Raw genomic sequence first — 57,671 nt, forward strand, 5'->3', positions numbered from 1 at the left:
AAAAACCGCCATTTTGGTTTGTAGATGAGGAATCGATTAATGAGATTCAAAAGCTCAGGAAGTTAGATCCAGAGCAGGCAAAACAAAGATATGAGAGGATCAAAAGTGAATTATATAAAGCCCTTGAACTGAAAGAACCTGAACAATTAACGCTTGAAGAATCCGACATTAAAAAGAGAGAGTTATTCGAACGGTTGAGTAAATATAATTAATAATTATTTTCGCGAAAACCTCCTTGTGACGTTATATCTTAAAAACGTAGAAGGAGGTTTTTTTATGAGGGATGACCTTGTATAAATACTAATTTTTATTCATGTTTGAATTTTTATGTTTACTGTATTAAAGGGGCAGGATATTTAATTCATAGATTAGGACTATGGGGAGGTTCGAATCAATCGAGATTGTTTTTCGTTATTCTATTTTGTGTAATTGGAGGTTTTTTAATATCATTAACTATCGACCAAATGGGAATTACTGGTCATATCATTATTAAAATTATAGGATTGGGCTGTTTTGGTTTTTCTTGTGTTATTGCCAGAGGATGGAAAGGAAAAAATAATCAGTCATCTTAAATAGACAGGTGCGATTGTCCAATAGGGCAGTTTCTAGTTTACTAACGGAGTAGAAGAGGTGAAGAAGGGACATAAAAAACGTTCTTTCAAAGGAGAATGCAAATGCCTATTATTAAGCATAAGCAATTTATACAAGCACCAGTGATTGTATGCTTTGACCTTGCGAGAAACGTAGATATACATACTAAAACTACTGCTAAAACCAAGGAAAAAGCTGTGGGTGGGGTTACACAGGGGTTATTAGAGGAGGGCGATACTGTTACATGGGAAGCTACTCACTTTGGTATTAAACAAAGGCTGACGGCAAAAGTAACTTATATGGAAAAGCCTACTGTGTTTGTTGATATTATGGTAAAAGGGGCTTTTAGTTCTTTTACTCATATACATCAATTTCTAGAAGAAAAAGGTGGAACTCTAATGATTGATACGTTTGAGTATAAGTCACCTTTTGGTCCAATTGGTATGATTACCGACAAATTGTTTTTAGAAAAGTATATGACAGACTTTATAAAAGTCTCGTGCAAAAGAACTAAAAAAGATTGCAGAAAATGCAAAATAGTTTTTAGCTTTCAGCTTTAACACAACAAGGACTAAAGTATATGACCACAAAATATGCAAAGGACTAATTTTTATTTTATGATTTCTGAAAAATTAAATTAATTATTCTAAGAAACAACACCATCTTGTTTTGTTGTTTTATACATGTTTTATTGTTTTAACATTGTTTTAATTGTTTTATTGTTTTAGGGACCTTTCGAACCCTTGATACATAAGGGTTTTTTGGTATTAACTATCACAAATTTCACGTTAACTATCACTTTTTTAACGTGAAGTATCACAAATTTCACGTTTACCATCACAAATATAACGCTAAGTATCACAAATTTCACGTCTAACTATCACATTTATAACGTTAAACATCACAAATTTCACGTGAAGTATCACAAAAATAACGTGACGATCACAAATTTCACGCTTCTTTCTTGAATGGAATTTTATCAGAAAGGTAACCTAAAAGATTTCCATAAAAATGGGAGGATTTCTTCGAAAATGATCGAATTATAACGAAAAAATCGGATCCTATTTTTTAAACATCACAAATTTCACGTTAGTAAGAAAGCTAAGTTAGTTATGTATCACAAATTTCACGTCAAATTTGTGGTTGAAATTAACCATCACATAAAGTAAATTTAGTGATAGTAAGGTGAACGTTTAATCTAAAGGGGATTCTGTGATGGCCAAAAGAGTAGACGAATTGATAAGTTCTGAGATTTATGAAATCGATATGAAGGATTGGATAACAAAATCCAATACGATTATTGAGTCAAGATATAAGTTATCCCTGCAAGAACAACGAATTTTGCTGATCACAGCGAGTAAGGTTCAACCTAGCGACGAGGATTTTAAACAATATAAATTTCGCGTCCGGGACTTAATCGATCGAATTGGTGCCGGAAATCAAACGAGCATGTATACATACATAAAAGAAGTCATTAAAGGCTTGCAAAGCAAAACCATTGAATATAAAAAAGGCAATCGCACGTATGTGGCTAACTGGCTGGTCACATCCATTTATGAGGAAACAGAAGGGACCATTATTTTAAAACTAAATCCGGACCTCAAGGAATTTTTTCTACAGCTGAAAGAAAGATTCACTACCTATCAGCTCGAAAATGTCATCCAGCTCAATTCTGTATACTCGATCCGCATTTATGAACTGCTGAAACAATATGAGTCTATCAAGAAAAGGAATTTTCCTCTAGAAGAATTGCGAGAGAAGTTAGGGATTGAAAAAACGAAATATAAGCAGTACGGTCATTTTAAAAAGAGAGTGTTAACGGTCGCACAGGAGGAAGTCGCTGAGAAAACGGATATCCAGTTTACTTTTGAAGAGGTGAAACAAGGCCGGAAAGTGGTCGGTATCGTGTTTCAGATTAAAGGGAAAGTGGGTAATGCCGCGTCAAATCAGGCGGTAATCGAGAAAGAAGAGGACAAGCCCGGGCAGCTTGATTTTGGCCAAGACTTTGAAAAAGAAGAGCTGCGACACCGACTGAAGCAGTTAAAAGTGGGTGCCAGTAAAGTTCAATATCTCTTTGACCATTATCCGTTAGACCAGATTAAGAGAAATGTAGAGTATTGTGAAAATAATGCGGGCAGGGTTAAGTCTATTGGCGGTTACACGTATAAAGCGATTACGACAGACTATGCCTTGTCTGAAGTCGAACTGCCTTCTCCTGTCCATTCTGACGATCCTGAGGATAAGACGATCCTATTCCATTTGTCGGGGTACTGGAGAAAATCGAATGAACAGCTTCCGTATTGGTTTGTCGATGAGAAGTCGATCGAAGAAATTCAGAAGCAGCTCAACGTGGACAGTGAACACGCTCAGGAGAAATACCTCCAAATCAAGGGAGAGCTATATAAAGCGTTAGATATCCAAGCGCCGCATAGAAATGTAGAGACTCCGGATGAAAGTGCTAAAAAGAGGAAAGAGCTTGAGGAACGGTTGAGTAAGTATAAATAAGATGGTTCTGTTTGATGTTATGAAAGCCATAAGATTATAAAGTAGAAAAAGCAAACAAGGGAAAATCCTCTGTTTGCTTTTTCTTTCAGAACATGTCTCAGTTTGAAACAATTAATTAATCACCTTATTTACATTTATTTGATATTTATCGATCTTTCGATATAACGTAGCCCTCGAAATATTTAATGCTTTCGCCACATTGGATAAATGTCCATGATGGTGACGAAGAGCTTGTAAGATAGCGTTTCGTTCCATTTCGCTAATAGACAATGGTGCGGCTGGTCCCGTTACTGCTATTTCCCTTTCTTCTTCTTTTTCCTTTACTTGATCACCTAGGATCAACCGGACATCTTCGGGAGTAATATTCCCTTGATTCGCTAACACGACTAATCGATATACACTATTTTCAAGCTCTCTAACATTCCCTTTCCATGGATAACTTGCCATCAAATTCAGTGCTTCTTTTGTAAAGGTTACATTTTTTCCTTCTTTTCGGTTATATGTAACGGCAAAATACCTGACTAGGCGGATAACATCATCTTTACCTCTTTCCCGTAAGGAAGGCAGATTCAAACTTAATATATTTAAGCGAAAATAAAGATCTTCACGGAATGTTTTATTTTTTATCGCCTCTTTTAAATCGACATTGGTAGCAGCGATGACCCGAACATTGATCGGAATAGGCTTCTGAGCGCCCAATCGGCAAATCTCTTTTTCTTGCAATACTCGTAATAAATAAACTTGATGCTCGAGGGATAACTCTCCAACTTCATCAAGAAAAATCGTTCCTCCGTCTGCTAGTTCGAATTTTCCTTTTTGTCCGCCTTTTTTTGCTCCTGAAAAGGCACCAGCCTCGTATCCGAATAATTCGCTGCCAATCAACTCTTTTGGGATCGCTCCACAGTTGACAGAAACAAAGGGCATGTTCGACCGGTTGCTGGCCTCATGTATCGCCTTTGCAAACATTTCCTTCCCCGTACCAGTTTCGCCGAGAATGAGCAAAGTGGCATCACTAGATGCTACTCTCTTAGCCGTATCGACAGCTGATTGAAACGATTTGCTACGGCCGATTAATTCATCAAATGTGGTTGTTCTTTGTATTTTAGGATCCTGAGCAGCCTTTAATGGCGTTGGCAGCAATCTCATCATCCATCCTTGAAATACACTGTTGTGAAAAATACGATTGATTATAATCCGCACCTCATAATCATTCCGTAATGTACTGTAAAAATCCGCTTCATCCTCAGTCATATTTAAATAGAAATCTAGGTTATCAATTCCTAATGCTGAGGTTGAAATTCTATTCTCCTTTTTTCCGGAGTATCCTAATAAATGTGCAGCCTTTTCAGAGCAATGAACAACTACCTTATCAGTATTAATGATAAGGGCTGCCTCGCTTCCATGAAGAAAGCGATTTTGAAAATGGTCCAATAACGTATAATTTTGCTGCAAGTGAAAGTGGTCTAATTTGTTTTGAATCGCTTCCCGCATCGAGTCTAGTAAAGCAAATGACTGTGGTGTGACCATTTCAAATGGCCCTGTTATATCAATCGACCACTGCACTTCATTCGTGTTTCGATTAAAAATCGGCATGGCGATGCAGCTTACATCATGGAACATACTACAAAAATGTTCAGCACCAGCTACAAAAGCCGTTTTCTTCGTTTGGATCGAAAGATTAACCCCGTTTGTTCCGGTTTGTTCATTATGGATGCCGCCAGGCGCATTATTGATTTCCGATAAACGCTCGATAATGCGCTGATCTCCGTAGATTTTTAATAGAAGAGCATCTGCATTAAATAATTGAATGGATGTTCTGTCTAAATAACTATTAATACTTTTAACAAAGTCGGTCGCGTACTCAATAAAAAACTCATTACTGTTCATATACTGATCATATGTATGAAGATCGATTTCTACTTTGGGTCGAAACGGATTTGTGTTCTTTTGTTTGTGTGATTTCCAGGATTGCGCAATGATGGGGGGGATGTTGGAAGAGATAATATCTTTCTCCATAAAAAGCTCCCAAGACCGTCGTAATTCTAAAGGGTCTTTAGATTGAGGATTAAATTTCATAGATTTCATCAGCTATCCTCCTCATTTTAGAGTTTTTTTGTAAGCGCTTTAATAATGTGAGAGAGACGAGTTAGTTTTATTTCCATGTTGTTAATAATAATTTAAAAATTCTGTTTTTTCAATAAAAAGTACAAAAATGAGACAAGTATATCAGAACAAGACAATTGTCTCAAAATGAGACATTCGAGAAATTGAAATAAAACTCCTCTTTTTAGTGTTGAAAATAAAAAATTCCTGTTGTTTATAGTATTTTCTTTTGGATTAAATGGTTTGGCACACTACTTGCATTATATAGGTCATAAGATTTTATTCAATCATTATCCAAGGGGGAATTAAACTATGAAACTAGGAATTTTTATGATGCCGATACATCCACCAGAAAGAAGTCCATATGATGCAGCTGAATGGGATTTAGAAATGATTCGGTATGCAGATGAAATTGGGTGGAGTGAAGCGTGGATTGGAGAACACTTTACGTCAGAATGGGAGCCGGTTCCTGCACCAGATTTACTACTAGCTCAAGCGATTAAACAAACAAAACAAATTAAACTAGCAGCCGGTGCACACGTCCTACCTTATCACCATCCAGCTGAATTAGCACACCGTGTCGCCTTCCTTGATCATATGTCACAGGGAAGAATCATGTTCGGGATAGGTTCTGGGGGATTACCAAGTGATTACACACTATTTAATGTAGATGGAGCCAATGGCGAGAACCGAATCATGACTCAAGAGGCATTGGAAATCATTTTAAAATTATGGACAGAAAAAGAACCATTTGATTACAAAGGAAACTACTGGCATGTAACAAAAGAAGCGAAGGGTTCACTTACTGGTCCGCATCTATACCCTTATCAGCAGCCTCATCCACCTGTTGCGATCGGAGGCCTTACTCCAAATTCAGGAACGTTAAAAATTGCCGGTACAATGGGAATGCTTCCAATGAGTTTTGGATTAAATAATGAAACCATTCTCACTCATTGGACAGCCTACGAGGAAGGAGCAGCATCTACTGGAAAAGCTCCTAACCGTGAGCAATGGAGAGTCAATAAGGATGTATTTGTTGCTGATACGGATGAAGAGGCATATGAATGGTCATTAGGCTCTGCGATGGGAAGGTCTTATAAAGAATATACTCTTCCGTTGTTTGACAGCTTTAATATGCTTTCTAACTTTAAACACCGTTCTGACGTCCCTGATGAAGATGTAAACGTCGAGTATCTAGCAAAGAATGCTTGGATCGTCGGATCTCCAGATACAGTAGCGAAGAAGTTAGATGCTGTCTATGACCAGCTTGGCGGCTTTGGAACATTACTTGTAACCGGCTTTGATTACTCAGAACATCCAGATGTATGGAAAAAATCGATGAGACTATTGAAAGAAGAAGTACTGCCAAGAATGAAGCATAATCGTCAAAAAGTTTATTAAGAAACACATACCAAAAATCAAAATGATCCCCCTTAATAAGGGGGATTCATACTGAAATAGAGGATATTACGAAATTACGAGACTACTTACCAGGAGGGTATAACGATGAGAGCTGTAGTTTGGTACGGTAAAAAGGATGTTAGAGTTGAAAATCGTGAGATAAAAGAGCTGCAAGATCATGAGTTAAAAGTAAAAGTAGCATGGGCAGGGATTTGCGGAAGTGATCTGCATGAATATGACCATGGACCGATTTTTATTCCTGTAGAAGATCCTGATCCGATCACAGGAGGGCAGGCTCCTCTCATTTTAGGTCATGAGTTTTCTGGTGTTGTTGAAGAGATTGGTTCCAGTGTGAAAGATGTTAAGGTAGGAGATCGCATAGCTGTTTATCCAATCATTACAAAGGGATTGAAAGATTCCAAAGAAGACGTGTTCGATGGATTTAGCTGCCTTGGCTTGCACTTAGATGGTGGCTTTGCAGACTATGCCATTGTACCGGAAAAACATGCTTATAAATTGCCAGACTCTTTGTCATTAGAGGAAGGCGCATTAATGGAACCAGCTGCGGTGGCAGTACAAGCTGTAAAAGAAGCTGAGTTAACCATTGGAGATACCGTTGCAGTTTTTGGATCTGGCCCGATTGGATTATTAACGATTATGGCCGCCAAGGCAGCCGGTGCAACGAATATTATTGCGTTAGATATCTCTGAAACTAGACTTGATAAGGCTTCACAATTGGGAGCAACTCATATCATTAATTCTTCAAAAGTAAATCCGGTAGAGGAAATTAAAAGAATATGCCCTAATGGGGTCGATATTGCTTTTGAAGTGGCTGGTGTTGAGAGCACTTTCAAACAAGCGATTGAAGCCACGAAGATTAGAGGATTGGTGATGATTGTCTCAATTTTCTCAGGAAACATCAGCTGGAATCCAATGGATCTTACCAATGGTGGAGTAAAAGTGATGGCTACGTTAGCTTATGAACCATCAACCTTCCAGCAAACCATTGATTTAATCGCAAACGGCCAGTTAGAAGCGAAAAAGGTCATTACGGATCACATCGAGCTCGAGGATATTATTGAAAAAGGCTTTGAAGCGCTTATAAACGATAAATCACAAGCGAAAATCCTTGTGAAACTAAGTGGGGATAATTGATCCTGTAAAACGATATAAATAGACTTAGAGGCTATTTTTTAACCTAGTAATCTGTAAGAAGTTCCAAAACAAAGAGGAGGAATTGTGATGGAAAATCGTAAAGTAGCTGTTGTAACGGGTTCTGGACAAGGGATTGGCAAAGGAATTGCAGAAAGATTAGCGAATGATGGATTTGCATTGGTGATAAATGACTTGAATAAGGAATTAGCCGAATCAACTGCTCAAGAACTAAGAGATCAGGGACATGAAAGTTTTGCTGTCCAAGGGAATGTTAGTAACAGAGATGATCAGTTTTCTTTAGTACAGCAAACAGTAGAGAAATATGGACGTGTCGATGTTTTCGTGAACAATGCCGGTATTGCTCAGGTCGCCCCATTGCTTGAGGTAACAGAACAAGATTTAGAGTCCATTTTTAGAGTTAATGTGTTTGGTGTGATTTACGGTATTCAAGCTGCTGCAGAGCAAATGAAAAAGCAGGATGGGCGTGGAAAAATCATTAGTGCCTGCAGCATTGCTGGACATAAAGGATACAGCTTGCTAGGGGCTTATTGTGCAACGAAGTTTGCTGTGCGAGGAATAACACAAACGGCTGCGCAGGAGCTTGCTCAATTTAATATTAATGTCAATGCGTATTGCCCTGGTATTGTTGGTACGAAGATGTGGGATTTAGTAGATGCAAGAATGGCTGAGTATATGGGTCTTGAAATCGGAGAGGCCTTCAAGCAGTTCTCAGAAGGAATTACCCTTGGAAGACCATCAGAGCCTGCTGATGTCGCGAAATTCGTTTCTTACTTGGCTTCTTCTGATTCTGATTATATGACGGGACAGTCTGTTCTGATTGATGGTGGAGTAGATTTTACGTAATAGGTTGGAAAATTATCAAACACCAAAGATTTTAAACAAATTTTGTTTATAACGGAGGGATGATATGAGTACCATTACAAAGGATTTTAGGATGACGATTAATGGAAAGCTTGTTTCAACAGAGGATAAATCGCCAGTAATCAATCCCGCCGATGAAGAGGTCATTGCACAAGTACCAATCGCCACAAAGGCTGATTTAGATCATGCGGTTACTTCTGCAAATAGAGCTTACCGAAAGTGGTCAATGCTTTCAGTGAATGAAAGAGAAGAAAAGTTAGTAGCGTTTGCTGAGGCCCTACATCAGCATCGAGAAGAATTGGCAAAGCTTTTTACATTGGAAATGGGAAGACCTCTCAAACTGGCGTTAGTAGAAATAGATGGGGCAGTTGCGACTTGTAAAGCTCTTTCAAAGAAAAGGCTGCCACGAGAGATCGTTGAAGAAAAAGAAGATCACTACATCGAAAGAACCTATACTCCACTTGGAGTGGCAGGTTTAATTATTCCATGGAACTTTCCAGTCTCCATTGCTATTCGAAAAATTACTTCTGCGCTCATAGCAGGAAACACCGTTGTGGCAAAACCATCTCCATTTACACCCCTGACGCTGCTAAGGATTGGTGAAATTACAAAAGATATTTTCCTTCCAGGTGTTCTGAATGTGGTAACAGGTGAAAACGAATTAGGACAGTGGATGACATCACATCCTGATATTCATAAAATCAGCTTTACAGGGTCAACGGCAACCGGTAAAAAGGTGATGCAAAGTGCCTCCTTACATTTGAAGCGTGTCACCCTTGAACTAGGTGGAAATGATGCGGCCATCGTTATGGAAGATGCTAACCCGAAAGAAATCGTAGAGACGATTTTCTGGGCAGCGTTTCGCAATACAGCTCAAGTTTGCGTAGCAACGAAACGGCTCTATGTGCATGAAAAAATTTATGATGAATTTTTAACAGAGCTTGTGAGATTTTCGAAAACGATAAAGATTGGGAATGGCTTAAATCCAGAAAATGATCTTGGGCCGATTCAAAATAAAATGCAGTTTGAAAAGGTAAAAGAGTTAATACAAGTTACCAAACAATCGGGGGTAAAGATTGTTCTTGGAGGAGAGATCGAAGACAAACCAGGCTATTTTATTCCGGTTACCATTGTTGATAATCCACCAGAGGATTCGCGTGTGGTGGTAGATGAAGCGTTCGGTCCAGTGCTGCCGGTTCTAAAATACAGTAGCTATGAAGAGGTTATTGAACGCGCCAATCATACCAATTATGGACTTGGCGGCTCCGTTTGGGGAAAAGATCTTGAATTGGCAAAATCAATTGCTGAAAGGCTTGATACAGGTACTGTATGGATTAATGAGGCACAAGTACTATCTCCGGATGCACCATTTGGCGGACATAAAGAATCAGGAATGGGTGTTGAGAGCTCACTTGATGGAATAAAAGAATATACCAATTCGAAAACGATTATGATTAGGAAAAAATGAACTGGCCTTTTCTTGAAATTGTCATAATGTTAAGGGGGTTTATTTTTTGATATGCAAAGTCAAAGGTTTATTTCATTAGAACAAAATATAAACCTGCCTGATCGTTTATTTTCAGGATTTATTCAGGGAATGTACGGTATTAATAAAGGTGTCTATAACACAATCGATGTATGGTTTTACGAAAAGGGTATGGATAATTTGATCATGCGGAGAAAGACAATAGTAGACTTTCTTACGATCGTTATAGAGAGTGCTAGTCTCAATGAAAAGAGAGTTAAATTCGGAAATGGTGGGCTGTCAGAGAGACTGAATGATTATTGGGAAAGCAATGTTCAAAAAAAGATGTACATGGTTAAATAGGTGAACAAAATTTTTAAAAAAAGGAGGATGTCTTTTGGCTGAAATCACATCTAAATCTACTGTTTTTAAACAAATCATGAGTCAATATCCAACCGGAGTAACGATTGTCACGACAATGGATGATCAAGGAAACCCAGCTGGACTTACTGTTAATTCTTTTGCCTCTGTATCACTAGAACCACTTTTAGTCCTCTGGTCAATCGATAAGAAGGTGTCTTCGTTAAACCAATTCTTAGAGGCAGAGAAATTCGCCGTTCACACATTAGCTACTGATCAAGATGATGCGTGCTGGGCATTTGCAGGTAAAGAAGCAGATCGCTTTTCGAAAGTGAAATGGGAAGTCTCTAAAAATCAATTACCTATTATTAAAGATTCCTTAGGTACGCTTGAATGTAAAAAAGTGCAACAAATTGATGCAGGCGATCATTTTATCCTATTAGGCGAAGTGATTGATCTAAATGTTCAAGAGAAAGAGCCACTGCTCTTCTTCAACCGGAATATCGGGTCCATTCCAAAGAACTGGCCTAATTAATAAGCAGATACTATGACACTACCAATTTTAGATTTGCTAAAAAGACGCCTTAACATTGGTTCTGTTAAGGCGTTTCTTTCATGAATCTCTATATTTTCGCTTTGGGGTACAACTCGAGTTAAATGATAAAAGCACGTTTCTATCAATGGGGAGGTAAAACCATGAGTTCTTCCACTGTTCACGCAAATAACATAGTTATTGGCTCTGTTTCGGGCAGAGTAATGAAAGGAAATCAAATTGGCAGAACAATTGGCTTTCCAACCGCAAACTTGGACCTTTCGAACGCAGATACTCAGCTTGAACGAGGAGTGTACGGAGTCAAAGTGCAATATGACCATAAAGAATACATCGGAATGATGAGTGTAGGAGTAAGACCTACCTTTCATAAGGGAGAAACATCCTATCATTATGAAGTGCATATCTTTGATTTTGCTAAAGATATTTACGGAGAAAAGCTAGTTGTAGATATTTTGTTTTATATAAGGGACGAAGTTTCATTTCCAAGTGTTGAGCAGTTAATTGAACAAATTCAAAAAGATCAAAAAGAGACGTTAAAACGATTTGCAATTTCTTAATAACCATTTAGAGGAAGCAATAAGCCCTTGTATCAATGAGCTTATTGCTTTTTTGATGGCAAAATATAAGCAGTGTCCCCTTACTCGTTTTTTACTATGGAAAACTACTCGTATCATCTTCTATATTTACCACTTGTTATAGTAACGGGGGGGGGGGGAGATCCTGATGGTGAAGGAATCGTTTGTGAATAGTATTATATATTAAATATATCATTAACATATATGTCATTAATGACATTGTTTTTAATATAAACTAATATAACAATATTATTAATGTTTTATATAATATATTAGTTAGAAAACCTGTATTACCATGCAATTAAGCCTCACTAAAATCCTCGGAAAAAACCCTAAAAATACGGTTCATCATTGAAAATATAATTGTTCACAACCTGTTCAAATTTTTTAAAAGGAAGTATGTAAATATTGTCGAATTTTAGTAATCGGGTCTCTGTTTTATTATATTTATATATCTATTTTATTAGTTTTTATTCTTTGGAATGAATGGTTTATAGGTATTATGAATTATAAGACAAGAGCTTCTAGAGTTAGTGGATTTCTAAGAGTTCGATCATAGGTGGGAGAGGAGATTTGATAGCGCTTTATTGGTAATAGCAACTTAAGTTTTACGAAATCATAATCTATTCAGCTTTGCTTATCGTTAGTATCAAAACTTTGTTTTTCTACGATTCAACATTAAACATAAAGGGGTTATGTTAATGACTTACGTTCCGAAAACAGCTTATAAGCTGCAAAGTTTTTCTGATATAAAAGAATTGAATAAACACATGAACTTTCATTACGTACATATCAAGCATGTTTTAACAGAGTGTTTCGATAAAGTGTTTCATCTTTTAAAGAAATATAGCTGCAAGGTACCAGGAGTATGTTGGATCAAACAAGAAAAAATCGCTGATCTGCTTCATATTTCGATTAAAACCGTCGAACGCGCGATTAAATTTTTAAAAGAGAAAGAGATTTTAAAGATCCATCATACGAAAAGAGGAAATATAAATGCAAACGCTTATTATGTATTGCAGCCTTGCAGAAAGTTCCTTGAGGAGGAAATTGTTCTGGTAGAAGAAGCCATTGTCGGAACGAATGAGGTGCTACAAGCCTTAGAACCACAAGGATTTAGGGGTGAAGATATTCATCACAAACTCTTTAAAAGCTCTTTAGAAAACTCTTTAAAAAACTCTAAAATAAACTCTGATAAGCTCCATCTATCAAAGGTGCAAAACTTTATTAGTAAACATCAAGCTCGAATTGAAAAAAGACGGATTGACATTCAATGCATATGGGATGTTTATGATATGCAATTGATTATGAATGACAATGTCTTTTTAATCGTCTTAGACCGCGTCATTGATCAATATAAAACGAATTTTAGAAGCTGTCTGCAGCGAGCTTTGCTTAATGAATCAGAACAAGTTACTAATAGGCAGCCTCTTGTTGCGAAACCAATTAGGGAAGAAATGATTCCTAAATGGTTCTATCATGATGATAAACATGTAAAACCCGAAATGATTAGTGAACACAAGGAAACCTATCATGTCGGATTGAATGCAACGTATCCATCTTCTCATAATGAGGAGCCGCAGCACGTAAAAGAAAGGATGGAGGCTCAGGCGAATTATGAAGCTAAGAAAGCAGAATTAGAAGAAAGGTTGAAAAAGTATCGAAATCATAATTAGGGGAGGAGTTATGCAAACAAGCTCTAGAAACCCTTTCTTTATCCATTTAGTATTTGGGGGCATATTAGATGGAAAAGTAACTGCATCTGATAATACGAAAAAACACCTAGTTCATCTTGGAAGAGAATCAAAATTAGTGGAATGATGTTATACTCTCTCCCAGGATTCATTGCGATAGCCTTGGTACTGGCATTAAGTAAGATCCCGGCGTTATCGATGTTTGGTGATGGTATCAGCTGGTATTACCTTAGCCAATAGTGTTGCACCGCCAGATAAGGGCGAAGCCGCAGTATCTGCACTAAGGGTTTTTGATTAACGTTGGGGTTGGTACATTTGTGAAAGCTGCCAAGAAATGCAGCCGAAAAAATACTTAAAAAGGATTTACGTGATATAGGGGCAGCGCTAGGAAATACGATTTCTAATCACTACCCCTTATTGTTATAACGCTTGATCAGAATAATAAAGGTATTTATGCAACGTGACATACCGGTGTTTCAAGGTTTCTCCTTTGAATCGCAGCCATATCTCATTGTCTGCCATTACCCCATGCGTTTTTCGTACAATTAGGGATTTGAAATGCCATGTATACACCATTGTTCTAAAAAGAATAACTTTATAAGTAATTCGTCAGTTTGAGAATGAACCCCTGTATTTTATATTAACTCCAGTTACGAGGCGTAAAATTATCTATCGACTAACCCTTTAAATGCGTGGTCATGCTCTTTGATTACTTCGGTAAGAATGCCTGTGAATTCAGCATCTATGTCTTCTCCTTGAGCTAATTCTGCTTGTTTTAATAATTCAGGAAGTAATATTGTTCTTTTACTACTGCTGATATTTGTAACGTTTCTTTGGGGCTCTTTCATCTCATTTCACATCCCTAGTTATAATGATTATAGCGAGATACACAATATTATCAACGCTATAAAATCCAGATATACTCTATCTTCCATTATGCTGCTAACCTTCTACATGATTATTTATGTGGAGGTTATAATCATTCCATATGTGTATTCACTTGCCATAAAGAACTTTTTTCTGAAAGAAAAGCTAACACAAAAACTTGACTCAGTCGCTAATGGCGTCCCTTTTGACAAAAACTTTTAAAGGATATATTATAAAAGTAACAGAACCCACCACGCCTCTTAACAATGCGGACCAAGGTGGGTCATTTTATTTTAGGGAGAAAAGTTATATGGATCCTGAAAAAGACCATTCCAATGTAAAACCACCTAAAACATACAAAGAACAAGTAGAAATATATATAAGCAGAAAACTGCACGTAGAAGATTCAGAATATGCAGAGAAAACACTGCAGAGAATTAATTATTATCGACTGACTGCTTATGGATTGACTTTAAAAGACCCACTAAATCATGATGAATATATGAGTGATTCATCTTTTAATAAAATGCTTTCTTTATATGAGTTTGATAGAAAACTAAGGTTGCTGCTCTTAGGTGTATTAGAAACCATCGAGATCGCATTCAGGACTCATATCTCTTATGAAATTGCTCATAAATTTGGTCCACTAGGTTATCAAGATAAAGAGAATTTTAATAGCGAAAAATTCCACAGAGAATCCATGGAAGAACTTGATAATTTGATCAAGAAAAGTCGCAAAGGTGAGCTATTTATTGAACATCATTTCAGGAAGTATGAAGGGATTATTCCAGTTTGGGCAGCAATTGAAGTTACATCATTTGGTTTCATCTCCAAACTCTTTCGGAATCTAAATGAGGATGTAAAAAAACATATCGCTAAAGCTTATTACAATGTCCCTTATTATTACCTTGAAAGTTGGCTTCAGACATTATCAAATGTTCGGAATGTATGTGCTCATTATGGCCGATTATATAATAAGAAACTAACATTTAAACCACGCTTATTTAAAGAAGAGTTCAAGCAGTTTGATAACGAATTTATTTTTGCAGCAATTTATATTATGAAGAGATTATTAACAAGGACTGAGAGTCAACGCTTTATGACAGATTTAGAAGCACTAGTTCATGAATATGAAGATCCTATTGAATTCTCACATATTGGCTTTCCGTTAAATTGGAGAGAGCTTTTATCAAAGATAAATTAAGATAAAGGGAGTTTGTACTCCCTTTAATAACATCCTTTAACATTTTCTCGGCTTAAAACCTCGGCAGTGCATCCACCGCATCCGCCAAGTCACTATAAGAATCCTTCAAATATCTGCTCGTGGTAGCAATATTGCTATGGCCGGCTAATCTTCGAACCTTTTCAATATCATTATTCGTTGCTTTTAACATCCATTTGCAAAACGTATGGCGAAACATATGCGGAGTTAGCTTTTTCTTTGGCAAACTGTAGCCTTCAACCATCGTTTGAATGCCACGCACCGTAAATTTGGGAGAGCGTTGACTGTAAAAGACATAAGGTGAGTCCTCGACAAGCGGCTTCTTCTTCGCCATATCTGCACGGAACGCCAGCCAATCGTTGATTTCAGCCAGCAGTGTATTCGAAATCGGTACTGTCCGCACCTTCATCCCTTTTCCAACAACGCGAATTCGTTTCAACTCTAAATCAAGGTCTGTTAATTTCAAGTTGGAAAGCTCATCAACACGAAGGCCAGCATAGGTGAGTAAATAGATAATCGCCCGGTCCCGTCGGTACTTTTCTTCAGGGTTTACTCCTCTGCTTATGACGGGTTTCTTCCTTATTATATAGAGAAATTCTTCAAACTCATCTTCAGTGAGCCACATGATCTTTTCCGAATCGTCATCAGCCGACTTCAAGTCTTGAATATCCTGCATCGGATTATGCTGCAGGATTTGTTTCTTGGTCGCCCAATTGTAAAAGCTGCGCAACGCATTGAGCCTTCGATTAATCGTGGAAGTAGCTAGTGGTTTTAGATCAGTTGGATTTAACATCGATTGGACCCACTTCCGGATGTCAGCTGCCGTGACAAAGTCATTTGGCTGGATATTCGCCTCTTGGAAAAAGCTGTTTAAATCATTCCTGTATGAAATGATGGTATTTTTTGATTTCCCTTTGTCTTCTAAGTAATTAAAATAATTTGCTAGCACTCTGTCACCTCTTTCACTTATATGCTGAGTTAAACGACCTGTACCTGGTATCTGAATGATATGTAATTATTACATTATATGATGAGTATAACATGAGAAAAAGGGTTATGAACGTATATAATGTATATTATGTGATGAGTTTATGAACTCAGTCATTATTGTTTTATCTATAGGGGGGAACTGCTAAATAAAGTGGTTTCGCGTGAACTTGGCGAAAAACCAATTTTACAAAAAAGTATATCATTATTTTAATCGTAAATAACTATATAATTTCTTTCTAAAAGAAAAAGGGGGAACAAACAAAAAAACGAGGTGTTTTATATAAATCACTTGATTTTTCTCAATTTTCTTTATGTTAGTATATAAATATATACATACTATAGATAGGGGAATAAACTTAATGGAAACTAAAAAACTATATATTGCTAATTTCAATTGTACCTTTGGTAAAGACAACAAACCCATGCTAGAACACTTTCTAGATATTATACTACCCGCATTTCAGAAAGATTTAGTTAGAAAAGATGCTGGTAATCAATATCTCTTTGAGAAAGTGCATTTAATTATGTCTCAGGGTGAATTTATGCTTGCAGGACTACTAGTTAAGCGGACCCAATTAGAGATAAAATCACGCTATAAAGAAGGAGAAGGTCTTAAAAGAACTAATGAAAAAATCTTATCGGACCCATACTCATATTTTTTAATTTCTTTAAAAAATCATCGGATGACTCTAGTAAAGAACCAAAAGGGTAGCCCTGATATTAGGAGTTTTTCTGCTACGGCTCGGAATGTTTTATACCAGTACATAAAGGATCAAAATAATAAAATAGAAAAACCCGAGGATAAGCTTCCAAAACCTAACTTGAATGTGGTTCCGATACCATTTGAAGGTGAAATAGATAAGGCACTAAAAGATATAAGAAAGATTAATAAACTAACCTTACGGTTTTATCCTTTAAACGGTGATATTTCTCATAATAAGATGTTTAACGCTTTAAGGGATACTTTAATTGAGGTTGGAAGTAATACAGGGTTTACACAAATTAATACTCCAGAAAACCATAAAGAAGTGGCAAATCTTCTAAAAGAAACTAAAGGATTAGTAAAACCAACTTTATATGTTATTGATGGAAATGGCAATAAGAAAACACTTAGAGATGACTCTTTTACAGAATCGATGGATGTTTCATTAGATGAGGAAGAATCATTGGATGAAAATATAAACAGTATCGCTGGTAAAGTTACAAATAGAGAAGAATTTACTGAAACAAGTTCGGAAAATACTAAAATATATCAGAAGTTTTTCAGTAGTCTAATGAGTGTATTTAGCAATAAATAGGAGGTATTTATGCGTAATGATAAAAAGACCTTAGAAGAAAATGCTAAGAAAATTCTTGATGACGAAACCTCGATTCAAGTTCTTAAAAGTAGCCTTCAAACATCACGTTTTTCATACAAAAGATTAATTTTACTATTAATTATTTGGTTTTTGATGATGTGGCAGTCAGAAATAATTTTCTTGAATGGAAATATTATTGATAAGCTATTAATGTTAATAAACGCTGTGAATGTAATAATAATACCTATATTTGCACTAATAATTACGGGTTATTCAATATTTCAAGCAATAAGTACTGGTGAATCGCTGTACACGTTATTGACTAATACCCTTGAAGAAAGAAGTATGTTTCAGGTATATAATTTATTCTTCTTTTTAATATCCATACAATTTTTAGCAATTATCATAATGAACTTTATATTATTTGTAATCTTTACAAACATACCAGTTAGCTGGCAACTTCCTAATTTTGATCAGGAGGTGAATGAAAGAATAGCAAGTGGATTACTCTCATTATACATAGTAATAATAGTACACTCCTTAATTGAAGTTAAAAGTTTTATTTATAACTTGTACCAGATCTTTTCTACAAATGCAGTAGCTAAATCTATTCAGTATTTGAAGAATAAACAAGAATAGAATATAGCTATGAAAATAAGTTATGCCATTTTTAGCTTTTACTATTAAATTGTAAATTGCCTCTGGATAAAATCTAATTTTTCATTTCACTCCTACTTCCTCATTTTCATAGGGGAGGAGGATGTTTATTATTTAATGTGAGATCAACTTCCTCAATATACAAATTTACAGGTCATTAGGCGTTTGTTAAATCTCAAAATCACCTGCTATAATAATCCTCAGAAAGGAAGATGATCGATGTATTCTTTCCAATTTGGAAACCAAACGATACCGTACACTCTCTCTACTAGTCATCGTCGCAAAACGTTATCTATTTCAGTTGATCAGCATGGCGTAGCCGTCATATCTCCTTCTCATGTTGATAGGGAAAAAGTCGAAATGATTTTACATAATAAAGCTGTTTGGATCATCAAACAACTTTCTGATTTTGAGGAAATGAATAAGACCTTTACGGAACGTTCCTTTTTATCTGGAGAAAAACTTCCTTACTTAGGACGACATTATCGTTTGAAAGTGATGAAAAAGGATAGCGATGAAGCCATTTTTCGCTTTTATCAGGGGCGTTTTGTGGCAGAACTTCCAAAGGGGATTTCTGAAGAGGAACATCGGGATCTTCTCCTCCCTTTATACGTGGACTGGATTAAACAACGCGGGAACCAGTATGCCCAGGATCGCATCAAACGATTTACTCTCAAACTTCAAAAAGAACCCAATACCATTATCATAAAAGACCAGGGGCAGCGTTGGGGCAGTTGTACGCCATCTGGTAACATCCTATTGAACTGGCGTATTTTCTTAGCTCCTACCTCTATGATTGACTATGTACTGGCTCATGAATTAGTTCATTTAAAGCATATGAACCATTCCAAAGAATATTGGGAGACGTTAAGAATGCTGCTGCCTGACTATGAACAAAGAAAAGAATGGCTTAGACTTAACGGTGGCACCTTAAACGTATAAAAATAGCGAGAAGCCGATTTGGATTCTCGCTATTTTTTATATATTAGTCACACTTCCCCGAAAAGATCATCAACAGTAGTTTTCTTACCCTTGGTTAAAGTTTCAGATATTAACGATTCTACTGCATTCCCTATTTGTCCTTTACGCTGTCTGAATTCGGTCATCAATTCTTCTCCACTGTACCCCTCAGCAATAAGGTCAGCCAGAATCTCCTCCGAAAAGTCTTCAAAGCTTTCACGCATTGGCCTTAAGACTAGGTAATTTTTGTGTAATTCTAAGGTTACTTCATCCTTTAGATTTAAATAGTCATAATACTCTTTCGGAATGCTAATTTGTCTTTTACTCGAAACTGAAATACGTTTTAATCTGGGCATTTGGGTTCTCTCCAGTTCTTTTTTCATCTTAAAATTCTTACTCTACTTATCTAAAAAATAAGATGTCATACCTTGTAACATTATGGGTTGGTATAATGAAAAACTTAGTTTGGTTCAAAGAAAACAATGCTAAAGGAGGGAATTCAATATGGCTATAAGTAATGAAGATTTAGTTGAAATGGTAAAAAGACTGCCTGAGTCTGCAAAGAAATTTGCTTATGACTAGTAGCTAGCGTTGCTCACAAAAACCAAAGGAAGCTGCAAACAAACGAGCAAAGAAGATATATTCAGTGATTTTAACAGATAAAGATATCAATGACTTTCTCCATTTCCAAAATGTGTGAGACCCAAATAGGGGTCTGCATATGTTTACTTATTTTTCTAATATGATATTTGAGTTCATAAAGATATTAAGGTAGCCTTCAAAGCCAACTTCCAACAATTCGTGGGCATTCCCCCACTCAAAATATTTAATACTCTTTAAAAATTGATAAAAATTTGGTTCAGCTTCTAATAGCGAAATGATAAATTTATTTTTTTCTCGTACAGATCGTGTTGTTGGTTCGTCGTTTCGAATAATAGTCCTTACTATACCAAGTAAAATATCAGTAATTTCAATTCCTACTTCGGTTTTTTTAGGTAGATAATCGACTTCTGTAATCGTAAACCGTTCATCACGGTATATGGACTGTATATTCAATTGATGAAATAACTGATTTCTTAAATCATAGTTACTATTGTGATAGGTTGTGTCATCTTCAATAAAAATTTGTGTATCTAAATGAACATGTGAGCCATAACCTCTTAATAATCCGTAAATAATTCTTTCTGGGAACTTCATGAAAATGGTCTGATCAGCAATATCTGGATATGTATGTTTTAATTTCTTTGAGTTTAATTCAATCTTAGACTGATCGTAGGAGATAACATTCATCTTAAGAAGATGTTCATTTTGTAAAATAGTGCGTAATATCTTCCATATTTTCTTACGCTTTTGACTATCTCCATTGTAATCTGTCCAGTGTAGTTTAGAATTCCGAATAATTTCATTTAATTGTTGAATAGCTGGGGTGTTATAATATTGTGTGGGTATAAGGATTCCAGCCATTAAGTGAGGGCGTTCTTGATTCTTACCACTTTCATCAAAAAACACCTTTATAGAATGATTAGTGAAAGGTTGCTGCATAGTAGGACCTCTTTACAAATTAGTCAAATTCAGGCATAATTAGATTAAGAAATAAATAAATGGGTATAGTAATACATAACTTGTTGCGCCTAATAAATAGCGACACGTTATTTATTATTTGGTGGTTCTACTCACTACGCCATTAAATTAGTGGTGCGTAGCATCCATACCCCGAAAAGGACTAGAAACATTCTAGTCCTTTTTATTATATCAAACACCCGTTCCCACATCTACACTTAACATCGGTTACTCGCTATTTTTCATCCATATTGAACCTCTGCTAGGGCCATAAAATAACCAACTAACATCGAGGCATCTCCGAGAGACATCTTTTTCTTCAGCAACCTCACTTTTAAGTCCGCATTAAGCTTACGTTTAAAGTCATTTTTATGCTTCCAATCAGGAATCGGAGTGACGTGTTCCTCAATAAAATGATGAATCTCAACGGCCATTTCTTTTAACACATCGATCTCTCTTTGGCCTTCAAACATTTCCAGCAGCTTATTAAAATAGGGCTCTTCTTCTGGTTTTAAGCCCGTTTGTGTTTGCCCTTCGACTTTCGTCACTAGCTCTTCTCGAGCTGAATACAGCTTATCCAATAACTCATAGATATCCATTTGGCGGTCTTTAAATCGAGATAAAAGATCCTCTACTTTTTCCTTCAATGTAGTGTAAAAGACCTCATCCTCTTCCATCCTCACAGAAATTTCTCGTTTGATCGCATGCTCGATTTGAGCTGCCTTTGTTTCAGGCATTACATTTTTCTCTACTTCCTCTTTAAAAGAACCATATAAAATCGAAACAGGTTCCCTCACTTCGATGCCTTCCGATTGCAACCGGGTATAGATCAGATGACGAACTTTTTCTCCGCATTCAGAAATGTCCATGCCATCGTCAATGGAAAACTGCGATTTCGCCCTCTGACGAATCATTCCTAAGTGCTTGAGATCTGCTACAAACGGCTCTGCCTTCGGACTTGGCATCACCCGATCCATGCTTTCTGCGAAACGCTTAAAAGCAATTTCAAAATCAGCGCGGACATCTTCATCTGCCAGGCGTAAGATACACTCTTCTACTTGGTCTTTTTTTAAACCGTCAAAGAACCTCATCGCAGAACGATGCCGTTGCTCTAATCGAGGCAATTCTTCATCAATGGAATGAAGCGCACCCTTCACATCATTGGAACTGAATATCTCAAGTGCTTGATCCAAAAAGCGAGAAACGCCAAAATAATCGACAATCAGACCATACGTCTTATTGTCATCATAACGACGATTCGTCCTGGCAATTGCTTGTAATAAATTATGTTCCCGTAATGGTTTATCGAGGTACATCACCTGCTCAATCGGCGCATCAAACCCCGTCAGCAATTTATCACAAACAATCAGCATCGCTAGTTTATCGTCTGAAAAGGGCTTTTTGAAACGTTCAATGAGAATTTTTTCTTCTTCTTTCGTGATATGGAACTCACGAAGCTCTTTTTTATCATTATGCCGAGCAGAAAAGATCACGGCTGTTTCAAATTGACCGGCTGCGTATTGATCAATTAACTTCTTATATTTCACAGCTGCGGCTCTTGAGACAGCCACGACTTGTGCTTTATAGCCATTTACGAGAATATGAGTCTCAAAATGGCGGACAATATCAAGGGCGATTTCCTGCATACGCTCAGGAGCCGTTAAGATCAGCTCTTCATTGACGTATTTTTGCTTAATTTTCTCACGGGTGTCCTCATCATACTCAAAAAAGACACGATTGAAGATTTCATCTAATGAATCCCCCTTAACCTGGACATTCGGCAGCCGGGACTCATAGAAAATCTGAACTGTTGCGCCGTCCTCTACAGCTTGTTCAATCGTATATTTATCAATATAGGAGCCAAATTTCCCCGTGGTGGATCTCGTCTTTTTATCAATCGGTGTTCCTGTAAAACCGATAAAGGTCGCATTTGGCAGGGCTTTTCTCATATTCATTGCTAACCCTTTATATTGGGAACGGTGAGATTCATCCGTCATCACAATGATATTTTCAGCTTCGGATATAACTGGAAAGCTTTGAGTTCCTTCCTCGTCCTCAGCACCCTGAAATTTTTGAATTAAGGTCATGATTGTTGCGCCAGGACCTTTTCCTAATTGCCTTTTTAAATCGGCGACTGAAGTGGCTTGGGTTGGATTCGGAAACCCGCACTGTTGAAAGGTTTTAGTGATTTGATCATCCAAATCCTGACGATCCGTTACAATCACCAGCATTGGATTCTCCAGTTCGTCCACACGTCGCAGCTTCATCGAAAGATACACCATTGTTAACGACTTTCCTGACCCTTGTGTATGCCAGACCACCCCACCGCGACGAGAAGGCTTGTCCTCCTGAATGATGCGCTCAATCGCTTTATTCACAGCCCGGTACTGCTGATAGCGTGCCAGCTTTTTCACTTTTCCATCGTAGACGATGAAATTTCGCATTAAATCCATGACAGCTTCTTTGCGCAACATGCCTGCCACCAAAATATTTTGCGGTCGGTCACTTCCCACATCTTCAACGGTTAAGGGGTAAGGATCTTTCCAAAGACCGTAGTGCTGCGGTCTGGCAAAAATCGTTCCCACCCGTGCACGATCTCTACTTGTAACAATCAGCATCTGGTTGTACCAGAACAATTTTTCATGCGTTTCTTGATACCGATCAAATTGACGGACCCCTTCTGGCAGCTGTTGATCCCATTTTAAGCGAGGACTTTTACACTCAATCAACACAAGAGGCAATCCATTAATATACAAAACAATGTCCGGACGAATGGTTCCATTGGCATTCGTATATGAAATCTGATTCACTACTAAAAAATCGTTATGGTCGATATGATCAAAGTCGAATAACCGCACCGTTTGATTTTTCTTCCCTGCCCCAACGTCTTGAAGCACAGAGATCCCCTGCCCAAAAAGCCAGTCATATAGCGTCCGATTGGCATCCCATAGATCTTCTGCATGAAATGCCACTAACTGCTTGACCACTTTCTCAACATTCGCATCGCTAATCCATTCATTTAACCGTTTGATGACCTTGGCCAAACGCCCTTCTATAATAATGCTGCCTCGACCTTTTCTCTCGGTATCTAACTTAGATCCTTCTATGTAGGTATACCCGTATGCTTGTAATTGCTCGATGAAGGGTAATTCTACCTCTGTATATTCCAACGGTTTCATTCCCACTCACCCCCTAAGGAAAAGGGGACAGCTTACACCGTCACCCGGATTCTTCCTGTTAATAATTGTTGCATTAAACCTTTTTTGAGTTCTGTGTATTTTGCTTTTTGTTGTTCATAGCTTTCAATTTCGTCGTCGACTGATGATAGGATTTCGGCGATTTTTTGTTGTTCAATTATGGAAGGGACTACTATCTTAAATTCTCGTATTTGTTGAAAATTTAATCCTTCACGAGTTTGACCAAGTTGTTGTTTAAATATTTGTTGTTGACCCAATGGTGACGATAAATAAGAATTTAAAAAATAAGGATACAATTCCTTTTTTGCTCTAATGATGCAGACATGCTGATTCACATTTGCTCTAGGAAATCCAAAAGGTACGACGGTACATCTACCAATAGATGCACCGGTAATATTTAACAAAACATCATTTTCAAATACTCTTGTTCTTTTCATTTTTCCATCAATTTCATCAGAAATATAAGCAATATCTTCTAGCCTAATTCCTAGAAAATGAACATTTTGACTACGGATAAATAATACACCCTCGTTTTGATAGACACTTCTTCCACCCTTCGGGGTTATACCACTTCCAATAAAACTTGCTAAAGATCCAACTGTTGTTACTTCCCATTCTATAGGGATTCTTCCAATCTCAGTATCCTTAAACTCTTTATGACCAATACCTTTAGTTAGCAATTGCTGCATCAAGCCTTTTTTGAGTTCTTTCGTTGATTTAATTAATTTTTCGGTGTTCTCAATTTGCTCATCAACAGTAGAAAGTATTTCGGCTATTTTTTGCTGTTCGTCAAGAGGTGGAACAATCACTTTTAATGCCCTAATGTTACTCATGGAAAGTGCCGGTTGTGATGTAGTGGTTAGATACTTATTAATTTCTTTCTTCCCATAGTAAGAAAGTAGATAATATAATAAATATTTCGGTGTAATATCATTTAATTTACAAGTCAATTTTGCAACATTTGGAGCCAAGTGATACTTATCATTTTCTTCAATGATTGCCATTTCGCCAATTGTTCCGACATAGGAAAATAATAAATCTCCAGATCTTAATTGTGAGCGTGGTAACTTAGTAGAAATATCCCTACAAATTTTTTTTATGTCATCTAATTTAAGTTTACCATTTTTAAGATTTAACGCTCTAAGAGCAATAATCTCACCATCATCCGTGTACTTCATGTACTCAGTGAACTCAAATCCAGCAAGTTTTGTTACATTAACAATATTTCCTATTAAATTAACTTCCCACTCATTTGGAATCTCCCCAAGCTCCGTCATCTTATACCCTTCATGAATTTGCTTAGTTTCCGTTCCCATCACACTTCACCAATCCCAAGTTCTCTAAAATAGCAGTTTAACTTCGCTTTTATATTCGCTTGGTTATTTTCAAGTTCTTGAATATCCTGTAAAACAGCTGCTAAATCCACTTGCTCTTCTTCTTCTGATTTATCTACATAGCGAGTGATATTCAAGTTATAATCGTTCTCTTTAATTTCAGTTAACGGGACAACTCGCGCGTATTTCTCGATATCCTCATATGCATCAAAGGCCGATACGATTTTTTGAATATCTTGGCCTCGTAGGGTATTTTGATTCTTTCCTTCTTGATACTCATCTTCTGCAGCGATAAACAGCACATTTCCTTTTCGTTCTTCAGGCTTATTTCGATTAAAGATCAAAATACACGCCGGAATGCCTGTGCCATAAAAAAGGTTAGATGGAAGACCAATCACGGCTTCCAAAAAGTCAGCTTCCAATAATCCTTGACGAATTTTCCCTTCTGCCCCACCTCGGAATAAGACGCCATGTGGCATGACAACACCAGCCATCCCACTGGATTTGAGGGACGCCACCATATGTTGAACAAATGCGTAATCTCCGGCGTTCTTCGGAGGAATACCATATTGGAATCTGCCATACGGATCAGCCTCTGCTTCCTCCCGTCCCCATTCCTTCAAAGAAAATGGAGGATTGGCGATAACGCGATCAAATAGCATAATTTCTCCGTCTTCAATCAATTTTGGCTGCCGAATCGTATCGCCCTTTTCAATGCGATGATCTGGCAATCCGTGAAGAAGGAGATTCATTTTCGCAATCGACCAAGTACCAAGATTCTTTTCTTGACCAAATAGAGATAGAGATTGTGGATTTCCTCCATGTTCTTTCACATAGTCTACAGACTGAATCAACATCCCGCCCGATCCACATGTTGGGTCATATACCCGCATACCTTCTTCTGGCTTGATGAGTTTAACGAGTAGTTCAACAACTTTTGTCGGTGTGTAGAATTCCCCGCCCTTTTTACCAGCATCGTCGGCAAACATCTTAATTAAATACTCGTATGCTCGTCCTAACATATCTGGTTCAGATAGATTTTCATTGGTTAAGTTGAGTAGAGAAAAATGCTGCAGCAACCGTTGTAACACGCTGTCTGTAAGGACTTCCTTACGGTTAAAGTCAATTGGTGTTAAGACCCCTTCAAGAGTGGCATTTTCATTCTCAAGCGCTTCAAAAGCGACATTAATGGCCGTTCCAATATCCTCTGAATGTTTACGAATCTCTTCCCACTGAGCAGCCTTTGGAACAAAGAATTGATACTGGTCCGGATCGTCAGCAAGCAGCAACCCGATCTCTTCCCCATGCTCTTTAATGAGGTTCTTTTTTTGTTCCTCAAACGTATCACTTAATCGCTTTAAAAATAGCAACCCAAATATATAATTTTTATAATCACTCGAATCAACCGATCCACGTAAAATATCGGCTGACTTCCATAAATGTGACTCTAGTTCTTGTAACGTTAACTTTCCCAAGATGATTTCTCTCCTCATCATGTCTAATTTCCTATATATTCTATTGTAATCAAAATTCTATGGAAAAAGGAAATTATTTAACAGATCCTGTCGATTTCCATACTTATAAGAGAACTCAGCCAGAAAAACGCTTCTTTACTCTTCATTATTAGAGAAGTTAAGAGGTTCAAGCCCTTTTAATATTCTGGCCCGATAATTATGTTTCAATTGTTTAAAATCTGTTCGTTGCTGCTGGAATGTTCTTGTGCCCATGTTCATTACTTGAGGACTTGGATGATAAAGTGGATAGATGTAACGATTATTCCATTTACGATAAGTTGCTACATCCTTCTTTAAAATTAATTCGTGCGATTCAATTTCGTTTAACGCTTCCAATGCTTTTTTGCCTAATGGAACCACAACCTTAGGGTTTACCAGATCAATGATTTTCGCTAAATAAGTATGGCAGTTATGTACTTCTTGTTTTGTTGGTTTTCTCACGTTCCCTTGTTCATTGGTAGGACAGCATAGAACGGCATTGGTTACAAAAACATCTGAACGATCCCAATTCGTTGCGGCCAATAGTTTCTCAAAATTATTCCCCGTAGCATCCCCGTGCAATGGTATTCCTGTTACATCTGCACCCTTCGGACCAGGAGCTTCCGCAACAAACATAATATCTGATTCAAGATTGCCATTCTCATAGCTTAGGACAGCTTCAGAATGCTTCATTGCTTCACAAAGCACACAGCTTTTTGCTGCTTTAATCAACTGGTTATATTCCATCTCCTTGTTAGTATTTTGTATAGATATTTCTCTACCTATTTAGCCGGGCAAATCCCTCATATACAAAAAAATAAATCTCAATATACACACCACTTTCATTATGAAATTGGTTAATAATCTCTACACCCTCAAACGGAATCGTAATCGTTAATCCTCTTTCATCAGAAATCTTAAGATTCCTTTCTTTGGGGGATTCCGTATTAATAATGGATACTTTTAAATTCTTGCCCCTCATTTCAATTGAATCTTCCCATCCTTCATAATTGGTCATTAACTTTACTTCATAAGGAATAACAGTACTGGTTATATCTTTTAGCCGTTCAAAGAACTCATTACTGCTTGTCATAAATAAACCTCCAAAAACGTAATTAATTAAATATTATATTTTGTAGGTAATTTATCCTTGTTTTTATAGATTAATAGTTAAAAGATTTACTTCCTCAGCAAACCTCTCTACCTCTAAGGTTGAGTTTCAAAATAATCCCTATTCACTGACGACCCGTAGTCTTTTGGTTTGGGTGGGCCATGTGATAGGCTGGTCGCCGGAAGACGCAAGTTGTTTGAACGAGGTACGAGTGAGTAGTGAATTCCGGCAGCGTTGATCCATCACATGAGCCCTGGGGCCCCGAACCAAAAGGAAACGGAAGCGTCAGGGCGCAGGAAAAATATTCAGAGGGATAAGACTATAATGATATACTTAGATAATACTTCTTTGAATAGAGTTAATAGCTGCGGAGAAAGCGCCTGCAGGAGGTCGTTGTCGTAAAATACTGGGGCAGCTGAGTTCCAACCTCTCTTTAAGGCCACGAAAAAATCTTCACAATATATAAACAAAAAAAAGAGCGCCAGTTTAAGCACTCATTTTCTTATACTTGTCATACGCCTACCTTAAAAATTATTTATAAGCTTTGTTCCTGATAAAAGGAGAGGCAACAAAACAGGCCTATGTACTATTAATAGTGTGAATAGTGTTAAGTAATATTACCATTATCAATTGAAATTAAGGTCTCCTTTTAACAGCCTTCTCGCAATCGTACGACGCTGAATTTCCGCAGTCCCGTCAGGAACCCTTCTTGCACGTGCCCAACGCCAGGCCTTTTCTAGCTTCATTTCATTGGTTAGACCCATACCTCCCATTATCTGCATACAACGGTCTACAACTCGAAATGCCATTTCTGTATTAAAAGCCTTGATAATAGAGATTTCTTTTAAAGGGATATCCTTTTGATTTTCCATTTTCCATGCACAATGTATCATCATATTACGTCCTGCATAGATATCCATAGCACATTCAGCCAGCAACATTTGAATCGCCTGATGATTATCTATTGTAACCCCAAATGTTTTACGCTGTTTAGCGTATTCAATCGCGCGATCTAACGCCCATTGGGCAATTCCTACACAATAGGCAGCCTGTACAACTCTTCCAATATCCACACCATGCAAAGCTGCTCCAAACCCATCGTTTAATTTCCCAATTATATTTGCTTCGTGTACGCGAGCATCTTCTAGTGAAATAATACCGATGTTGCTCCCTACACTCCCCAAATAGGGGATTACAGAGGTATTTATACATGTTTTCTGGTCAAATGGAACAAGAAAAGCCGTGATTCCACCTTTTCTTTTTGCTACCAATTCAGGTTCTGTAATAGCAAATACAATGGCATAATCAGCATAAGGTGAATTTGTAATCCATTGTTTCGTTCCATTAATGATCCAATGCTCCCCATCTTTTATTGCTCTTGTTTTCATACTCCAAACATCAGAGCCAGCATCAGGTTCACTTAACCCGAAACATAGAAGTGATTCTCCACTCCTTACCTTTGGCAAAATTTCTTCTCTCAGTTTAGGTGTTAGACCTAATAAAACAGGGGATAATCCACCAGTAAATAATCCGGGAGGAAAGATTTCCTGTATGAATAAGTTAAATCCGTATTTTTTCATCAACTCTTCATGAATCAATGCTGCAGCGACTGGCCCAAATTGATCCCCCATTCCACCTAGCTCAGGCGTCCCAAACATCGTGAAAAATCCTGCTTGAGCTGATTTCACTCTTACTTGACGTAAAGCGTCTTGAATTTCCTTTGTATAATAGCCGTTTTCGTCATATAAGAAGCGTTCATCTTCGATTGCTTTAGCAAACTCCTTTTCCAAAGGAGCCACTTCCACCTCAATGAATCGATCCAAACTAGCAATGACTTCCTTTACCTCATTCGGTACTCTATAATCGATCATTTTTCATCCTCCACATATATCAAGCCATCAGAAATTAAAATTTTCTGTTATGAATGCGTTGTATTGGTGGCTCTTTTTTCTAGTTCCTCTTGAACCAGCACTCTTTTTAATAGCTTTCCTACCGTGTTACGGGGCAATGAATCTCTAATTTCGAAAACCTTTGGAACTTTATAACGTGTAATTTTAAGATAACAATATTCTTTTAATCTCTCCAAGTTAATTTGACAACCCTCTTTTGGAACAATGTAGGCTTTTACTATTTCTTCATGCTCTTGATTTGGAATCCCCACTACAGCCACTTCTTTTACATCAGGATGCTCATAAAGAACATTTTCAATTTCTTGAGGATATATGTTGAATCCCCCAACAATAATCATTTCTTTTTGCCTTCCAACAATGTAAAAGTAGCCTTCTTCATCCATTTTTGCTAAATCACCTGTGTGTAGCCAACCATCTTTTAAGGATTGGTTGGTTTCAGTTTCATTATTCCAATATCCCTTCATAACCTGAGGTCCTTTGATTAATAATTCCCCAACGGAACCTACAGGCAGTTCCTTGTTATGGTTATCAACCACGATAGAATCTGTTCCAGGAACCGGAATACCGATACTCCCTAATTTTTTCTTGATATTGGTAGGGTTGCGGTGTGTTAATGGTGATGCTTCAGAAAGACCAAAGCCTTCTGCAATGTACGATCCTGTTAACTGTTCGAAACGTTTGATTATTTCGGAAGGAAGTGGTGCAGATCCAGACGTACAAAACTTAATGCAATCGAGACCATAATTTTCGACATTAGGATGATTTACAAATGCATTATACATTTTCGGTACACCTGGAAAGAAAGTGGGCTGATATTCTCTAATCAGTTCCAGTACCTGTTCGGTCTCAAATTTTTTAACTAGTAGCAAAGTTCCTCCAATGTATATTCCTAAATTCATTGCATTGGTCATCCCAAGCACATGGTATAGGGGCGTAACTGTTAAAAATATTTCCTTTCCATGTACCATCTGGTCACCATATAAAGATTTGCTTTGTATGACATTTGCAATTAGATTGTAATGAGTTAGCATTACACCTTTCATTTTCCCTGTAGTTCCACCTGTATACTGAATGACTGCAATATCTTCTTGAGGGGAGATATGGGTAGGCTCTTTCAAGTGATTTTTATAGACATTCAGGTCATCTAGGTTTTTCAAAATACTATTTTGCTCACCAATTCCTAATTGTGAAACAAATATATGTTTAAATCCATAGGAATCACCTATTTGATCTACTGTTTTTAAAGCACTCCGTTCTGCTACCAGATATGCAATTTGAGAGTCCTTGACAATTTGCAAGAGCTCTCGAGGTGTATACATGGGATTAATTTGAACAACAATCAAACCAAGTGCTTGGGCTGCATAATATGAAGTGATATAGTCAGGATGGTTTGTTAGCATTAATCCAATACGTTCCCCTTTTTGAGCACCTAATTCCGTCCAGGCAGCTGCTACACGATCTACTCTATCTTTAACTTCACTGTAGGTTATTTTCCTATGTTCGTGGATGATTGCTGTCCGTTCACCATATCGTTTGACTGTATCTTCAAAAATGCTATACAAAGAAACTACTGGTACTTGAAGATCTTTCTGAGTCGATGTATAGAACTTATACCACGGTCGATTTAATAATTGCTGCATAGCTTTTTCCTCCTTCCTACATACGATTAGCAGACTTCTGTCATATGAATTGTTTCCTTAAAGACTAGGAACTCCATCTCCGGAGATAATTAGCCCATGCCTCTATCTTGGATAAGGCTTTACATAAATCAAAGAGCTTTCTCGTTAATTAAATTCTAACATAGACTAATTATTGTTAATTTTATGAATTTTTATAAAATTATTGATAAAATCTATAATCTAAATATAGATTTTTATGTTAAAAGTGTAAGAGGGAGATATTTCATAGATTTAAAACAAATAGAAGATTGATGCAATGAAAATAAAGAAGGCCTTACAATAGTTGTAGTGCCCTGGAGATATCATGCTAGAAACGATTTATATTTGTTTACTAATTCGATAAAACTTTGGTTAGGCCCTGTTAATATAAGATCTTTTCGATAAATTAACAGTGAATATCTTTTTACTGGAGGCAAGTCTGTTATGTTGAGTTTAAATAGATTTCCTTTATTTAAATCTTCCTGTACAGCCATTTGTGGCACGAACGATATTCCTAAGCCAAGTTCTGTCATTTTCTTCACTGCAAATATATCATTTAATTCCATTGTCACCTTTGGCTGAACATTATTACTTTGAAACATTCTGCTGACCTGGTTCCAGTAACCTGTCCCTTTTCCAATCCTAATGATGGGTACTTGATTGATATCTTTTGTCCGTACTTCTTTGAGTCTGGCCAACTTATGATTCGGTGCACAAATAAAGATGGACTGATCAGATGATATGCATTCTGTAACAAATGTAGGATCAATTAAAGAAGGAGTAGCATTTCGAATGAAACCAAACTGAACCTCTCGATTAGAAACCATCTTAATTACATTATCAGTAACCCCAGAATGTAAGATTAACTCTACTGAAAGAAATTTTTCTTTATACTTTTTTAATAGGTTAGGTAAAAAAGAGTTTAATACTGTATAGGATGTAGCGATAGACAAATTTCCATTTAAACCTTCTTTATAGTTACTTATCGTTGATTCTGCCTCCTTTATTAAGGAAAAAATTTGACTAGTATAAGAATACAATAGCCTTCCTGCATCAGTTAAAGTACCTTGTGATTTATCTTTTCTTCGAAATAATTGTACCTCTAACTTATCCTCCAATGACTTTATATGAGAACTAACGGTGGGTTGTGTAACATATAATTCTTTGGCTGCCTCCGAAAAGCTTTTACTTTCGCAAACTTTATTAAAAACTTCTATCTGTTTTAAATCCATCATGTTACCCCCGAGTCATCATCTTTTTTCTATATAATTCATTATCCTGTTATGTGTTTGATACCACTAATAGCCCCATTTGTGATATAAGACCATTTTTTAATTTCTCTCAATATATTATCCTTTTCTCCATTCTCTCGAAGAACAATTGCACTTATTTATTAATTATAAGGTTTATCTATATTTTTATAAATATTTTAAAAATTTTAAATAATTAATCTATGATAAAGTTACATTATTGAAAGCGCTTTTAAAAAATATGGACGGAGGAGTGATAATTTTGGTGAAAAAAAAGAGTGTTCTGTTGATAAGCTTTTTAGTTACTTTTGCTCTAATCTTTTCTGGATGTAGTTCAACCTCAAACACAAGTGATGAGAATACTAATGAGGTAGATGCCTCGGGAAAGGAAATAATAACTCTTAAACTAGCTGCAGCACATCCCCCAACCCATTCAATTCCTAGTGTACTGATTGAACCATTTATGGAAAGGGTTACGGAATTAACAGAAGGTCAAGTAGAGTTTGATTACTATCCGGCAGAGCAATTAGGGAAAGCTGCTGATTTGCTTAATTTAGCCAAGGATGGAGCAACGGATATAGCATATTATGCGAGTCCCTATTATCCTAGTCAAATGCCAATTTCAAGTAACCTAATGGGAATGCCTGGATTGTTCGAGGATACTTATGAGGGGACAATGGCCTTTCATACCATTAGCCAGCAAAGTCCTATATTAGATGAAGATTTCCTAAGTAATGGGGTAAGACCGATCGCAACCTATGTGACCCCTACATATGACTTTTATACAAAGGATAAACAAATAAAGCTTCCGAAAGATTTAGAGGGCATGCAAGTTAGAGCTCCCGGAGGGGTACAAACGAAACTATTAGAATTTCTTGGAGCAACCCCTGTCACTGTTACTACTCCAGAAATGTATGAAGCTTTTGATAAGGGAGTCATTAATACCCTGTACGCAGCTCCGACATCTATACAAGATTTTAAATTAAATGAACTGATAGGATATGGAACGAATGGTGCTAGCTATGGTTCAGGGGCCGTGGGATTAGTTATTAGTGAAAAAAAATGGCAGCAGCTTCCTGAAAACGTGAAAGAAGCCATAAACCAGGCGGGTACAGAAGTGACTGAAGCACACGCAAAGCATATATTAGATGAAAATCAAAAGGCAATGGATAGCTGGTCTTCTGATGGGATTACTTTGCATGAGTTATCATCAGTAGAAAAGGAAGAGTGGATAAAAGTCGCCCAAGAATTTAATGATCAATGGATCGAAGAACAAAATAGTGAAGCATTTGAAAAAGCAGTAGAAATACTTCAGGCAGAAGTAAAGAAATTTCAGGATTAAACTGCTAATGAAGCCCCTATAGTTAAAACATTAACTTAATAGTTAGATCTAACGAAATGCAGTCCAATCTCCCTAACCGAGGGAGATTGGAAATACTGTAGATACAATTTCATATGTGGAGGAAGTTACATGAAAGAAAACATGACAAATGATTACCTTCAAGCCCTTAGGGATGATTTTGAAAGCTCCCCTTTTTGGAAGCATATGGGCATTTCATTTTATCGGTTAGAACCAGGTGATGTGGTGATTCAAATTCCTGTAATAAGGGAACTTATGAATACAAGAAACGTGTTACATGGGGGGGCTATTACTACCATTTTAGACGCCATCATGGGCGTAACGATTTGCTCCGCAAAGGAAGTACTCATAGCAACAGCTTCGTTAACGACCCAATTTCTTGCACCTGTTACGGATGGGACTCTATATGCAAGTGCAAACATCATTAATCCAGGTCAAAGGATTCAACATGTTGAAGCGAAAGTTTTGAACGAGAATGGCAATACGATTGCAAAGGCTGTAGGAACATTTGCCATTATAAAAGATTTAAGTAAAGAAGAATCATAAGAGGATTATATTAAAACATTAAGGAGAGAGAAGATGAATTTTCATTATTCAAAAGAGGCTGAGACTTTTCGGCAATCTTTTCTTACGTGGCTACAAGCCAATTTCCCGCAAGAATGGTATCACGATGTAACTGGAGAAGAGTTAATTAAAAGACGAAAAGAATGGGGCATCATACTTGCAAAAAATGGATGGTGTGCCCCTTCATGGCCGAAAGAATATGGTGGACTAGGACTAACACTTGAACAGCAGCTTGTCTACATAGAGGAGTTAGTAAATGTTAATGCTCCTGAAGTGTTGAATGGAAATGGAATTAGTATTTTTGGGACGACTTTAATTAAATATGGTACGGAGGACCAAAAGAAATATTATTTGCCTCGAATGCTAAATCACGAAGATATTTGGTGTCAAGGCTTCTCAGAGCCGAATTCTGGTTCAGACCTAGGAAGCCTTCAAACCAGAGCAGAGGATAAAGGTGATCACTACATTCTTAATGGGCAAAAGATATGGACTTCGTATGGTCCATATGCAAATAAGTGTTATATCTTAGTCCGGACAGATCCTAATGCTCCAAAACATAAGGGGATCAGTCTAATGATCTTAGATCTCGATCAACCAGGGGTCACTGTTCGGCCTATTCGAGATATAGCCGATAACTCAGACTTTGCGGAAGTGTTTTTGGAAGATGCTGTCGTACCAAAAGAAGATCTGGTTGGAGAATTAAATGCCGGGTGGGAAATGGCTAATTATGCACTTGCTCATGAACGCGGTATTCACATGGCTCAAAGAACATTACGAATGAGGTTTGAATTTAAACAACTACTGTCATTAGTGAAGAATCAAAAGAGTGAGAAAACCCTAGAAAACTCTTTATTGAATCATAGATTAGTAGAAAGTTATCTATCAAGTGAAATATTGAAAAGTCTATCACTTCGAAATATTGCTCTATTAAATCAAAATGAACCCACGGGCGCGCTTCCAGCGATAGGAAAATTAGCATGGAGTGAAAGTCATCAGAAACTACTTAATCTGGCGATGGATATCTTAGGGGAGGAAGCTGTAACCAAAGATGTCCATCAATATTGGATGAATAAGTTTTTATCTTCCCGAGGTGAAACCATTTATGCAGGAACTAGTCAAATTCAGAGAAATATTATCGCCAAATCATTAGATTTGCCTAGTTCGATAGGAGGGAAATAGATTGGAATATCGATTTACAGAAGAACAACAGATGATGAAACAGTCCTTTCATTCATTATTAAATAAGGAACTATCGAACGAAACTTTTCATCAAACCATTGAGGAAAACAAAGGTTTTTCTAAGGAGCTATGGAAAAAAGTAGCCCAAAATGGATGGTTAAGTGTCTTAGCAAAAGGGGATATGCAACTTATTGAGAATATGACTGCACTTGATTTCATGTATCTATGTGAATCAGTTGGTGAAACGCTTTTCCCAGGCCCTTATTCATTAGTCGGCGGATATATTGTCCCTTTTCTAAGTCAATCTACATTAACAACTACGCAGACAGAACTATTGAACAATGTCGTTTCAGGAGAACAACTTATTACTGCTGTTTTACCTCGAATTGAAAAACAAAACAATCGATTTAACTTAATTTGGCCGAGTATTAAAATAATGGAAGAGGAAAATGGCTGTCTTCTCATAAATGGAGAATTGGACCACATCCTATTTGCACAACACTCAAAATTACTATTACTTCCAATAGAAGACTCTAATGGAAAAATATCTGTTTGCTTAATCAATACTGATCGGGAAGGAATTACCATCGTACCCCAAGAATCCGTTGATTTGTCTAAACCGCAAGGAAAGGTTGTACTCGACCGTGTACTCGTTCATTTAAATGATGATTTTGTAGAAAAAAGAGAGAGTGACCACAGTCAACGATTATTTCATCAATTGATGACGTATTTCATTTGTTTAAATGGCGAGATGGTAGGAGGAGCCAATAAAGTTCTAAATCAAACGGTTCATTACGTAAAGGAAAGGAAGCAGTTTGGGGTTTCGGTTGGGTCGTTTCAAGCTAACAAACATATGCTAGCTGATATGTATATGATGCTTGAAAAAGCCCGCAGCTTTAATATATACGTTGCCTTTATGCATGATCAAGACTCTTACAATTACATTGATATCGCTGGAAGTCGACTATTTACAGCAGAGATGTACAAGAAAATATGCGAAGATGCGATTCAGCTACATGGCGGGATGGGGTTCACTTGGGAAGAAGGAATCCATTTCTGGTATAAAACAGCATTATTTCAACTATATCATGTGGCCGACCCTACTAATCTAACACAGTTTATTTTAGAAGAATTGCTTAAAGAGGATAAAGAAAAAATAACGAGTTGATAGCTAATGAATTTATAATGGTAAACCTGCCTTTAACATAAAACTTATAATATTATGGGAGATGTATGATGTTAGTTACAGACCTTATACCTAATAATATAGCTAAATATGGGGAATACCCTTGTATTTATTATCAAGATCGGGAAATTACAAATATGGAAGTTGATAAAGCAGCAAGAGAATTGGCATTCTTTCTGCACTCTATGGGAATTAAAAAAGGTGATTGCGTACTTGTTTCTATGTCCAATTGCCCTGAAGTAATTTATAGCTATCAGGCAATCTTACGTTTAGGGGCAATTGTTATACCTGTTATGCATCTCCTAAACGAAAATGAATTTACTTTTATCCTAGAACACTCAGAAGCAAAAGCAGTCATCACTACTTCTGATGTATTCTCGAAAATTCATTCTGCTTCTGCACGCCTTTCTGGTGAGCTAAAAGTAATCTGTATGGATCAACTGCCAAGTGAAATTCCTCATACAAATATGGAGGTTACGGATTGGCAAAAAGGAAAACTACAAATATCTGAAAATCGGATTCAGGAGATCTACTGTGACATTCATGAAACGGATTTAGCTGTTATTTTATATACATCAGGGACAACCGGGAGACCAAAGGGAGTAATGTTAACACATCGTAACCTATCTGCAAATGTAATTGCACGAACAAGTTTTACGGATGGAAAGCGTGGGACGATGTTAGGAGTTCTACCTCTTGCGCATGTTTATGGATTTAGTGCCATGAATGCCCTTTTTCACCTCGGAAATGCGGTTGTTATTTTCCAAAAGTTTGATGTAGTGAAAATTTTTGAAGCTATTGAAAAATACCAGATCAAATCCTGTTCATTAGTACCTGCCATGATACATGAAATGGTTTCGAGTCCATTTGCTTCTCACTATGATCTGTCTAGTCTCGAAGCGATTGAATCTGGTTCAACTTCTTTACCAGCGAGTCTTCGAGAGGAGGTTCGCAAGAAATTCCAGGCGGAAATATATGATGCCTATGGACTGTCCGAGGCTTCACCGAGTGTTTCCAGGCAGCGTAAGGACATCCCCATCAAAGAAGGGTCAGTAGGGCTCCCACTCCCAGGATTGCAAATCAAAATCGTGGATCAAAACGGTGTAGAGCTACCGACAGGACAAATAGGGGAACTGATTGTGAAAGGTGACAATATTACACCTGGTTATTATAAGAATGAAGAGGCAACAAAGGAAGCGATTAAAGATGGATGGCTTTTCACAGGGGATATGGCAAAAGTGGATGAAGATGGCTATCTTTATATTGTAGGTCGAAAAAAGGAATTGATTATTCGGGGCGGGTTTAATATTTACCCTCGTGATCTAGAGGAACTACTGTTAAAACACGAGGAAGTATTCGAAGCAGCTGTCATCGGTGTACCTTCAGAACGAATGGGCGAAGAAGTGATCGCATGTGTTATCAAAAAAACGTCATCTACCCTTAGTGAAGATGATTTAATCAGCTACTGTCAAACACATCTTGCCAAATACAAAACTCCTCGCCGAATTGTATTTCTTAATGAGTTACCTAAAAACAAAATAGGGAAAATATTGAAATTAAAATTGAAAGAAATATATTCCCATATCGATGTTTTAACTTAACTTATATACTAATGTGCACTATTTGGCACATTGGTTTTTTTTATTTAATAGAACAAAAAATGAAGGACGATCACAAATATATCGTCCTTCATTATATTTTTAATAATTCAAAGTTACTGGAAGCTTTCTAAATACTCACTTCTCTCCCCCACCTAAAGCGTTCTTTAACTCTTGAGATGCTTCAGGATAAGAAAAAGCGATTCCAAAAGAATCAATTCCATTTTTAATCGATTGGTCTACTCCTGCATTTTCGAGCCAACGATTAATTAACTGTTTTTGTAACATAACCGCATGAGGTGCATTCTTTGTAATTTTTTGAGCATATTCTTCTGTCCTTTCCATCAATGTTTCATGACTCACGATATGATTCACGAGGCCTATTTCTGATGCAACCTTACTGTTGATAACTTCACCCGTTAATAATAACTCCCGAGTTTTGGCAACACCAATGATAAATGGAAGCAAGGCCGCCTCTATCACTGAGGGAATTCCTATTTGAACTTCCTGCATTCCAAAACTTGCTTCCTCTGAAGCAATTAAAAGATCACAGGCAACAGCTAATTCTAGCCCCGCACCAAAACAATAGCCATTAACTGCCGCAATAACAGGTTTCTTTAGTTGCCTGATGGTATTAATCAATTGGTGTAGTCTTGTAATAAAATTAATTGCAGATGCAGTATTTAACTCTTTCATCTCACTAATATCTGCTCCGACAATAAAACTTCTTCCCACTCCCGTGAGAATGATCCCTCTTACCGATTCATCTTCTTCCAACTCTTTTAACTTCCCTATTAAAGCTGTTACTAATTCGGAATTTAATGCATTAAGTTTGTTTTCTCTATTTATTATGACTGTCGCAATTTCATTTACCGTATTGACCCTTACCCACTCTTCGGAAATTAAATTATTTACCAAAAGACCCAACTCCTCTAATCATTTTTGTAAAATTAAAAATATTTTAATTAAATTGTATCACTAATATTACGATGATTATTTTTGAAATTTATATATAAATATAGACTAAATCTATAATTTCAAAAAAGTATTATGAAGCTTTTTTACTGATTGTTCCCCTAGAGTCTTCTTTATTTTGGGATCATGACAACTTGGGGTACTGCCGACAAAACGCGGATATTATACGCTAAGACATTTTTTGGATATGAAAACCCTAAGTGGACGTAGGGAATGTATTGAGTTCAAAATCTCAGGTATAAATGAATATTCTCCTAGAAAGTTTATATGTTCCCATCCTAATGGTGATATGTGTGGGAGCAATTCCTCTTGATACTTTCCTGTATTTTTAAAATGTTCAATTGCTTGTGATAGATACACGGTATTCCAAATACTAATAGCATTAATAATTAAGTTTAAGGCGCTGGCACGCTGTAATTGATCTTGTAATGCTCTTTCTCTAAGTTCCCCATGTTTCCCAAAGAAAATAGCTCGTGCCAATGCATTCATAGCTTCTCCTTTATTTAATCCACGTTGAATTCGCCGACGCAATGTTTCGCTAGAAATATAATCTAATATAAACAAGGTTTTATCTATGCGACCCATCTCTCTTAAAGTTGTCGCAAGGCTATTTTGACGAGAATAAGAACCTAATTTCCCCATAATGAGAGAAGCAGAGACCGTTCCTTTACGAATGGAATGTGCCAACCTTAATACATCATCATAATTTTCCTGAATGATCTTGGTGTTAATTCTTCCACGAAGCAACTTCTCCATTTCTGGATATTGGTCTGGTTTTTCAAATGAATAAAGTTTTGAATCTGCAAGGTCTCGTAGTCTTGGGGCAAATCGAAATCCTAACAAATTAGTTAATCCGAATACTTGATCCGTATAACCAGCCGTATCTGTATAATGTTCTTCAATATGCAAGTCGGTTTCATGATGCAATAAACCATCTATAACATGAACAGCGTCTCTTGCGTTTGTATTAATCACTTTCGTATAGAAGCTAGAAAATTGGTCACTAACAAACCGATAAATGGTTGTTCCTTTCCCTGTGCCGTAATGTGGATTTGCATCAGCGTGTAAGGATGAAACTCCTACTTGAACACGCATTCCATCTGAAGAAGAAGTTGTACCATCGCCCCAGTACGACGACAAGTTTAACTGGTGTTGAAAATTCACCATAACGGCTTGTGCTTTATTCATAGCATCTTCATATAAACGCCATTGTGAGGCTGTGGACATTTGCCGGTAAGAAACCCCTTGTGTCGCTTCTGCCATCTTAGTAAGACCGATGTTTGTTCCCATAGCCATAATCGCTGCCATGATCGCAGGCTTTTCTTCTTCTTTCGGTGGATTCAGCGTAGAAGCATGGAGGAACTGCTTTTCGAATCCCGTCCAACTTGCTACTTCCATAAGCAAATCTGTCAACTTCACACGAGGTATCAGTTGATATAGAGATAAACTATATTCTCGTGCTGTTTCTGGAACGTTTTTCTCCAAACGATGGAGATGCAGCCGTCCGTCTTCAAAATTAACCCCATCTAATTCTGTGATATTCGCTTTAATCCATTCAAGCCGATTATGTAATGCATCTATTTTCAATTTTAAGTATTCATCAACAGAAGGTGGTGCGGTAAGTCCATTAAGGTGCTTGTTTTGCTCCCATGCTTCTTTTGTCACTAAATAATTATCAAAATCTTGATGCTGACGACTTCCTTTAATAGAAACGTTACCTGAGCGTACAAGATTTCTTAACTCGGTAAGAACAGACATCTCATAATATTGGCGATTTATATTACCATCATCATCATAAACGTGCTTTTGCCAGCGATTCGAGATAAAGTCCAAAGGAGCTCCTTCTGGAATTTTTCGTTTATTATTTTTGTTCATCTCTTTAATGGTCTCAATAGCTTGAAGCAATGGCTCTCCTGATTTTGTAGAAGTGAATTCTAGGGCTTCTAACAATGTTGGAGTATATTTACGTAAGTAGTTAAAGCGAAATTTTAGTAAGTCTAAGTAATCGTAATCCATTGGGCGTGATAATTGCTTCGCCTCTTCTATTGAGTTTACGAAGTCCTCCCAAGGCATAATAGCTTCTAAGGCTTCAAATGGGTCCTTCCCTTGTTCTTTTGCTTGAATCAATGCTGTTCCCAAATCTGCAAAGTGAATAACCTTTTCATTAACTGATTTACCATTTAACCTCTGAATCTCTTCTTGAGCTTTACGTCCTTTTGATAACAATAGGCTAATTTGCCGATCATGTATCTCAAAGGCATGATCAGTAAGGTTTTGGCTAAGTTGTAGGAGGTGTAAAACTAAAAGCGCAAATTTCTTATTCTCTTTAAATCTACGGAATGAACGGGGTTCATATTTGGAACCCAATCGTGCTAGCTGTAAGACCCTATTTGGATGAATTTCTTTAATATCCACATTAAGTTGCAAAGTTCGTATGACTTGAAGACGTTTTATAACCTTTAAGAAGGCATCTGGAGAAGATTGACCGGGAACTTCTCGCAACCAAGCAAGGGGTGTCTTTGAATTGGTGGAACTTACATCAAGTAAGTGATCTAACTTTTGTTTTTGAGATTCACTTAATGTAGAGATGATAGATTTAAAAATTCGTTCTTCTGCCCGTTGACGAGCTTCCCATACAATCCTTTCTATTGTTGTCAGTGCTGGCAAAATTACTTTTTGTCTTCGCAATTCTTCAATTGTTGAGCGAATCAAGTAGTCTGTATTTCCGTTCTCAAGAGCGAGTTTAAGAGTAAATTGTGCAATTATTCGATATGCCCCAAAGGATAAGTTTTGGTAGCCATAATGTTGCCGAAGTTCCTCTAGATGTTCATTTCGAGTTGCTACCCGTTTTGCATACTGGGTATATTCTTGAGGGGAGACATCAATTTGTTTTGCAATATAATCGAGTATTGGGCTGGGAATGTCTTTAATCTGAAATAAAGTCCAACCCGGATACCGAAGGACAGCGAGCTGTAAAGCAACCCCTAAGCGATTATGGTCTCTTCGGTGCTTATTAATAAATCCAAGATCTTCTGAGGTAAAAGTATAGTGCATTTCTATGTCATGCTCATTCATATCATCGGGAATAGACACAAACATATTTCGCTGATCGGAGGTTAACAGTTCTTTCCCTCTCATGTTATACCTCCTTGCCAGATTTTTCTTTCGTTCCTAAGTAACGATATAACGTTGTTGCTCCTATTCCTGTGGCTTCTTTAATTTGAGATAAGGAGTAGTCTTTACTTTCATACATCTTCATGGCAAGCATGATTTTTTTAGGTTCAACCTTCGGTCTACCTCCATTTCTTCCCCTAGCTCTAGCAGCTACCAGTCCATCTTTAGTTCGTTCACTAATGATGTCCCGTTCTAATTCGGCTATGCTGGCTAACATTCTGAAAAAGAATCGCCCCATAGCTGTTGTTGTGTCAATTTTATCTTGAATAGACACGAAATGAATTCCCTTAGCTTCAAACTGCTCCATGAGTTCAATTAAATGTTTGGTACTTCGACTGATACGATCTAATTTGTAGACAACTACTGTGTCGCCCTTACGCAGAACTTTAAGTAGCTCGTCCAATTGAGGACGGTTTTTCCTCTTACCTGATTCTTTTTCTTCAAAAATCTGTTCCACTTCATAATGGTTCAAAGCATCCAGTTGTAATGACAATGACTGATCTTGCGTACTTACCCGTGCATATCCAAATTTCAACACAAATCCCCCCTTACTTAATACATTTACTATACCAAAAAGGGTATTTAAATAGATATATTAGTAATTTGATTTTGGTTATATTTTTGGTTATGTGTTTTAAGTAGTTTTTGAATATTTTTAGATAATCTCTTTTCTACAACCAAAAACGGTCGTTTTTGGTATTTTTTTATATAGAGGAAATGGATATTTATGTTAAGATATATAGGAGATTGTGAAAAGGTGTACTTACACTAACGAAGCAGGATAGTGAAGGAATAGGAAGGTTAAAAATAGGCTAAATCACAATGATTTAGCCTACTATCAATAATAAAATAATGTGGATAATAATTAGTATCGGTATCGAGATTAAAAATAGAATGGAAAAAAGTAATGATTTAGTTTTATTAAATAAACTTCGGATTATGAAATACATACTAATAAGGGCGACACTAATGGAGCTTACAGTAATTAAAATTTTGAGTTTTGTGTCTGTAAACGGGTCAGTCGGCAATCCGAAATATGTAAGAATTGCAGATAGCGTGAGGCTACCAATAATATAAACACATATGCTTTTTAAAATGTCTTTAAGAGAATATTGTTCTTTAAATATCTTTAATAACAATAGGAACCAAAGCATTGTAGTGATGGATAGAAAAGTATAAGAATAAAGAAACCCCTCCATTTTAAAGCTCCTATATATTATATTGAACTGCTGTTAATAAAGTCCTTTAATAAATTTTAGAACAAGTTGAATTGTCATTGCTATGACTAAATAATGGAAGGAGAATTATTCCACTAAAGGGGGCTTTAACGCAACAACGGAGATCGCCACTTGGCGGTCTTATTTAATTAAAGGGCAGGAATGCTCAACAAGGGTATTCGCCTTTTCTTGTTGAAGATAAGCACCCCTAGAGTTGAAGAAGAAAAATAAAAACCATCCTATATAAAATGGTTCTTATCGTTATCAAAATTTCGTGTTGTACTAGAGTGTCTTAATACAGGATCTATTACTTTTTTAATAAGTGGCATAAAGTAATTGAGTATTCCTCCCCCTAGACAAACAGTTAATATAGTGCCAATGCCAATTGGACCATTAAAAATCAGTGCCATTATCAAGAATACGAGATAAATGATTGTTCTCGAGAAAAATACACTTGTTCTAGATAATTCTTGTATTACTAATGTTAATCGGTCTACTGGAATAGGTGCGAAATTTGTGTGTAAATAAGTTGCAGTTCCTAATCCGACAAGAATTAAGCCAATCCCAAAACAAATAAGTTTGCTGTACCATAGATCAGGAGTTATGAAAAAGTGCAATAAAAAGAGCCACATATCAAGACCAATGCCAGTTATAAATGCCGTTAACAACCCAAGAATTTCAGGTCTATTTCTTTTTAAAAATGAATTACAACATATTAATATTAAAGCTAGTATTATCTCCCAACTTCCCACAGTTAGCCCGATTTTTATGGACAGTCCTACTAAAAGTGCGTCGAAAGGTGTAGTTCCAATATCTGATAGTATAGTGAGTGAAATACCAAGGGTTAATATTAGAATTCCTATTACATAAAAAACATATTTCAATTTATTCTACCTCTTTTTTTGTGTGTATTTTTGTTGCATTTACAACAAATTAGATTTAAAATCAATATATGTTATTTTTGTTGTATTTGCAACAAAAAAACAAAAGGAGGGATAATCATGAAAGAAATTCTTCGAGAAATTGGAATGATAGCAAGGGCATTAGATTCTATAAGTAATATAGAATTTAAAGAATATGAGCTTACAAAAGGACAGTATTTGTATGTGGTGCGAATATGTGAAAATCCAGGAATCATTCAAGAAAAGTTAGCTGAGTTGATTAAAGTAGATCGAACCACAGCAGCTCGTGCTGTAAAGAAACTTGAAGTGAATGGCTTTATTGAAAAGAAAGAAGATGAAAATAACAAAAAGATAAAAAGACTCTTTCCAACAGAGAAAGGGAAAAATGTTTTTCCTTTTATAAAAAGAGAAAATGATCATTCGAACAATATTGCTTTAGAGGGTTTTTCAGAAAAAGAAACAGAAACCATATTCAATCTCCTGCAAAGAGTAAGAAAAAATATAGAAAAAGACTGGGAATTTGTTAAAAAGGGAAATAAGAGAAATTATTGATTATTAAAAGGAGCGAGATATTAAAATGGATGTAAAAATAAAAAAATGTAACCGTGAAGATTTACCGTTACTTCAAGAATTAAGTATTGAAACATTCAACGATACATTTAAAGAGCAGAATTCACCTGAAAATATGAAAGCCTATCTGGAAAGAGCATTTAATTCTAAACAGTTGGAAAGGGAGTTATTCAATAAGTCTTCGGAATTCTTTTTTGTTTATTTAAACAATGAAGTTGCAGGGTATTTAAAGGTTAATACCAATGATGCTCAATCTGAAGAAATGGGTGAGGACTCACTTGAAATAGAGAGGATTTATATAAAGAGCAACTTTCAAAAACATGGGCTTGGTAAATACCTGTTCAATAAAGCTATTGAAATTGCGGTGGAACATAATAAACAAAAAATCTGGTTAGGCGTTTGGGAAAAAAATGAAAATGCGATTGCGTTTTATAAGAAAATGGGATTTGTCCAAACTGGAACTCATTCTTTTTATATGGGTGATGAAGAACAAACGGATTTAATAATGACCAAAACACTCCTATAACTTTTTGAAAGGTGGATTATTATGTATGTTCCTTCAGATTTTAAAGTAAAGGACGAAGCAACAGCTTACGATATCATAAAAGAACATAGTTTTGCGACGCTTATTTCGGGGCACGATGGAATACCATTTGCAACTCATTTACCTTTAATGTTGAACAAGGAGAATGCCTACTTATATGGACACTTTGCTCGCTCAAACCCTCAATGGAAAGATATACAAAATCAAACGGTTCTTGCTATTTTTCATGGTCCTCATTGTTATATCTCCCCATCTTGGTATGAAACGAATCAAGCAGTGCCAACATGGAATTATGTTACAGTTCATGTTTATGGAGAAGTCGAACTTCTACAGGATGAAAATGAGTTAATGGACTCTTTACATCAAATGGTTTTGAAATATGAAGCTACTGACAGTTCATATAGATTACAAGATGTAGAAGCTGACTTACTTTCTGGTATGAACAAAGGAGTTCAAGGTTTCAAAATAAAAATCAGCAAGATAGAAGGAAAAGCTAAGTTAAGTCAAAATCATTCTTTTCAGCGACAAGAGCTAGTTATTAATCAACTAGAAAAAATAGCGAATACAGATGAGCAACAGATTGCTTCATTAATGAAGGCAAATTTCAAAAAGTAATTGTTTTATGATATTGCACTAACGGGTGCGTTAGTTTAACATTACATTATTTGGAAACTGTGAAACCAAAAGAATACGAAGAAAAATATTAAACCCTGATCCTTCTGCTTAGCGTAGAAAAATCAGGGTTTTTATATCCAAAAAATGTCTTAGCGTATAATATCTGCGTTTTGTCGGCAGTACCCCAACTTGATGATATAGGGACAAATCGTTCAAGAATCGTCCCAAATATAAAACTACTTAGTATTAATACAAAAAGAGCAACCCCTGAAGGATTGCTCCGAAAGAACATGATTGCAACAACTGTAAAAAGAACTATTTTATTAAGACTTATATAAGAGTAGTTCATCTGAGATTTTTGAACTATATCGTTTAATTAACTCTATAAATTTCGCTTCGTTATTGTTATTGTCATTTAAACGATACATTGGTAAATAAACCCCAATACTACCTACTATTTCTCCTGTATAATTAAAAATAGGTGCAGCAGCAGAAAATACATCCTTAAGGGCTTCCCCTTTGCTAATTGCGTAGCCTTTTTCCTTTATATTTACTAATTCTTTTCTTAACTCTATTGGATCTGTTATGGTATTATCCGAGATTTTCGGTAACCCTGTTTCTTGAATAACCTGGTCAATGAATTCTTCTTCCATATGAGCTAATATAGTTTTCCTTGCAGCCCCACAGTGAAGAAAGCCAACAGTCACCATGTTTGAATTATGTTTAATTGGATGTTTTGTTTCTATACTTAAAATTTGTACTGCTCGATGAAGTTTTTTATCTGGAATAACTAGACACACCGTTTCTTCAGTCACATGATTTAATTCTTGTAGGATTGGCTGAACAATTTTAGTTAATGAGAAATCTTTTTCAACCAATTTTCCTAAACGAAAGACCTCGTAACCAAGTGAGTAGGTTTTATCTTTTTCATTTTTTTTAACATAACCCATTGTTTCTAAGGTAAGTAGTGTTCTAAACGCCATTGTTTTCGGAATACCTAATTTAACGGAAATTTCATGGAGTGAATATTCATTTCTTTGTTCATTAAAAATTGATAATACACGTAGTGCTCGTTCTACTGTTGAAAGTACATCTGGATTTTTTTGTTCAACTTCAAGTTCCATTTACCTTATCTCTCCTTTCCTTCCCGCCATTAGACAAAATTTATCCATATTTATCCACGCTGAAAATATCCACTTGATTCATGATTTTTACATAGAAATATGCCTTACGTAGTTTACTATTCTTAATCCACGGCATTGTAAATGGATATTATTTAGGGAAAATAAGACCGCCAAATATACTTGACAGTCTTATACAGAGTCTTTGACTTGCAAAGTAATTATATTTTCATTTACTTAATCACTCTTTTTAAATATATCATTAGAGAAGATTTTTTCAAATTTATAAAAGACATTAATCTATATCACTTATTCTAATGGGCTCTGTTCAACAAGATTAAGATAATCATCTAAAACTGATTGAGAATCATACCCATTTTTACTCGCTTTTTTTAACCAATCATCAAAAGTAGGTTTTTGGATGATGCTATAGATAGATTCTAATTCCTCATTAGATATTTCATACATATCTATACCTTGGATTTTAAACTTTTCTACACTCTCATCAAACTCTCCATCCAAATACCTAGAAAAATGCTCCATTGTTGTTTTACCAGCATCAATCATTGCGTTCTGAACATCCTGTGGTAATGATTCCCAAACTCTTTCGTTAATTACAAAAGAAAATGCTGTTGTTCCAAAAGCGCCATTTGTTGTTGAATATTTAAGTTCCTCTTGTAGACTGTAAGCCTCCCAGTTAGGCACCATGTAACTAGTTGCACTGATAGTTCCTCTTTGAAGTGCTACATACTGATCCGGTGCTGGCATGGATATTGGAGAGGCTTTCAACGATTGATAAATCAGTTCTTGGGTATTACCTGATGCTCTGATTTTCAGACCTTTAAAATCCTCAACGGTTTGAATTTTTTTGTTTGTGGTGCTAACTTGGTAAGGTCCCAATAATGCCCCCCAGATTGGTCTCACTCCATTATCTGAGTGTAATCGTTTTAACTCTTCGTTGTTTAGCAACAATTCATTATAAGCTTGACTTCCTTGATAGGTAGTTTTAAATGTACCTGGTAATTCAGGTACAGTAGATAATAGCAAGCGATCCCCTAAATAGGAAGGGACATTAGAAGCGATATCAGCAACATTATTTTTTACAACATCAAGCATACTATCTGCCTTACCTAGCTGTTCTGATGGAAAATGTTCAAATGTTACTTTTCCATCTGTCAACTTTTCAACTTCATCCATCCAAATTACAATTCCCTCTTTAGAAATAACGTGTGTAGTGGGAAATGAATCAGCTACTTTTAATGTAATAGTTTCTCCCTCTTTAACATTACCTTCCTTGTCAGTTGTAGATTCGACTTGTGTTTCATCATTTCCACACGCAGTTATAAAGAAAATTATAAAGATCGCAAAAACACAAACTGCACTTCTTTTAAATTTATTCATCCATATTCCTCCCAATATTATTGAAGTAATTAAATATTACATTAATCCGGGTAACCAAGTGACTAAGACTGGAAATGCGATCAAGATTACTAGAATAACAAAGTCAGCTACAATTAAACGTGCAGCTCCTTTAAATGCTGTACCAAGTGGTACTTTGGCAGCACTTGCAGCGACAAATACATTCAAACCCAATGGAGGAGTAGCTAAGCCAATTTCTATCGTTTTTGCAATCACAATTCCATACCATATAGGATTAAATCCTAGAGCAACGATCAAAGGAAAAGTTAATGGAATTGTTAGGAACAATATCGCCATCTGATCCATGATACATCCTAAAAGCAGATAGGCAATAATGATAATGGCCAAAATAACCCACCTATTCACATCTAGGGATTGTATCATATTAATTAAATCCTGTACTGAGCCTGTAATGGTTAAAAAGTAACCGAATATCATTGCGCCAATAATGATAATGAAAATTTTCGCGGTAGTTTGAGCAGTAGAGGTTAACGCCATTTTTATTCCATTGAAACTAAGTTTTCTTTGAAGTAGCATTATGATTAATGCACAGAATGAACCAAAAGCACCTGCTTCAGTTGGTGTTACAATTCCACTATAAATAGTAATAATAACAACAAGTGATAACAAGATTACCGACCAAATTCCCTTAAGTGATGACACTCTTTCTTTCATTGAAAAACGTTCTAAGCTTGGTGCTATATCTTCTCTTTTTCTAACCCAAAGATAAATCGCTGCACAATAGCCTACGACTGTAATTAATCCCGGAATCACCCCAGCGACAAATAATTCTGCGATACTAGACTCAGTTAATATCCCGTATATGATTAAGACAGTACTTGGAGGAATAATAAATGCTAGTGTACCTGCAACGCTAACAACCCCTACAGAAATTTTATCGTCATAACCATACTTCCTCATTTCAGGGACTACAGATGAACTCATCCCTGCAGCTGAAGCAGTAGAAGAACCTGAAACTGCAGCTAAGCCAGCAGCTGCCATTACCGTTGAAATAGCCATCCCACCTTTATAGTGGCCGAACCATCTAACAGCTGCTGAAAATAATTTTTGCGTCATTTGACCATTATTCATAAACTCTGCCATTAATATAAACATCGGCACTGTTGTTAAGGTAAAACTAGCGGCATTTTCAATGGGCGCTGTCTGAAAAATTCCTAACATAGTGTTAAATCCCATGCTTAACCAAATACCGATACCACCAGCGATCCCTAAAGCGAACCCAACTGGCATGCCAGCAGCCATAAAGAATACTAATATCAAAAATGCTATAGCAATCTCCATATATTAGCCCTCCTTTCAAAATTTAATAAGATGCTTTTCACAATTCAAATCACTATATTGGTTAGTGAAATATCATTATTTAAATCTCCTCATATTATTAAGCTTTAAGATTTTTGTCCTTTGGAACCTCTATATTGAAAGATTCAAAGATTTTCAAACCGCAGATTAGTATCAGCATGAACGATCCTAACGGCACCCATATATAAGATAGAAACATCGGGACAGAAACTATACCTCCAGTTGAGGCCTTAGTAATCCAGGCATCTAGTGTTAGTAATAATCCCTCGTAACCTATAGCAGTAAAAAAAACAAGAGCAAATAAATGAGAGATTATATTCAGAACTTTTTGTACTCCAAAAGGTACCTTACTTACTATTAATTCAAATCGAATATGGTCGTCCTTATAATGCGTATATGCCATACCAAGGAAAACAACCACTACCATTAAATAGGATTCTGTAATGCTATATACCGCAGGTAATGATTGATGAAGTATATATCGTGCCATTGCATCTGCTGTAATTAATATCATCATTAATACTAGACCAATCATAGACAATCCATTGAATAAATTATTTAATAGAAGAATGATCCTTTTTATACTGGCCACCCCTTCCTATAAGACACCTTCTTGACGCATCGCATCAATATCTTCTTTTCTATATCCTAATAAAGATAAAACTTCTTCTGTGTGCTCCCCTAATATAGGTGGATGACAACGAACAGTTGCTGGGGTTGCAGAGAGTTTGATAGGAAAAGCAGGAGTCTTTAAATCTTTTATTGTAGGATGATTAATATCTACCATCATATTTCTAGCTAGGGCTTGTGGAGAAGTAACAGCTTCACCTACAGAATTAATAGGACCGCAGGGAACTCCTACTTCATCAAGCTTTGCACAAATTTCATCACCTGATATTTTACTTAGCCGATCACTTAAGATAGGAATAAGTTTTTCACGATTAGCCACACGTAGTTGATTTGTTCTATATTCCTCAATTTCCAATAAATCTTCCCAGCCCATTGCTTTACAAGCTTTCACCCATAATCTATCATTTCCAACAGCTAAGATAATATTTTTATCACTTGCTTTAAAAATTTGATATGGAACAAGAGAATTATGAGCTTGCCCCATAGGCTTAGGAGAGTTTCCTGTTGCGTAGAACCCTGTTGCTAAATAGTTTAGCACCATAATTTGACTATCTAACAAACTGCAGTCTACAAACTGTCCTTCACCTGTCTTCTCCCGAGCTAATAAGGCAGCTAATACTCCTAAAGCACCGAGAATTCCAGTAGACATATCAGCAATAGAAGGACCGACTTTATATGGAACACCTGGTTCGCCAGTAGTACTCATTAATCCAGAATAACCCTGTAATAACAAATCATATCCAGAACGGTACTTTTCCGGACCTGTGCGTCCAAAACCTGATACGGATAAGTATATTAACCTTGAATTTATTTTCTTTAATGTTTCATAATCCAGACCCAATTTCTCAGTAGCACCTGTTCGGAAATTTTCTATTAAAATATCACTCTCTTTTACAATTTCATATATGATTTGTTTTCCTTGTTCAGTTTTAAGATTTAAAGTTATACTCTTCTTATTTCTGTTTGAACTTAGGAAATAACAACTTTCTCCTTCCCATACTGGTGGTTTAAAGTGTCTTGATTCATCACCTATTTCAGGTTGTTCAACTTTAATTACTTCAGCTCCTAAATCTCCTAACATTTGACCTGAAATTGGACCAGCTAATGTTCTTGCTAATTCTAAAACCTTCACGCCTTCCAAAGGCAAAGTCATATATTTCACTCCATTAATTTAGTTATGATTTATTTTTTTGAAAGAAATTCATCTAATCTTTTCTGTGGAACATTTGTAGTAAATGCTAGAGCAAATTTATTTACACTATCCTGAATTCCGTAATCTAAATGTGAGTTTTGCCATGTTTCAAACAACTCTTTTTGTTGCTTGATCGTGAAAAACGGCTTATCAATTAATTTATTAGCATATTCCTTCGCTTTATCTTTCAGTTCTGACTGCTCAACTACATCATTTAAAAATCCAAATTGATTCATTTTTTCCACGCTAACTGATTCTCCAATCAATAGCATTTCTTTTGCCAAACTTAGTCCAACATGTTGTTGTAACAGAACAGAATCTAAAACAGAGGGGATTCCTAAGTTAATTTCTGGCATAGAAAACATGGCATTTTTTGTTGCTATTCGTATATCTGCAGCCATACACATTTCCATTGCCCCTCCAATACAATATCCATTAACAGCCATAATTACAGGTTGTGGAGTAGTACGAATTAATTCGCATACCATTTTTAACTCAGAAATTAATTCATAGGCATTTTGAGGAGTTAATTGATTGAACTCATTGACATGCATTCCTGCGGAAAAAGCCTTTTCCCCACTTCCAGTAAAAATGACAACCCTTACACTTTCATCTTTTGAAATTTTTCTTAAATGCTGACCAATTTGTAATAAATTTTCCCTTGTAAGGCAGTTTAACTTCTCTGGTCGATTAAAGATTATCCATTCGATATTACCATCAGTTTCAAAGCGCAATGTATTTTCTGTCATAACATTTCCTCCTAAAAATATTTTTTTGGTTTCCTTCCACAAATTTTTAAAGCTACGCCCTTACAGTAACCCCCCCCCCAATAAGTTAATCGATTAGAATTCCTATTATAGGAACGTCATTCCTATTAATATATTTCATTTATAAACTACTAGACGATTAAATGTCAATATTTTTTTAAAATACTGAATAATAAATTTGTGTTTTATTTTTGAATTCAGTTGCTCTACTTTTGGGATATCCCTTTTAAAATTGTACGTTTTAGAAGGAATACGGGAACGTTTCGATATCTTGATCTTATGGAACAAATAAATAAAGAAAGCAGATGATGTCAAATATATCAGCAGTCATTTCATCCATTGCATTGAAGATAGACCTTAACTTGTTCCAATATTCCTGTTCATCGTCTGTCATTGCCAATTCAAAATCTCCTGCCATATTAAGTCGTGCAAGGCCATGAATGTTCCCTTTGGAGTCTTTAATTTCGGCTTGATACATATTAGCTTCATTTTCAGTAAAACTTTTTGGATTCGTCACAATATTTCGTACCAGATAGAACTGATAATCCATGCTTGAAACTATATATCTTTCATCTCTTGCTCGATCTACAGTAGAATGATTGACGCTGCTTTGCTCATTAACCGAACTATCATAATCCAAATGTTCATAGATTCTGTCTAATATATATTGATAATGATTTTCAACAGATAAAAGAAATTATGAACGGCTTGTCTTACCCGTGCAGTAAAAAAATTCACCAACTTTTGAATCCCTTGTGGGACAAGGGATTTAAGTTAATTTGTCATTAAATCGGCCGCAATTCAACATGTACTTTCTTACTTTCATCCTCCAAATATTCGATCCCCTATTTACCTTTAAATGTCCCCTCATACCATATGTCTCCATTATCATAGTACTCACTCCCCTTTCCACAATACTGCGGATCCCTATCACATTCACCCTCGTATCTGAGCTGGACACTCTTACAATAGAAACGCCCTCCCCCTTTTGATTATTGAATCAGCGCTTTTCTATGTTTTCTCAGTTCTTTCTCGTTTGGCTGCCAATTCGTAATCACATCATATAATCCTTCCAAAGCAAGTAATTAGTGTTATAACTCTTTCGAAAAAATGCCATCATTGCCTCCTAATCTATAATAATCATCGAACTCGTCCATCATAGATTCAATACTTTTTAATAACTATTCCTTTCTGGGACTTCCGAATAACACCGATTTATAAGGGTCTTCTTCGTAACTTTTCATCGACTGAACATATTCAAATCGCAATGCATCATAATCATCGATATATGGATGATCATGATCATTTGGTGAGTCATCATATTCTTCGTAACAATCATCCGAACAAAATACAATCCCTTCACAATTTACCCGACGTTCTAAACGTGGATTTTTTCGGCAAACTTTAACATCGTTTCCTGAACAAATCCCTCCTCACTTGCAACATACGTATGGATTTTAAAAACTGTTATGATTTAAGAATTCCCTAATTCGGAGGCTTAGATATCCATTTTCATTCACTGACGACCCGTAGTCTTTTGCTTTGGGTGGGCCATGTGATAGGCTGGTCGCCGGAAGACGCAAGTTGTTTGAACGAGGTACGAGTGAGTAGTGAATTCCGGCAGCGTTGACCCATCACATGAGACCTGGGGCCCCGAACCAAAAGGAAACGGAAGCGTCAGTGTGCAGGAACTTGATTCAGAAAGGTAGTTTTCTTTAAAAGATTATAAGAGAACTTCTTTGAATAGAGTCCGTGGCTTCGTAGACCGCGCTGGATGCAACTGCAGGAGGCCGTTGTCGGAGAAGACGCGGACAGCTGCTTTGCGATGCTGCTTGAAATTGCCTTCAAATATAAATAAAAGCAATCAATGCTTCGATAGAAGGATTGATTGCTTCTTTCTCTTCATTGACTCTGCATTATGCCAGGCATCACCCATTAATCCGAAAGTCACAGATTACAACGCTAGCCGGGATATGGCCAGTCGGAAATGTACGGAGTGTTTCCGACTGTTTGTGATGCCTGCTCCATGAATTTCATCCTCGAAAGGCATCACAAAGAAGCCAAGCCCCTCTCCTCTCCAGTCCCCTTCAACCATAATCCTTCCGCATTTGTTCCTGTGCGGTAGTGAAGCTTGTCGGAACGTGAAGCCGCACTGGAACACGGGGGGTGGAGAGGGTTAGGGGGAGTTTGAGGGGGAAGGGAGAGGAGGGGGGCGGTATCCTGCGGCACCTCGTTATCAGCAGATTACTAGAATGGAAAGGAAGCCTGGCCAACTTTGAATAGGCCCTCGCAAGTCTTCGGTGCAGCGATGCGAAGCTTTCCTCCATGAATCTGCCTCGGCATGGCTGCACCATGAGTTAGCTTGCACGAATACTTCCTCGAATAGAGGCCGTGGCTTCGGAGACCGCGCCGGATGCAACTGCAGGAGGTCGTTGTCGGAGGAGACGCGGACGGCTGCTTGTAGAAGACTTATTGATGTTTGAAAAGATTCGATAATTATCCGACCAAAATAAAAGCCATCAGCGATTTCAATGGCTGATGACTTGCTTTCTCATATTCATACACTAATCATGCTCTTCCTAGATACCATTAATTACAGCCCTATTAATTACTTGTGCCCTTAAGTTCGATCTACCAACGTAAAGGTTGGATACTCCTGCTTATGTAATTCTAGTGCCTCTTCTTTTGAAGTTATTTCTAACCATCCCCCATCCCTTAAAAGCTGGTTAACCCCTTTGTACCGGGGATTACGAGAATTATTTTTGAGATGAATTCCAAAATGTTTCGTTGGTATATCGATATCTATCCAAATTGTCATACAATCATCACTCCTAAAAGGTTATATTTTTTTAACGTAATACCCCCAGTATCGACGGAACTGTTAATTTTCCTTCTATCTGTGTTCATTCTCTTTAATATATTAATAGCTTATGGACGCTATGAATCAGATAGACAAAAAGATAGTTGATAAGTTTCTAGCAGAATTAAATGAGGAATCAAGGAAATCAAACTGAAGTATGTGCTAAACTATTTTTCTAAAAAAATACGAAAAATTTTGTATAAGAAAGTTTTATACTGGGAAAGATACTAATGTATTCCCCCTTTAGAAGATGCATCTGCTGAAAAGCAGGTGCTATTTTTTTAGAAGTAAAGAATTGCCCACATCACGTAGCTAATATCGAGAAGATACAGGCAGCTGATTCGCGAAGCTTCATAAGGCTGAGCTTGTTAATTCGCAAACATGGTCAAAGTGATTACACAGCTTAACTATTTTTATAGAGCATCTCTGATTCTAGCACTGAGCAGCAAGTGATTTTGAAATGATCTCCCGACTGCTCTTGGGAGGGAGTTCATGGTGCGGCGATGATTGCAAGTGCTTTTCCTTGCGATGATCGCCGCATCCAAATGACTTGCTGCGGGCTGTTTCTTAATATTTTTTAGACTTATATAAAACACACTGTGCAACTATTAACATATCAATAACAACATTAACCTATATGACAATAAAATAAACATATTATAAAATGACATATATATTAACATATATATTTTTTATAATATGTAGTTCTCCGTAACAGCATAAAAAAGCACAATGATGGTTCTGAGTAAAAGATCCATCCCTGTTTCTTAGTCCGAAAAAAGTTTAGTTATATTTAACATCCAACACTTCAAGCTTATACCATGTAAATAATCCTTCATCCAATACCCAAGTAATATTTACTTTCGTGGGGATTTTGATTCCATCAAAGACACCGTACTCCTGGGCTTCGCCAATACATTCTGTTAATTCACCACTATCATTGTATCTTCAGGCACTGACTTTTAAAAAATCACCGGAATCATCAAAATAAAAAACGGCAGAAACCGAAACCCCTTTATAGGTCATAGTCGCTTCGGCTGAATTTTGGTCAATTTCCTTCCACGTTATATAAGGACTAAGTGCAGTTGAGGGAACCCATATGATTTCCATTAAGTATCGTGACAGACTAGATTGGTTTATCTTCTCATGATCAGCTGTATTCACAACAGAAAGCAGAGAACCCATTTTCATCGTCATCGCTGCTTTGCCATCCTGAAATTTATCCCTGCCAACTACATGCATAAAAGGAGACATTTTCATCTTTACTTTCCAAAGGAATCCGGGTTGATTAGTCGTCACATATTGTTCTACTTCGGCTGTATACCATGTTTTTTGATTAGGCTTTAATTTCATTTCCCTTTTTGTTGGATGTACGCTACTTCGATGGGTTCCTTTCCGACGATCCCAACACGATTTAACCATCGTTGTACTGGCGGTGGTAAATAAACGAGCTTTTGCTGATTGATTAGTTGGTTCTCAGTTACTTTTGCCTGCGAAAGGAGACTATCCATTTCCTTTTCTATCTGAACATTAAAGTTCCAAGCCGCAAAAGAATAGATTGCAAATATGAGAACAATCATGTTCGGGATCGTTCCAAATTTAGCATCTTAATGTATCAATACTCGCCAATTCGAATGGCTTTAAAAACCAAGTAAATGAATAAGGCCATGAATAGCTAAAATAAACA

At 36.6% G+C, this 57,671-nt stretch carries 47 protein-coding genes and 2 pseudogenes; 23 read left to right on the forward strand and 26 right to left on the reverse strand.

What is annotated here, in order from left to right:
• From CZ487_RS26840 to CZ487_RS00400, 3 genes and pseudogenes are all read left to right on the forward strand, one after another.
• The coding region (locus CZ487_RS26840) for a hypothetical protein (RefSeq protein ID WP_419865698.1) at positions 1 to 212 on the forward strand (212 nt) is incomplete at its 5' end.
• A 462-nt stretch (positions 213 to 674) separates the two neighbouring features.
• Positions 675 to 1,131, forward strand: a pseudogene (locus CZ487_RS00395) (SRPBCC family protein).
• Positions 1,132 to 1,806: 675 nt separating this feature from the next.
• The gene (locus CZ487_RS00400) at positions 1,807 to 3,096 is read left to right on the forward strand and encodes a replication initiation protein (RefSeq protein ID WP_077210379.1); all 1,290 of its coding nucleotides are present in this window, start codon (positions 1,807 to 1,809) and stop codon (positions 3,094 to 3,096) included.
• A gap of 111 nt (positions 3,097 to 3,207) precedes the next feature.
• Here the strand turns inward: CZ487_RS00400 and CZ487_RS00405 are convergent, their stop codons facing one another.
• Complete coding sequence (locus CZ487_RS00405; protein ID WP_077210380.1) at positions 3,208 to 5,181, reverse strand: sigma-54-dependent Fis family transcriptional regulator; 1,974 nt, start codon at positions 5,179 to 5,181, stop codon at positions 3,208 to 3,210.
• Between the two features lie 330 nt (positions 5,182 to 5,511).
• Between CZ487_RS00405 and CZ487_RS00410 the strand changes: the two genes are divergently transcribed.
• From CZ487_RS00410 to CZ487_RS00445, 8 genes are all read left to right on the forward strand, one after another.
• Positions 5,512 to 6,600, forward strand: a complete 1,089-nt coding sequence (locus tag CZ487_RS00410; RefSeq protein WP_077210381.1) for an LLM class flavin-dependent oxidoreductase — start codon at positions 5,512 to 5,514, stop codon at positions 6,598 to 6,600.
• A 105-nt stretch (positions 6,601 to 6,705) separates the two neighbouring features.
• Positions 6,706 to 7,755 (forward strand): 2,3-butanediol dehydrogenase, encoded by a 1,050-nt coding sequence (locus tag CZ487_RS00415; protein ID WP_077210382.1) that lies wholly within the window; start codon positions 6,706 to 6,708, stop codon positions 7,753 to 7,755.
• A gap of 87 nt (positions 7,756 to 7,842) precedes the next feature.
• Positions 7,843 to 8,619, forward strand: a complete 777-nt coding sequence (locus CZ487_RS00420; RefSeq protein ID WP_077210383.1) for an acetoin reductase — start codon at positions 7,843 to 7,845, stop codon at positions 8,617 to 8,619.
• Between the two features lie 64 nt (positions 8,620 to 8,683).
• Positions 8,684 to 10,105, forward strand: coding sequence for an aldehyde dehydrogenase family protein (locus CZ487_RS00425; protein ID WP_077210384.1), 1,422 nt, complete (start codon positions 8,684 to 8,686; stop codon positions 10,103 to 10,105).
• 51 nt (positions 10,106 to 10,156) lie between these two features.
• Positions 10,157 to 10,465, forward strand: a complete 309-nt coding sequence (locus CZ487_RS00430; RefSeq protein ID WP_077210385.1) for a hypothetical protein — start codon at positions 10,157 to 10,159, stop codon at positions 10,463 to 10,465.
• A gap of 34 nt (positions 10,466 to 10,499) precedes the next feature.
• Positions 10,500 to 10,997 (forward strand): flavin reductase family protein, encoded by a 498-nt coding sequence (locus CZ487_RS00435; RefSeq protein ID WP_237562771.1) that lies wholly within the window; start codon positions 10,500 to 10,502, stop codon positions 10,995 to 10,997.
• A gap of 161 nt (positions 10,998 to 11,158) precedes the next feature.
• The gene (locus CZ487_RS00440) at positions 11,159 to 11,572 is read left to right on the forward strand and encodes a riboflavin kinase (RefSeq protein ID WP_077210386.1); all 414 of its coding nucleotides are present in this window, start codon (positions 11,159 to 11,161) and stop codon (positions 11,570 to 11,572) included.
• 719 nt (positions 11,573 to 12,291) lie between these two features.
• A complete protein-coding gene (locus CZ487_RS00445; RefSeq protein WP_077210387.1) occupies positions 12,292 to 13,266 on the forward strand; it encodes a helix-turn-helix domain-containing protein in 975 nt (324 codons plus the stop codon).
• Between the two features lie 683 nt (positions 13,267 to 13,949).
• Here CZ487_RS00445 and CZ487_RS00450 read toward each other — a convergent pair.
• Entirely contained in the window at positions 13,950 to 14,132 is a 183-nt protein-coding gene (locus CZ487_RS00450) for a hypothetical protein (protein WP_077210388.1), read from the reverse strand.
• 329 nt (positions 14,133 to 14,461) lie between these two features.
• Here CZ487_RS00450 and CZ487_RS00455 point away from each other — a divergent pair, with 329 nt between their 5' ends.
• The gene (locus CZ487_RS00455) at positions 14,462 to 15,355 is read left to right on the forward strand and encodes an Abi family protein (RefSeq protein WP_077210389.1); all 894 of its coding nucleotides are present in this window, start codon (positions 14,462 to 14,464) and stop codon (positions 15,353 to 15,355) included.
• Positions 15,356 to 15,407: 52 nt separating this feature from the next.
• On the opposite strand, the gene CZ487_RS00460 is transcribed toward CZ487_RS00455, so the two are convergent.
• On the reverse strand, positions 15,408 to 16,322 hold the full coding sequence (locus tag CZ487_RS00460) for a tyrosine-type recombinase/integrase (protein ID WP_077210390.1): 915 nt from the start codon (positions 16,320 to 16,322) through the stop codon (positions 15,408 to 15,410).
• A gap of 400 nt (positions 16,323 to 16,722) precedes the next feature.
• On the opposite strand from CZ487_RS00460, the gene CZ487_RS00465 reads away from it, so the two are divergent.
• The 3 genes from CZ487_RS00465 to CZ487_RS00475 all read left to right on the forward strand — a co-directional run bounded on the left by CZ487_RS00465 (position 16,723) and on the right by CZ487_RS00475 (position 19,260).
• Positions 16,723 to 17,661 carry a hypothetical protein gene (locus CZ487_RS00465; RefSeq protein ID WP_077210391.1) on the forward strand — a complete coding sequence of 313 codons (939 nt, stop codon included), beginning with the start codon at positions 16,723 to 16,725 and terminating at the stop codon, positions 17,659 to 17,661.
• Between the two features lie 9 nt (positions 17,662 to 17,670).
• Positions 17,671 to 18,300 (forward strand): hypothetical protein, encoded by a 630-nt coding sequence (locus CZ487_RS00470; protein ID WP_077210392.1) that lies wholly within the window; start codon positions 17,671 to 17,673, stop codon positions 18,298 to 18,300.
• A 237-nt stretch (positions 18,301 to 18,537) separates the two neighbouring features.
• Positions 18,538 to 19,260 carry a M48 family metallopeptidase gene (locus tag CZ487_RS00475; RefSeq protein ID WP_077210393.1) on the forward strand — a complete coding sequence of 241 codons (723 nt, stop codon included), beginning with the start codon at positions 18,538 to 18,540 and terminating at the stop codon, positions 19,258 to 19,260.
• Positions 19,261 to 19,307: 47 nt separating this feature from the next.
• Here CZ487_RS00475 and CZ487_RS00480 read toward each other — a convergent pair whose 3' ends face one another.
• From CZ487_RS00480 to CZ487_RS00525, 10 genes are all read right to left on the reverse strand, one after another.
• On the reverse strand, positions 19,308 to 19,634 hold the full coding sequence (locus tag CZ487_RS00480) for an AbrB/MazE/SpoVT family DNA-binding domain-containing protein (RefSeq protein WP_237562772.1): 327 nt from the start codon (positions 19,632 to 19,634) through the stop codon (positions 19,308 to 19,310).
• A 373-nt stretch (positions 19,635 to 20,007) separates the two neighbouring features.
• On the reverse strand, positions 20,008 to 20,820 hold the full coding sequence (locus tag CZ487_RS00485) for a DUF3800 domain-containing protein (RefSeq protein ID WP_077210395.1): 813 nt from the start codon (positions 20,818 to 20,820) through the stop codon (positions 20,008 to 20,010).
• A gap of 260 nt (positions 20,821 to 21,080) precedes the next feature.
• Positions 21,081 to 24,017 (reverse strand): type I restriction endonuclease subunit R, encoded by a 2,937-nt coding sequence (locus tag CZ487_RS00490; protein ID WP_077210396.1) that lies wholly within the window; start codon positions 24,015 to 24,017, stop codon positions 21,081 to 21,083.
• A gap of 32 nt (positions 24,018 to 24,049) precedes the next feature.
• Positions 24,050 to 25,351, reverse strand: coding sequence for a restriction endonuclease subunit S (locus tag CZ487_RS00495; RefSeq protein ID WP_077210397.1), 1,302 nt, complete (start codon positions 25,349 to 25,351; stop codon positions 24,050 to 24,052).
• The gene (locus tag CZ487_RS00500; RefSeq protein ID WP_077210398.1) at positions 25,351 to 26,844 is read right to left on the reverse strand and encodes a type I restriction-modification system subunit M; all 1,494 of its coding nucleotides are present in this window, start codon (positions 26,842 to 26,844) and stop codon (positions 25,351 to 25,353) included. Before CZ487_RS00500 ends, CZ487_RS00495 begins: the two co-directional genes overlap by 1 nt.
• Before the next feature lie 135 nt (positions 26,845 to 26,979).
• On the reverse strand, positions 26,980 to 27,594 hold the full coding sequence (locus CZ487_RS00505) for a uracil-DNA glycosylase (protein WP_237562773.1): 615 nt from the start codon (positions 27,592 to 27,594) through the stop codon (positions 26,980 to 26,982).
• A 46-nt stretch (positions 27,595 to 27,640) separates the two neighbouring features.
• Positions 27,641 to 27,955 (reverse strand): hypothetical protein, encoded by a 315-nt coding sequence (locus tag CZ487_RS00510; RefSeq protein ID WP_077210400.1) that lies wholly within the window; start codon positions 27,953 to 27,955, stop codon positions 27,641 to 27,643.
• 644 nt (positions 27,956 to 28,599) lie between these two features.
• Positions 28,600 to 29,844 carry an acyl-CoA dehydrogenase family protein gene (locus CZ487_RS00515; RefSeq protein WP_084783094.1) on the reverse strand — a complete coding sequence of 415 codons (1,245 nt, stop codon included), beginning with the start codon at positions 29,842 to 29,844 and terminating at the stop codon, positions 28,600 to 28,602.
• Positions 29,845 to 29,891: 47 nt separating this feature from the next.
• On the reverse strand, positions 29,892 to 31,523 hold the full coding sequence (locus tag CZ487_RS00520; RefSeq protein ID WP_077210401.1) for a long-chain-fatty-acid--CoA ligase: 1,632 nt from the start codon (positions 31,521 to 31,523) through the stop codon (positions 29,892 to 29,894).
• A 341-nt stretch (positions 31,524 to 31,864) separates the two neighbouring features.
• Entirely contained in the window at positions 31,865 to 32,776 is a 912-nt protein-coding gene (locus tag CZ487_RS00525) for a LysR family transcriptional regulator (RefSeq protein WP_084783095.1), read from the reverse strand.
• A 280-nt stretch (positions 32,777 to 33,056) separates the two neighbouring features.
• On the opposite strand from CZ487_RS00525, the gene CZ487_RS00530 reads away from it, so the two are divergent.
• The 5 genes from CZ487_RS00530 to CZ487_RS00550 all read left to right on the forward strand — a co-directional run bounded on the left by CZ487_RS00530 (position 33,057) and on the right by CZ487_RS00550 (position 38,681).
• Entirely contained in the window at positions 33,057 to 34,133 is a 1,077-nt protein-coding gene (locus CZ487_RS00530; RefSeq protein ID WP_237562778.1) for a TRAP transporter substrate-binding protein, read from the forward strand.
• A 129-nt stretch (positions 34,134 to 34,262) separates the two neighbouring features.
• Positions 34,263 to 34,697 (forward strand): PaaI family thioesterase, encoded by a 435-nt coding sequence (locus CZ487_RS00535; protein ID WP_077210404.1) that lies wholly within the window; start codon positions 34,263 to 34,265, stop codon positions 34,695 to 34,697.
• A 33-nt stretch (positions 34,698 to 34,730) separates the two neighbouring features.
• A complete protein-coding gene (locus CZ487_RS00540) occupies positions 34,731 to 35,894 on the forward strand; it encodes an acyl-CoA dehydrogenase family protein (protein WP_077210405.1) in 1,164 nt (387 codons plus the stop codon).
• Position 35,895: 1 nt separating this feature from the next.
• Positions 35,896 to 37,062 carry an acyl-CoA dehydrogenase family protein gene (locus CZ487_RS00545; RefSeq protein ID WP_077210406.1) on the forward strand — a complete coding sequence of 389 codons (1,167 nt, stop codon included), beginning with the start codon at positions 35,896 to 35,898 and terminating at the stop codon, positions 37,060 to 37,062.
• 65 nt (positions 37,063 to 37,127) lie between these two features.
• Positions 37,128 to 38,681, forward strand: coding sequence for a class I adenylate-forming enzyme family protein (locus tag CZ487_RS00550; protein WP_237562774.1), 1,554 nt, complete (start codon positions 37,128 to 37,130; stop codon positions 38,679 to 38,681).
• Between the two features lie 135 nt (positions 38,682 to 38,816).
• Here the strand turns inward: CZ487_RS00550 and CZ487_RS00555 are convergent, their stop codons facing one another.
• The 4 genes from CZ487_RS00555 to CZ487_RS00575 form a co-directional block, all read right to left on the reverse strand.
• Positions 38,817 to 39,596 (reverse strand): enoyl-CoA hydratase/isomerase family protein, encoded by a 780-nt coding sequence (locus CZ487_RS00555; protein WP_077210408.1) that lies wholly within the window; start codon positions 39,594 to 39,596, stop codon positions 38,817 to 38,819.
• A 219-nt stretch (positions 39,597 to 39,815) separates the two neighbouring features.
• The gene (locus CZ487_RS00560) at positions 39,816 to 42,791 is read right to left on the reverse strand and encodes a Tn3 family transposase (protein WP_077210409.1); all 2,976 of its coding nucleotides are present in this window, start codon (positions 42,789 to 42,791) and stop codon (positions 39,816 to 39,818) included.
• Position 42,792: 1 nt separating this feature from the next.
• Positions 42,793 to 43,362: a recombinase family protein gene (locus CZ487_RS00565; RefSeq protein ID WP_000668444.1), complete on the reverse strand. Its 570-nt coding sequence runs from the start codon at positions 43,360 to 43,362 to the stop codon at positions 42,793 to 42,795.
• 921 nt (positions 43,363 to 44,283) lie between these two features.
• The gene (locus tag CZ487_RS00575) at positions 44,284 to 44,928 is read right to left on the reverse strand and encodes a YczE/YyaS/YitT family protein (RefSeq protein WP_000878262.1); all 645 of its coding nucleotides are present in this window, start codon (positions 44,926 to 44,928) and stop codon (positions 44,284 to 44,286) included.
• 117 nt (positions 44,929 to 45,045) lie between these two features.
• Between CZ487_RS00575 and CZ487_RS00580 the strand changes: the two genes are divergently transcribed.
• From CZ487_RS00580 to CZ487_RS00590, 3 genes are read left to right on the forward strand one after another with little or no spacing between them, the layout of a single operon-like run.
• A complete protein-coding gene (locus tag CZ487_RS00580) occupies positions 45,046 to 45,498 on the forward strand; it encodes a MarR family winged helix-turn-helix transcriptional regulator (protein ID WP_000658993.1) in 453 nt (150 codons plus the stop codon).
• 25 nt (positions 45,499 to 45,523) lie between these two features.
• Positions 45,524 to 46,042 (forward strand): spermidine/spermine N(1)-acetyltransferase, encoded by a 519-nt coding sequence (paiA, locus tag CZ487_RS00585; RefSeq protein WP_000382659.1) that lies wholly within the window; start codon positions 45,524 to 45,526, stop codon positions 46,040 to 46,042.
• Between the two features lie 21 nt (positions 46,043 to 46,063).
• Positions 46,064 to 46,675, forward strand: a complete 612-nt coding sequence (locus CZ487_RS00590; RefSeq protein ID WP_000289451.1) for an FMN-binding negative transcriptional regulator — start codon at positions 46,064 to 46,066, stop codon at positions 46,673 to 46,675.
• 323 nt (positions 46,676 to 46,998) lie between these two features.
• Here the strand turns inward: CZ487_RS00590 and CZ487_RS00595 are convergent, their stop codons facing one another.
• The 9 genes and pseudogenes from CZ487_RS00595 to CZ487_RS27830 form a co-directional block, all read right to left on the reverse strand.
• Entirely contained in the window at positions 46,999 to 47,799 is an 801-nt protein-coding gene (locus tag CZ487_RS00595; protein ID WP_077210410.1) for an IclR family transcriptional regulator, read from the reverse strand.
• A gap of 306 nt (positions 47,800 to 48,105) precedes the next feature.
• Complete coding sequence (locus tag CZ487_RS00600; RefSeq protein WP_077210411.1) at positions 48,106 to 49,197, reverse strand: TRAP transporter substrate-binding protein; 1,092 nt, start codon at positions 49,195 to 49,197, stop codon at positions 48,106 to 48,108.
• 36 nt (positions 49,198 to 49,233) lie between these two features.
• A complete protein-coding gene (locus CZ487_RS00605) occupies positions 49,234 to 50,517 on the reverse strand; it encodes a TRAP transporter large permease (RefSeq protein WP_077210412.1) in 1,284 nt (427 codons plus the stop codon).
• A gap of 97 nt (positions 50,518 to 50,614) precedes the next feature.
• The gene (locus CZ487_RS00610; protein WP_077210413.1) at positions 50,615 to 51,127 is read right to left on the reverse strand and encodes a TRAP transporter small permease; all 513 of its coding nucleotides are present in this window, start codon (positions 51,125 to 51,127) and stop codon (positions 50,615 to 50,617) included.
• A gap of 6 nt (positions 51,128 to 51,133) precedes the next feature.
• Positions 51,134 to 52,318 carry a CaiB/BaiF CoA transferase family protein gene (locus CZ487_RS00615; protein WP_077210414.1) on the reverse strand — a complete coding sequence of 395 codons (1,185 nt, stop codon included), beginning with the start codon at positions 52,316 to 52,318 and terminating at the stop codon, positions 51,134 to 51,136.
• Positions 52,319 to 52,347: 29 nt separating this feature from the next.
• Complete coding sequence (locus CZ487_RS00620) at positions 52,348 to 53,106, reverse strand: enoyl-CoA hydratase/isomerase family protein (protein WP_077210415.1); 759 nt, start codon at positions 53,104 to 53,106, stop codon at positions 52,348 to 52,350.
• A 295-nt stretch (positions 53,107 to 53,401) separates the two neighbouring features.
• Entirely contained in the window at positions 53,402 to 53,764 is a 363-nt protein-coding gene (locus CZ487_RS00625) for a hypothetical protein (RefSeq protein ID WP_139339508.1), read from the reverse strand.
• A 1,980-nt stretch (positions 53,765 to 55,744) separates the two neighbouring features.
• Positions 55,745 to 55,942 (reverse strand): hypothetical protein, encoded by a 198-nt coding sequence (locus CZ487_RS00630; RefSeq protein ID WP_077210417.1) that lies wholly within the window; start codon positions 55,940 to 55,942, stop codon positions 55,745 to 55,747.
• An 825-nt stretch (positions 55,943 to 56,767) separates the two neighbouring features.
• Positions 56,768 to 57,564: pseudogene (locus CZ487_RS27830) on the reverse strand (DUF6920 family protein).
• Positions 57,565 to 57,671 lie beyond the last annotated feature (107 nt).

It is taken from the genome of Robertmurraya dakarensis (assembly GCF_900156875.1).
In the GTDB taxonomy this organism is placed as follows: Bacteria; Bacillota; Bacilli; order Bacillales; family Cytobacillaceae; genus Robertmurraya; species Robertmurraya dakarensis.

What these genes read in the sequence shown, in the direction of transcription:
- CZ487_RS00540 (WP_077210405.1), top strand. Translation starts at nt 34,731, where the DNA reads ATGAATTTTCATTATTCAAAAGAGGCTGAGACTTTTCGGCAATCTTTT.
- CZ487_RS00450 (WP_077210388.1), bottom strand. Translation starts at nt 14,132, where the DNA reads ATGAAAGAGCCCCAAAGAAACGTTACAAATATCAGCAGTAGTAAAAGA.
- CZ487_RS00495 (WP_077210397.1), bottom strand. Translation starts at nt 25,351, where the DNA reads ATGGGAACGGAAACTAAGCAAATTCATGAAGGGTATAAGATGACGGAG.
- CZ487_RS00615 (WP_077210414.1), bottom strand. Translation starts at nt 52,318, where the DNA reads ATGACTTTGCCTTTGGAAGGCGTGAAGGTTTTAGAATTAGCAAGAACA.
- CZ487_RS00425 (WP_077210384.1), top strand. Translation starts at nt 8,684, where the DNA reads ATGAGTACCATTACAAAGGATTTTAGGATGACGATTAATGGAAAGCTT.
- CZ487_RS00510 (WP_077210400.1), bottom strand. Translation starts at nt 27,955, where the DNA reads ATGACAAGCAGTAATGAGTTCTTTGAACGGCTAAAAGATATAACCAGT.
- CZ487_RS00485 (WP_077210395.1), bottom strand. Translation starts at nt 20,820, where the DNA reads ATGCAGCAACCTTTCACTAATCATTCTATAAAGGTGTTTTTTGATGAA.
- CZ487_RS00595 (WP_077210410.1), bottom strand. Translation starts at nt 47,799, where the DNA reads ATGGAACTTGAAGTTGAACAAAAAAATCCAGATGTACTTTCAACAGTA.
- CZ487_RS00400 (WP_077210379.1), top strand. Translation starts at nt 1,807, where the DNA reads ATGGCCAAAAGAGTAGACGAATTGATAAGTTCTGAGATTTATGAAATC.
- CZ487_RS00550 (WP_237562774.1), top strand. Translation starts at nt 37,128, where the DNA reads ATGATGTTAGTTACAGACCTTATACCTAATAATATAGCTAAATATGGG.
- CZ487_RS00455 (WP_077210389.1), top strand. Translation starts at nt 14,462, where the DNA reads ATGGATCCTGAAAAAGACCATTCCAATGTAAAACCACCTAAAACATAC.
- CZ487_RS00580 (WP_000658993.1), top strand. Translation starts at nt 45,046, where the DNA reads ATGAAAGAAATTCTTCGAGAAATTGGAATGATAGCAAGGGCATTAGAT.
- CZ487_RS00475 (WP_077210393.1), top strand. Translation starts at nt 18,538, where the DNA reads ATGTATTCTTTCCAATTTGGAAACCAAACGATACCGTACACTCTCTCT.
- CZ487_RS00480 (WP_237562772.1), bottom strand. Translation starts at nt 19,634, where the DNA reads ATGCCCAGATTAAAACGTATTTCAGTTTCGAGTAAAAGACAAATTAGC.
- CZ487_RS00630 (WP_077210417.1), bottom strand. Translation starts at nt 55,942, where the DNA reads ATGACAATTTGGATAGATATCGATATACCAACGAAACATTTTGGAATT.
- CZ487_RS00525 (WP_084783095.1), bottom strand. Translation starts at nt 32,776, where the DNA reads ATGATGGATTTAAAACAGATAGAAGTTTTTAATAAAGTTTGCGAAAGT.
- CZ487_RS00605 (WP_077210412.1), bottom strand. Translation starts at nt 50,517, where the DNA reads ATGGAGATTGCTATAGCATTTTTGATATTAGTATTCTTTATGGCTGCT.
- CZ487_RS00415 (WP_077210382.1), top strand. Translation starts at nt 6,706, where the DNA reads ATGAGAGCTGTAGTTTGGTACGGTAAAAAGGATGTTAGAGTTGAAAAT.
- CZ487_RS00520 (WP_077210401.1), bottom strand. Translation starts at nt 31,523, where the DNA reads ATGCAGCAATTATTAAATCGACCGTGGTATAAGTTCTATACATCGACT.
- CZ487_RS00600 (WP_077210411.1), bottom strand. Translation starts at nt 49,197, where the DNA reads ATGAATAAATTTAAAAGAAGTGCAGTTTGTGTTTTTGCGATCTTTATA.
- CZ487_RS00430 (WP_077210385.1), top strand. Translation starts at nt 10,157, where the DNA reads ATGCAAAGTCAAAGGTTTATTTCATTAGAACAAAATATAAACCTGCCT.
- CZ487_RS00410 (WP_077210381.1), top strand. Translation starts at nt 5,512, where the DNA reads ATGAAACTAGGAATTTTTATGATGCCGATACATCCACCAGAAAGAAGT.
- CZ487_RS00620 (WP_077210415.1), bottom strand. Translation starts at nt 53,106, where the DNA reads ATGACAGAAAATACATTGCGCTTTGAAACTGATGGTAATATCGAATGG.
- CZ487_RS00445 (WP_077210387.1), top strand. Translation starts at nt 12,292, where the DNA reads ATGACTTACGTTCCGAAAACAGCTTATAAGCTGCAAAGTTTTTCTGAT.
- CZ487_RS00515 (WP_084783094.1), bottom strand. Translation starts at nt 29,844, where the DNA reads ATGATCGATTATAGAGTACCGAATGAGGTAAAGGAAGTCATTGCTAGT.
- CZ487_RS00590 (WP_000289451.1), top strand. Translation starts at nt 46,064, where the DNA reads ATGTATGTTCCTTCAGATTTTAAAGTAAAGGACGAAGCAACAGCTTAC.
- paiA (WP_000382659.1), top strand. Translation starts at nt 45,524, where the DNA reads ATGGATGTAAAAATAAAAAAATGTAACCGTGAAGATTTACCGTTACTT.
- CZ487_RS00490 (WP_077210396.1), bottom strand. Translation starts at nt 24,017, where the DNA reads ATGAAACCGTTGGAATATACAGAGGTAGAATTACCCTTCATCGAGCAA.
- CZ487_RS00420 (WP_077210383.1), top strand. Translation starts at nt 7,843, where the DNA reads ATGGAAAATCGTAAAGTAGCTGTTGTAACGGGTTCTGGACAAGGGATT.
- CZ487_RS00440 (WP_077210386.1), top strand. Translation starts at nt 11,159, where the DNA reads ATGAGTTCTTCCACTGTTCACGCAAATAACATAGTTATTGGCTCTGTT.
- CZ487_RS00535 (WP_077210404.1), top strand. Translation starts at nt 34,263, where the DNA reads ATGAAAGAAAACATGACAAATGATTACCTTCAAGCCCTTAGGGATGAT.
- CZ487_RS00465 (WP_077210391.1), top strand. Translation starts at nt 16,723, where the DNA reads ATGGAAACTAAAAAACTATATATTGCTAATTTCAATTGTACCTTTGGT.
- CZ487_RS00405 (WP_077210380.1), bottom strand. Translation starts at nt 5,181, where the DNA reads ATGAAATCTATGAAATTTAATCCTCAATCTAAAGACCCTTTAGAATTA.
- CZ487_RS00560 (WP_077210409.1), bottom strand. Translation starts at nt 42,791, where the DNA reads ATGAGAGGGAAAGAACTGTTAACCTCCGATCAGCGAAATATGTTTGTG.
- CZ487_RS00470 (WP_077210392.1), top strand. Translation starts at nt 17,671, where the DNA reads ATGCGTAATGATAAAAAGACCTTAGAAGAAAATGCTAAGAAAATTCTT.